Here is a 57,671-nt window from a genome sequence, read left to right as displayed (position 1 = left end):
CGCCGACACCGCAATGACGTTATCCAAAGTCTACATTTTGCTGACGCTCTTACAGACCGCCGCGTTGTGGTTTTGTGGGATGACCGTCTTCGATGCGTTGTGTCATTCGTTCGGTACGGTCGCGACCGGAGGTTTTTCAACTCATGCGCAAAGCGTGAGCGGCTATCAAAGCCCGGCGATTAACTATGTGATTTCGTTTTTTATGGTTCTCGCCGGGGCCAACTTCGCGCTGCACTACCGGTTCCTCAAAGGGCAAACCAATATCTATTGGAAGAGCGCCGAGTTTCGCGCCTACTTCTCGATCATTCTCATCGCGACGCTTGGTTTGACGTTTCTCGTGTATCAGAACGGCGATCAACCGAGCGTGCTTTCTTCATTGGAACACGGGCTGTTTCAGGCGGCGTCGATTATGACGACCACCGGGTTCGCGACAGCGGATTTTGAGGTCTGGCACCCGCTCGCGCAGATGGGGCTATTTTTGCTGATGTTCGTCGGCGGCTGCGCAGGCTCCACCGGCGGCGGGATCAAGGTGGTGCGGATCGTGTTGTTAGCCAAGATCGCCTACCGGGAGATGTACCGCTTGCTCTACCCCGCCGCAGTGGTGATGATCAAAATGGATGAGAAGACCGTGCCGGACAAAGTGCTCAGCGGCATCAGCGGGTTTTTTATTTTGGCGACGGCGGTGTTTATTGTTTCGATTGGCATCTTATCCGCGCATGGAATCGACTTCGTCACGTCGATGACCGCTACCGCTGCGTGTTTATTTAACATCGGCCCCGGTTTGGGCGCGGTCGGCCCCTATGATAACTATGCGGGGCTGCCGATTCTGATAAAATGGTGGTTGACGTTTTGTATGGTCGTGGGCCGCTTGGAATTTTATTCGGTATTAATTCTGACGGCGCCTGATTTTTGGCGGCGATGATTTTTTAGGGGAAATGCTATGAAAACTCAAATGAATCTGTCACGTAGGCAATTTGTTGCTGCGGGCGTTTGCGCTGCAGGCGCATCCGCCTTTCCACAAGTTTCTTACACCGCGCCGGAAACGCGCTTCGAGGCGCATGTTCCATTTCGCGCGATAACCCGGGGGCCAAAGTCGCACTGGTTTGGCTATTACGACAAATTGCAGTTTGACGCGACCAACCGCTATGCCTTGGGGATGCAGGTTGAGTTTAACGACCGTACGCCGAAACCGGATGAAGCCATTCGCCTGGGGATGGTGGATGTCAAAAACAATGACGAATGGATTGAGTTCGGTTCATCAAGCGCGTGGTGTTGGCAGCAGGGCTGCATGTTGCAATGGCTGCCCGGCTCCACCGATACCGTAATTTATAACGCCCGCATCGACGGCGGCTATCAGGCTGTAATTCAGAATGTAAAGACAGGCGAACAGCGCGCGCTGCCCAAGCCCATCTACGCGGTCAGTCCAGATGGAAAGAACGCGGTCTGCCCCAACTTTGCGCGGCTGGGCGTGACCCGCCCGGGATATGGCTATAACGGCCCCGCCGACCCGTGGCAGGATGACTCGCAGCCCAAAGATGACGGCATCTATCAAATGGCGCTCGATACCGGCGCCTGGCGGCTGATTGTTTCACTCGACCAGATCGCGGGTTTTAAACCCAACGAGACCATGCGCGGCGCCAAACATTGGTTCAACCATTTGCTGTTTAGCCCCACCGGCGAGCGCTTTATCTTTTTGCATCGCTGGGAGCGCACCGTCAACGGGCGGCGCAGCTGGTATACCCGCATGTTTACGGCGGACGCGGACGGCGGCAATTTATATTGCATCGCCGACCATGATATGGTCTCGCATTTCATCTGGAAAAACGATGCGCAAATTTTGGCGTGGTCGCGAGAGCCTCAACCGGGCGACCGCTTCCATTTATACACAGACAAAACCGATGTCGTGTCCGTCATTGGCGACGGCGTGTTGATGCGCGACGGACATTGCACCTATTCGCCTGACCAGCAATGGGTCTTGGTCGATACCTACCCCGACAATGAGCGCATGCAAAACTTGATGCTCTATCGTCCTCAAGACAAGAAACTGATCAAACTGGGGCGTTTTTATCAGGCGCCCGAATCACGGGGCGAAACCCGTTGCGACTTGCACCCGGGTTGGAGCCGCGACGGACGGCTGGTTTGCATCGACTCGCGCCACAACGACGGACGGCAAATGTACTTATTAGATGTGAGTGAAATTACGCAGTCATAAAAAGGAAATATGATGGCTTTACACGGCGCACCGATTGTGATTTCCGGCCCTTCCGGCGTAGGCAAGGGGACGGTCATTAAAGAAGCCCTGAAGCACGACGAGAAATTGGTGATATCGGTTTCGATGACCACGCGCCCGCCGCGCCCCGGCGAACAAGACGGCAAACACTATTTCTTTGTTTCTCCTGAACGCTTTGATGAAGCCGCCAACAATTTTGAATTGGTGGAGTGGGCCGAGGTCTACAACAACCGCTATGGAACCCCCAAAGGCTATCTGGAAGGCCAGTTTGAGCAGGGCAACGATGTTGTGCTTGAACTCGACGTGCAGGGCGCGTCGTTGGTGCGGGCGCATTATATTAACGCAATATTAATTTATATCATGCCGCCTTCGTTTGCGGCGCTGAAACAACGGCTGGAAGACCGCCCGCGCGGCAAAGGCGACGACCTCGACCAACGCACCGCCGCCGCGCGCAATGAAATGAAATTGATCGGCCTGTTTAATTACGCCATCGTGAACGACAACGTCGAGCAGGCCGCCGAAGAAGTGATCCGAATTATCCATGCCGAACGGCACCGCGTACAGCGGGTGTATCATTCGTTGTATGAACGCTCGATTTTGGGGTAAAGCGATGGCGTTTCCCATCTATTTTTCTGAAGAGTGCTTGTTGCACAAAACCGGAGCGCATCCCGAAAAGCCGGAGCGTTTGCGGGCGGTCGAAAACCATTTGCGCGACGCTCTGGGCGAACGGCTCGAATGGCTCGAACCGCGCAATGCAACCGAGGATGAACTCGCGCTGATTCATACTCGCGACTACATCCAGTCGGTCCGCGACCTGGCCGCGCAGGGCGGTGGGATGGCTGACCCGGATACAGCGGTCAGCGAAGGCTCCTGGAACGCGGCGCTGCGATCCGCTGGTGCGTTGCTTGACGCGTTAGGCGCCGCCGCCGGACAAGACCAAACGCGCGCGTTCGTTGCGACGCGACCGCCGGGGCACCATGCCTTGCCGGACGCCGCGATGGGATTTTGTCTGTTCAATAACGTCGCCGTCGCGGCGCGCTATGCGCAGCAAACTCACGGATTGAAAAAAGTGTTCATCGTGGATTGGGACGTCCATCACGGCAACGGTACGCAAGACGCATTCTATCAAGACGACTCGGTCTTCTTTTGTTCGACCCATCAGTCCCCTCATTATCCAGGAACCGGCGCGTCAGAAGAAACCGGCGCTGGCGCGGGAGAGGGATTTAACAAGAATTTGCCGTTCCCGCCCGAGACGCCGCCGGGGGCGATTGTTGAAGCGCTGGGCATTTGCGTTGACGCGCACATCAAACAGTTTCAGCCGGATTTAGTTTTGATATCCGCCGGGTTTGATGGGCATAAGAACGATCCGCTGGGCGGTTGGCTGCTCGAAGAAAAACACTTCACCGCTATGACCCAAAACGTGTTGAGCGCCGCGCAGTCGGCGGGTTGTAAGCGGGTGTTGTCGTTTCTCGAAGGCGGCTACAACCTCAAGTCGCTGGCGTCGTCGTGCGTTGTTCATGTTGAAGCGCTTTGTGAAGGGTTTGATGGCTGAAGCCGAAGTCGAGCGTCAAAGCGAGGGAGCAACTTCAAACCCAATTACGCAAACGAGTAAAAGGCATCCCTGCGATAAAAAAAGAGTTGCTCAGTGACCATCAACTGGATGCGATCTTGGCGGCGTATAGCGTATTTCTGTTTCACGAAAAAAAACGCGGAGAACGATTGGGCGACCCGCGCGAAGGGCAAATTTTATTGCCTTGAATCATAGATGAACCGCTTTCGATAATCGCACTCGTGAATCCCCTCTCCCTCTGGGAGAGTAGGTAAATTGGAGATTAATATGAAACGTTTTCTCTTACTCGGTATTTCAGTGCTTTTACTTTCGCAGGCTGTACACGCTGCGGAAAACACCGCCAACGAAATTCGCTTGGGCATGATCGGGCTGGATACGTCGCACGTGATTGCGTTCACGAAGATGCTGAATGACCCGACTCATGCGGACCATGTTCCGGGTGCGCGGGTGATCGCCGCAGTGAAAGGCGGCAGCCCCGACGTGAAAGCCAGCGCCGAGCGGGTAGATGGATACACCCAGCAATTAAAAGACGATTGGGACATGAAAATTGTTGAGACGATTGCTGAATTGTGCGGAATGGTCGATGGAGTTCTCATCGAAAGCATCGACGGACGCCCGCACCTTCAGCAAGCCAAACAAGTGATTGACGCCGGCCTGCCGCTGTTTATTGATAAACCCGTCGCGGGGAGTTTCGCCGACGTAGTAGAAATCGCCCGATACGCCAAGGCGCATGGCGTACCGTGGTTTGGCGGCTCCAGCCTGCGGTGGTGGAAGGGGATGCGCGACGCAACCGACCCGGAAATCGTTGGAGAGGTTCTCGGCTGCGACGCCTATTCGCCGTGTAGTTTAGAAGAACATCACCCCGATTTGTTCTGGTACGGCGTGCATGGCGTTTCGATTCTATACGCCGCGATGGGGACGGGGTGCCAACAGGTCTCGCGCGCCTCGACGGAGGATACGGACGTGGTCGTCGGCGTTTGGCCGGACGGCCGCATCGGGACGTTTCGCGGCATCCGCAACGGCAAGAGCGGATACGGCGCGACGGTGTTTGGCTCCCAAAAAATCATTGCGTTTGAAGGCCATAGTTATAAAGGCCTCATTGAAGCCATCGTCGGGTTTTTCAAAAGTGGAAACCCGCCGCTAAGCGCGGACGAAATCGTCGAAATGTACGCCTTCATGGAAGCGGCGGACATAAGCAAAGCGCAGGGCGGCGCTCCAGTCGCGTTGCCGAAATATTCGCTGGAGTGAACCAGCGGCTTGCTTACATATAGAAGACGATTGTGAAGATCAAGTCTGTGATGATGATGAGCAGAATCGAATTGACGACGGAGCGCGTGGTGGCGACGCCCACGCCTTCCGCCCCGCCTTCTACCGCGAGACCTTCGTGGCATGAGACGATGGCGATGACGATGCCAAAGCCGAAACTCTTAATTAAACCGGTATGGAAATCGGTCAGAGTCAAAAGGTCTGACGTGCTTTTGATGTATTGAGAGAGCGACATCCCCAGGTCGGAGGCGCCGATGACGAAGCCGCCCGCCATACCGATGAAATTCGCCATGACGGTGACGCAAGGCAGCATCAACGCCAACGCGATTAAACGCGGCGCCACCAAGAATGGGATGGGGCGCAACGCCATGGTTTGCAGCGCCATGATTTCTTCGCCGACGACCATCGTCCCTAACTCGGCGGTGATGGCGGCGCCCACCCGCGCCGAAATAATGATGGCGGTGATTAACGGGCCGATCTCGCGGCAAATGGTGACGCCGATGATGCCGGGAACCAGTTCCGAGACGCCGAAGCGCTGCAACTGATAGGCGCTTTGCATGGCGAGGATCAGGCCGATGAGGAAACTGATCAACGCCAAGATCGGCAGTGAATGTACGCCGGTCTCGGCCATCATGCCGAAGGTGGCGTGGCGGCGGATAATTTTTGGATTGCGCCACGGCTCGACCACGATGTAAAACAAACACTCCATCAACAAGCGCCACAAGCGTCCGACATACGCGATGGCCGACAACGCTTTTGCGCTGATGGTTTTGTCGCCAAAGGTGATGTCCGGCATGTTGTTCTCCGTTTCAAATTCTAGAAGTCTGAATCGCGTTTGCCTGGATGAAACCGCTTATTGCGTGAGCCATTGGTCGTTGTTGTATTGTTGCGCATGGATAGAAATGGTCCCTTGCGCCTGCAAGAGTTGAATGTAATACGACAGGTAATTGTAGCGCGTTGTGACCACGTTGGTTTGCGATTCGACGAGTTCGGTCAGCGCTTGGGTCACATCAAGGCTGTCGGCCAATCCTTCGGCATACAAATTTTGAAAGCGGTCGTAATTTTCTTTACCGACTTCGACCGCTTCGAGCGCGATGTCGAGGTTGCGGCGTTCTTCGCGCAGCGACAAGGCGGTTTGTTCGATGATGTTGTGAATCGAACGCACGGTGTTCTCGTAGCGCTTTTCATTCGCGGACGCGATTTCTTTGGCGCCGCGCAGTTTGGCGGTGCGGCGGCCTCCTTCAAAAATGGGGATGGTAATCGCGCCCGCCAGCGTCCATTCTTCCTCTTTGAAACGGGGATCGCCCTGTTCGTTGAAGCCCCATGACGCCTGGCCTGATAGCCGGGGCAAAAATTCTCCCCGCGCCATATTGATGGATTCTTCGCTTTGTTTGACCAACAAGCGGGCGATGTGGACGGCGGGGTGGTTTTCTTCCGCTGCAGAAAACAACTCCGTATACGCTTGGAACCTGGCGTCGTATTCTTGCGGCGGGTTGTACGCTCCCAAGGCGCCCGCCGCGAAGGCGTGACGCGACTGCATGGGCGCGCCCATGATTTCGTTCAAGGTCGATTGTGCGCGTTCGACGGAGATTTCCGCCGACACCACGTCGCGCATGGCGGACGACCGGGTCAACTCGGCGCGCAACACGTCGGTGCGGATGCGCAGGCCGTTGTCGAAGCCGACCTGGGCGGTGTCGAGTTGCTCTTCAGCCAATTGCAGGCGTTGTTTTTGCACCTGCAATAATTCTTGTGCGCGTAAGATGTCGAGATAGGCGGCGACGGTGTTGTAGACAACGGTTTGCTCTTGCCCCTTGGTTTGCCATTGCGCCGCTTCTTCTTGCAGGTCAGATAATTTCATTTGTCCAATGACGGAATAATCGAAAAGCAGCTGTTGCCATTGAAAGCGGTTGATGTAATTGGCGCCGGTGAAGCCGAAGTCGTCGGCGCTAAACAGCCCGCTGAATTCATCGGGCAGGCTCGACGTATCAATTTGCATTTTGTAGCGGTCGGATTCACTTTTTGAGGCGGACGTTTCCCACGAGAGTTGAGGAAACAACGCGCTGCGGGCTTCGCTGCGCGCATTGGCGGAGGCGCGTTCTTCAAACTGCAACGCTTGTAATTCACGGTTGAGTTCGAGCGCCTGTGAAATGGCGTCCGACAGGGTGAGCGTCTTCAGGTCTTGGGCGTGAACCGGACAGAGAGCGGAAATCCATAGCGCCGCAACAAGCGCGGTTGATAGAAATCGAGTTGAAATTGAAATACGCAGATTCATAAATGGGCCTTCTTATTTACGCGGTTGAGTGAGTTAGGGATAGCATAAGTGCGCAAGGGCGAATGGGGAAGATCAAATCGCAAGGCGGCGCACCGCTTGACATTGGGGCCGTTGTTCCCAAAAATCAAGGCTCTGTTTCGTTAATTATCAATCGGGAGGATTGCTTGTGAATGTGAATACTAAAAGTAAAAGCCCGCTAGCCGGAGTGAATTGGTATCACTGGCTGGTGGTTATTATCGCGTCAGGCGGCTGGTTGTTTGACTGTATGGACCAGCGGTTGTTTATTCTCGCCCGCTCCTGGGCGCTTGAATCGGTCATGCACGAACAATTGGTCGACAACTTTCAATCGCAAGACTCGATCCTGGAACCGCTGGCGATTGCTCACCTGCGTCAGATGGGTGACAGCGGCGATTTGGTGTTAACCAATGAATTGCAAAACGAATTGGTCGGACAGGTGCAGGCGCAATACGGTTCAGCGCCCGGCGCCGATGAAACCGTCAATCGCGTTGTGGGTTTAATAGAAACCGATCTGGTCGAGATCCAAAAAGTCCAAAGTCTCGCTGATGTACCAACTTTGCCTGAGCTGCCGCAAAGCGTGGTGCGGACTCTCATCAATAACATGGTCGATAAATTTGGCGGCTACGCTACCACTTCAATGATTGTGGGGTGGGCGACTGGCGGCATCATCTTTGGCATGATGAGCGACAAATACGGACGAGTGAAGACGATGGTGGTGACGTTACTAACGTATTCTCTCTTTACCGGCCTTTCGGGTACGTCGCAAACCTGGGTGCAATTTGTCGTCTATCGTTTTCTGGTGGGGCTGGGCGTTGGCGGAATGTTTGGCGCCGCAACCACGCTGGTCGCTGAAAGCGTTCCCGCCGGATTCCGCGCGTTGGCGCTGGGTTCGTTGCAAGCGCTGTCAGCAACGGGAAACATCATGGGTTCGATGATTAGTTTGGGTATCCCTCCCGGTCAGGCGGATTTCTTTATGGGAATGGAAGGCTGGCGGGTATTGTTCTTCGTCGGCATTCTGCCGTCGGTCCTGGTTGTTCCGATTATCTTTTTGTTGAGAGAACCGGAGCCTTGGAAAGAAGCGGTCAAACGCGCCCAGTCGGGCGAAGCGGCCCATCAGATGGGGACCATCGCCGATTTGTTTAAGCATCCGCGTTGGCGCCACCACGCCATTATCGGCTTATTGTTCGGCGTCTCGGGCATGGTCGGCTTGTGGGGCATCGGTTTCTTCTCGCCTGAATTGATCCGTAACGCGTTAGCGGGACAGCCGCAAGAAGTGGTTGATTCGGTGCGCGCCTGGGGCACCGCGTTGCAAGACGTGGGGGCTTTCTGCGGCATGATGGCGGTCACGTTTATCGCGACCTATCTAAGCCGCCGCTTGGCGTTCTTGTTTGCATTTAGCCTTTCGTTGGTGATTACCATCTTCGTGTTCTATTCGCTGAATGATCCGTCGGACGCTTATTGGATGCTGCCGATGATGGGCTTTGCCCAACTCGCGGTATTTGGCTGCTATTCGATTTATTTCCCTGAGTTGTTCCCGACGCGTTTGCGCGGCACCGGGGTCGGCTTCTGTTATAACACGGTGCGCTATCTGGCGGCTCCCGCTCCGATTGTGTTGACGCAATTGGCGGCGTTATTGCAGAGCAATAATGTTGAAGAGTCGTTCCGGGTGGCGGCGGTGATGATGTCGTTTATTTATGTGATTGGCATTATCGCGATCATCTGGGCGCCGGAAACCAAAGACCGCCCATTGCCGGAAGATTAATCGGTAGAGTCTCATCTCTCTCGAGAACAAAGAGGGCGTTGCGAAAGCGGCGCCCTCTTTTGTTGTGTTAAGTCCTCGCATTTTATGAATTTATAAACATATCCGTTTAAATCAACTTTGATTTAAAACCCACCCTAACCCAACATAGAACAACAATCAAAACAGCGTGATTTTTAAAATTTTGATAATAGTAATCTTTTTATTTACTAATGATATTTTAATCAAATTTTGTTAAATTTAACTTGACGTTTGATTTTTTTTTTTCTAGTGTAGAGAAATAAATCTTTCTTCTTTGGAGAAGCATTATGAAAAGTTCATACTTGAAACTGTTTGTGAATGCTCTATTTTTTTGTCTATCCTTCTTATTCATTCAAACAACTTTCGCCCAAACTCAAAGAGGGCCTGAAACTTACTGGGCGCCTTTAACCAAGCGAGTTGGGCAAGATAAAACAGTTAGTTCAAATCGGTGGTTCCCAATTGGCTGGGCGGCGGAAGTTTATTGGGTAAGAGGCCTGAATAATCCCTATGGCGATAATGATAGGCCTGCTCGGTCAAATACTTGGGCGGATGGCTCTGTTTGGGGACTAAAAGATTTAACTTACTCTAATCATGTCGATACAATTTTCTTGCGACCGCATCCAAATTACAAATTGAGAGGATTTCCGAACTATAGAGAACAGGAGTATGCTTCAACTATTGATCCTGTCTTTAATTCGACGGATTCAGATACTAACACTTGGAAGCGTTCTTATGTTCGTTTTCTGGATACGCTTGACGATATTCACAGCATTTCACCAACGCACGATTTTTATGGCGTAGCGCATATTGCAGCAAAAATACCTTATAAAATCGATTCTGTTGAATTCCCAAATAACACGCCCTATTGGCCTCAATGGCCTTGGGATATTTTCTCTTCAGTCCAATACCCCGGGTGGTTTCAAGATGGATATATTAAAAATCAACCTCCAGTTCCGAATGTTCCTGCTCCCAATCCTGTTGATTGGGTAAATAATGAATACCCTACGATGGTTGATACTGTCAACACGGTTGAAAATCATTCCCGTTTAGCAGCTTGGTCGCTAACGGATGAACCGTATGGCGGCGGTGCTGCTCAATCTTTAGAACAAGGTAATTATGTTGAAAGAGATGCGCAGGGGAATGTGATAAAATATTGGCCTGCTTATCCAGGGTTTAAATCTCACATTCATAATCGGCTTGTAGATATAAAAAACATTATTGTTAACAATGATTCTAATACACCACGCTTGCCGATTTTTAATGATATCCGCAGCTGGAGGAATTATTTCAACTCGATAGATACCAAAAATTTATATTTGTATGCCCCAGCGCAGGCATGGTTAAATATGCTTGATGTTACTGATTATTTGATGGATAACAAATACCCGGATGGTTATAGACCGAATGGAAGTTGGCTAGAAGCAGTTTATAAAACTCAATCTGCTATGGATTATGTTGTCCAACCATCATTGCATGGAATCAATGGTTATGTTATGTGGGCGCAAGGAGGCTCGCTTGCCGGAAGTTTACCAACGATCGAAGAGCTTCGTTATACATGTTACGCTCCATGGATAATGGGAGCACAAGGCGCTATGTTTTATGATTTAACGATTAGTGATGCAAATTACTATGCGCAAGCCAGCGCCATACAACATGAAGCTTGGTTAATGAGGGATGCTTTATTGGAACCTGATCCAAATATATCGGTGCATATGACGGCGTCAAAAGACGTAAATAAAGCTCGGTTTATTCTTCGCCCTGATCCAGATTTTAGCAGACGATACTTGTTAATGATATGTAATTATTATTTTCCAGAGCCAACTAATTCAGGGGATCCACTTGTACCAGAGGAGCAGGATATAACAATTACATTTGATAATCACAATATTGAAACTGTGTATCAGATTAATTTGTCATATAACTGGTCTTATGTTTTAAATGGAACTGACTCTATATCTGTTGGAATGGGTAGCCCTTGGGCTCGCGCATTTTGGGTGAGATTGGAAGAAAAATAAATATAAGGAACCATAAAGGAGATTTCAAATGTCTTTATCATATAAAATCATCATAGTGTTTTTTGCATTTTCACTTGTAGGACATTCTCAAACGATAGAATTACAAACAAACCTACCGACTCAGCTGGTGAAAAAAGTTGATTTTCTAAGTGATACAAAGGCTGATTCTGCTTCAAGCGATTTGGATATTAAAACTTATTTTGACGTGAAACGTGGTAGTTCTTGTATCAATCGCGATGGAAGCATATTTGTTAATAATGGTCGAATTGTTGAATTGAAGTCGAAGGGGAACGAAGTTACCAAAATCAGTGATGGGAAATTTTATGATTTTGGTTCGCCTGCGTTAGATAGTGATGGAAAACTGTTGGCATACATAAGGCAAGAGGGCAATTATGGGTTGATTGAATTTTATGATGTTGAAAATAAAAAGAATGTCGCTACTTATACGCATTATCGCGTGGATGAAGCTCGCCTTTTAAATCATCTCGTAATGTCAGGAGATGGAAGCGTTTTTGCTTACAGTTTGTTCGAACCTGGAATCGACCCTACAGGACACCATATTTATGTGGTTGAAAAGAACAGTAATTCTTTTTCTCCAACTCTTATCGGTCAGGTAGAAGGTTTGAAATCGAAAATGTGGATCAATCAGCAAGGCAACCGGATATTCTATAAGGCGGCGACTCGAGTGAATAGAGCACTTCGCACAGACGTCTTCATGGTTGAAAAAAAAGAGGATCAATGGTTGCCTCCTGCACGGCTCTCATTGCCTGCTAAATCTGGTTCTGCTTTGGAACCAGATATATATGATATTAACTTGCAAGGAGATCAAATATTAGTGTGGACGGATTCTTATGGCTTGGCTATTGTAAATGAATTGAAAGGCAAATGGAGTGAGATTGACTATATTGGATATACGCCAAAACTTCGTGATCGGGCACGGATGACGCCGGACGGAATGATGGTGATTGTCCAATCTGACCATACGAAAGACGTACGTGACTATGAAGAATGTGACCTTTTGAAATTTGTGAAAAATGGTGAGAAATGGAATAATGAAAAACTAAATCCAGATGGTCTTAAAATGTTTGGAGATTTTTTATTAAGTAAGGATGGCAACCATTTACTTTGGACTCCTCAAAGTGAATAACATGAAAAAGTTCTTATTTACTATTATTGTATTATTCCTTACTTTCTCAGCGGCGGCGGAAGAACCGTCGCCGCTAAAGGTATTTCATTATGAGACAAACCCTGTTGATCTATGTGTGACAAATGACGGAAAATCTCTCTTTTATGCTTCGTATGCAAATGGAATTGTAGAATTTGATGTTGAGAGTGGAGATATGGTTAGAGTGTTAAAAGATGGCGATGATATATATGGCTACAGGCCTTTTAATCTTCGTATATCGAATGACAATTCTCTATTACTAACGGGGGATCGTTATACTGACGATGCTGAATTGTGGAATTTGACTTCTAATGAAGTTCTGCAACACTTAGGTCCACATTATATGCTATCAACTGGGCCAGGTTCTTCCGTTTCTACAATTTATGCAGTTGGTATCTCTTCAACCCATTCTTATTGTGTAACATGGGGTACGAACTCTGAAACGCCATTTCCAACTGCCGCCCACTTTTGGGATACTGAAACAGGCGAAAAATGTTTTTTTATAAATCCAGGAATAGAACTATATTTTAACTATCCAGACATGTGGCATATTTCATCGGATGACCGCTATCTGTTTTTAGGGCGTGAAGTGTGGGATATTGAAACAAGAAAGAAAGTCCAAGTCCTTGATCCAAGCGTATATGGTATAGGTGAGCCGATTGAAGACAGAGATGTTTTAACGGATGTATATGTGGTTGAAGAAAAGGAGGAAGTTGTAATTGCTGATTTATATAGCGTGACTTTATGGAATTTTGAAACAGGTGAATTTATTCAGTCTTTTGGAAATGAAGAACATCCTCTTTTTATCGAAGTATCTCCAGACCGTCGTTGGCTGATGGGTTTAACATATTCAACAAATGGATATATTTATGTTTTATATGATTTTCAGACGGGGAATAAAATTGCAGAAATTAAATACCCACATCTAGATTCGTATAGTTTTTTCAAGTTCCACCCTAATTCACATCAAGTATTTTCGATTGTTCTCGACGAAATCCATTTGTGGGATATCAATGATTATCTGCACCAATCCTCAAATTTATGCGCTGAAAATTATCGCTAGCCACGGCGTTGCGAAAGCGGCGCCCTCTTTTTCGTTTGCGGTTATGAGTCTTGGGAGCGTTTCTCCTCGCTTTGGCGTGATGTTTTTTGGGGAGGGCGAGGCTCCTGCCGAGCAAATTAAACTCCGGCATTTCACAAATTGGCAAACCAATCAGGCATGGGTGCAACTCTGGGAGCGCCTGTGCAAAAGGGCCTGAAAGCCCGCACTGAAGCGAGCAGAGTTGTACACATGCCAAACGCAGCGGAGTTCAAGTATTTTTGAGATGCTTCTAAATACTCGATTTGATACCCCGCTGCTTGCGGCGGGGTTATTCATTCATGTGGGAAAATAGGAGCATCCACTTACGCCGCGACGCGTTCAAGAGCGCGTCTGGCTTGTAGAATATGACGGTTTTGATGAACCAGCAATAAGACAATCCACTGGCCGACGCTCAGTTTGAGCCAGTCTATGGCGGGAGATGCGACTTTGGTCTTTGTCGGGTCTTTGCCTTGAACCGCCTGCATGATGACGATCAATTCACTTTGCCAATGTTGATATTGTGTGATGGTCTCTTGAATCGACGGCGATTGAACCGGCGCATAGTCGGTATGCGACTTTAGGCGGATCAACGGGCGCCTGTCGCTGCCGCTGGCGAAATAAACAAATAAGCGTTCGAACATGGAATAATGATAGGCCTTGGGGCGCTCGGATTGCTCGCTCTTCATCATCTGCAGGGCTTCTTGTAGTTTCGGAATCACCTTCGAGGAGATTTGAACCAAGTGGTCGCAACATTCAGACGCTGACCATTCGTCCTCACTTGGGCGTCGTCTCCAGAGGTCGTCGTCGCAATCTTTGGTTATCGCACAGACTTCGTCTAATAGGCGGTTTGCTTCTTGCACCAGCGCTGGAATATCTTTATCGGAATTAAATTGGACCATGTTGACAGTATACCTGCCCTGTCCCTGAAAAAGAAACAAAGTCTTCTTTTCTTATTTGTTCATCCACTCGTTACGAAAGGCTTCGAAGGTTCCCTCTTGGATGGTTTCGCGGCACTTGGCCATGAACTGTTGAAAGAAGGTGATGTTGTGCAGCGAGGCCAGGCGTGATGCGAGAATTTCACCCGCCTGGAAAAGATGGCGCAAGTAGGCGCGGCTATAGTTTCGGCAGCAATAGCAACCGCAGTTTTCGTCGATCGGGTTTTCGTCTTCACGGAAGCGGGCTTGCTTGAGCGTGAGCTTTCCGTTCCAGGTGAGCAGGTGGCTGGTGCGCGCCAGCCGGGTGGGGACCACGCAGTCAAACATATCCACCCCGCGATAAATCGCTTCGAGAAAATCTTCGGGGGTGCCCACCCCCATCAAATAGCGCGGCTTGTCTTTAGGCAGAATTTCATTCATCGCGTCGCATACCGCCCAGGTGTTTTCTTTGTCTTCACCGAGCATCAACCCGCCGATGGCGTACCCGGGAAAATCCAATTGCAGCAGGTCATTCGCGCTGCGCTCGCGCAGGTCCTGATAGACGCCGCCCTGCACGATGCCGAACAGCGCCTGGTCGTCACGCTGATGAGACTGGACGCAACGCCGCGCCCAGTTAGACGTAATCTCAATGGAATGTTCGGCATACTCGCGGGTCGCGGGGTAGGGCGTACATTCATCGAAACACATGATGATGTCGGCGCCCAGGTCGTTCTCGAGTTTCATCACGCTCTCTGGCGTGAAGCGGTGCTCGGAGCCGTCGATGTGCGAGCGAAATGAAACCCCTTCGTCGTCGATCTTGCGCAGCGACGCCAGGCTGTAGACCTGAAACCCGCCGCTGTCAGTGAGGATGGGGCCGTCCCAGTTCATGAACGAGTGCAGCCCGCCCAGTTTGGCGACGATGTTCTGCCCGGGGCGCATATACAAATGATAGGCGTTGCAGAGCAGAATCTGCGACCCCGTCTCGGCGACCTCTTCGGGCGTGAGCGATTTGACGGTGGCGTTGGTGCCGACCGGCATAAACGCGGGCGTGTCGAACGAACCGTGCGGCGTCGTCACCGACGCAACCCGCGCTTGTTTGTTTGTATGGTGAATTTCAAATGAAAGTGACATAGCCCCGTATTGTAGGGCGGGATGAGATTTTCAGAATATGCGTGAAGCAAGTATATCTGTAGGCTCTGCGTCTTGGGTACGTCTCTTCTCGCTTTAGTGCGGGCTTTCTGCTGGATAGAAATAATGGGAGGGCGAACCCTGCCTGCGGCAGGCAGGCTCCTGGTGAGCCGGATAATACCGAAAGCCTGCTCCCTCTCCCACTGGGAGAGGGCTGGGGTGAGGGAGGTTTTTATTTATGAATCGCTGGTGAATGTACAGACGGTCAGATGGTTTATACCGTGAAGTCCCCTAAGGGTAGTGGCGTCGAAGACGCCGGGGGGATTTCAGGTAACGCCTCAAGTGTTCTCGTTGCCACCCCTCTCCAATTTAATAAAAAAATGGTTCCTCTGGTAATTGAGTACCTAGTATTGATGGATAGCCATAATTTTGTTTACGAAAACGTATTCCGGCCTGTCCAAAATTGACAAACCAATTCAGGCATGGGTGCAACTCTGGAAGCGCCTGTGCAAAAGGGCCTGAAAGCCCGCACTGAAGCGAGCAGAGTTGCACCCATACCGCATGCAGCGAAATCTCAATTCAATTTATAAAAAAGCACCCAGTTTTCGGAAGAACCAAAAAAATTCACTTTATCCTCAATAAGTCCCCCAATCCTTTCGTTATAGATCAAGTAAGTAAAGTTTATTTGGCCAATAGACTATCGCTAATGAATCATTCGCCGTTTTCTGAACGCGTTGTGGGATGCGTTCAAGTTGGAGGGAGAATATCCAATGACTAACTACCTGAAATATATGAGTTTCACTTTCTTTGTCTTCACTTTCGCCGCTGGGATGACAATTATCGCCCAGCCGTCATTTTCGTTTGGAGACGGGGTGCTTGATTTAAGCAATCCACATGAATACGCCAACCAGGCGGTTCCAAATTACATCCGGCGGGACAACACGCCCGCCAGCAACCCCATCACCAATGAGGGCGCCACGCTGGGGCGGGTGTTGTTTTATGATACGCAACTGTCCATCGACGATAGTGTTTCGTGTTCGACTTGCCACCAGCAGGAATTCGCGTTCAGCGACCCCGATACGGTCAGTATGGGCGTGAATGGTTTCACCGGGCGGCATTCGATGCGGTTGATCAATGCGCGCTTCGCCGAAGAAGACAGCGCCTTTTGGGATGAACGCGCCGCGACCATCGAAGACCAGGTCACCCGGCCCATTCAAGACCATGTCGAGATGGGCTTCAGCGGGCAGGACGGTAACCCTGACTTTGATGATCTGATCGAAAAATTAGAAGCGCTCGATTATTATCCGCCGCTGTTTACCAACACATTCGGCGACGGCGCCATTACCGAAGAGCGCATGAAGCGGGCGTTAGCGCAATTTGTTCGCAGCATCCAATCGTTTGACTCGAAGTACGACGCCGGGCGTGTGTTGGCGAGAAACGACAACCAGTTGTTTGCGAATTTCACCCAAGATGAAAACAGGGGCAAAGAGCTATTTCTTCAGCGCCCGATTCTTGGCCCGAACGGCGTTCGTACGGGCGGCGGCGCGGGGTGCGCTGCGTGTCATCGCCCGCCGGAATTCGACATCGACCCCAACTCGCGCAACAACGGCGTGATTCGCGCCATCGACGGCAGCATTGATTTGACCAACACCAAGTCGCCGTCCCTGCGCGATATGGTTGACCAGAACGGCGCGCCGCACACCGGCTTCATGCACGACGGCGGACAGACGGCGGCTAATTTGAATGCGGTCTTGGGGCATTACAACGCGATTCCGCAGATCAATGACAATCGCCAAAACCGCAACGCGCTCGACCCCAGGTTACGCCCCGGCGGTAACTTGCAACGCTTGAATCTGACTCAGCAAGAACGCAACCAGATGGTTCAATTCATGCGCACGCTGACGGGATCGAATGTGTACGTCGGTGAAAAATGGTCCGACCCGTTCGACGTCAATGGAGAGTTGGAAGTGCTTCCGCAAGAGAACAGCGTCTCCGGTTGGTCGCTGCATTAAAATGAAATTCGATGTGTTACACTAAGGGGCGCTTTGACGAGCGCCTCTTTCTTTACTCAAAGTTTAGTGGGTGTACACAATGAAGATTCTCATCATTACGCTTGGAACGCGCGGCGACGTTCAGCCCTACGTCGCATTGGGCAAGGGTCTCAAATCGGCGGGGCATGAAGTCACCCTTTGTACATGCGCCGCCTTTGAACCGTTCATCACCGAACACGGTTTGAGTTACGCCTACATGAACGACGAGATCATTCAGATGATCCAGTCGAGCACCGGCAGCGAAATCATGGAGGACGCCGATAATTTCTGGGGGATGTTCAAGGTCTACTTGCGTCTGATAAAACAGGTCGCGCCCATGCAGCGCAAAATCATGGCGGAGAGTTGGCGGGCGGCGCAGGAAAGCAACCCCGACCTGATCCTTTTTCACGTCAAAGGGCTGGGGGCGCCGCACTTCGCCGAGAAACTGGGCGTCCCGTCGATGATGGCGTTTTATCTGCCGATCTATACGCCCACTGGGGCGTTCCCGGCAGCGGGGTTTCCCAATTGGAACCTGGGCGCGTGGTATAACCGCCTGACCTATTGGCTCATTTTGAAAGTGACCGCGCTGGCGTGTAACAAATACATCAAGCCCTGGCGCAAAGAAAACGGCCTGCCGCCGCTTTCGCGCAAAGTCGATACCGTCCATACCAACGCGGGCGAGCGAATTCCGATTGCCTATGGCTACAGCGAGCATGTCACGCCGCGTCCAGCGGATTTGCCCGACGACGTGAAAGTGACCGGTTTCTGGTTTCTGGACCGCCTCGACGACTGGCAGCCGCCCGACGAATTAGTACGCTTTCTCGATACGGGCGAACCTCCAGTTTACGTCGGCTTTGGCAGCATCTCCGGGCGCAAGCCGCAACGCACGGCGGAGATTGTAATTGAGGCGTTGCAACGGGCGAACGTGCGGGGAATCATCGCGACCGGATGGGGCGGACTCGACGCCAGCCAATTGCCGGAGACGATTTTCAAGATCGAGCAGGCGCCGCATGACTGGTTGTTTCCACGCATGGCGGCGGTGGTGCATCACGGCGGTGTGGGTACGACCTCGGCGGGGCTGCGGGCGGGGCGCCCGACGGTGGTGTGTCCGTTCTTTGGCGACCAGCCTTATTGGGGAAGCCGCGTTCATGCGCTGGGGGTGGGATGCAAGCCGATCCCGCAAAAGAAACTCACGCCGGAAAATCTCGCCGCCGCTATCCGCGAAGTGACGACCAACTCGGATATCCGCAAAAACGCCGCCGCGCTGGGCGAAAAAATCCGCGCCGAAAACGGCGTCAAATCCGCGGTCAAGTTTATTGAGGGGCGGATGAGAGAAGGGCAAAAAATGTAGGGTGGGTTCTTAACCCACCATTGAGTTTTTTTATAGATAGAACGAAGGCATTTATTTGTCAGTCAATGTATCTCGGCATTCTCGTTTTATATCTTCGAATGTTTTGTCAGATAAATCGCCGCGTCCGGCTTGTTCAATTCGCGGTTGTAACAATGATTTAATCTGATGAAGCGCAGCGTCGTCTGAATCAGGAGTCATTGAACAATCTAAAACATATTCACTCACACTTTTGCCTTCTAAATCAGCTAAGGCTTTGATTCGTTCATGTTGGTCATTGGTCAAATCAATTAATAATTGCGGCATGAATAAATATCTCCTTTCATTCAGATGATTATACAAGAAATCCTCATAATCGACAATTATGTATTCCCTACTCCATTTCTCTCACCACTCGCAGGCCGAGCAGTTCTAATTGGGTCGGGTTGGTTTCGGGGTTGCGGGCGGCGGAGCGGGCGTTCCAGGAGAAGTCATAAAAACCGCCGCCGCGTTTGATGCGGGTGCTTCCTTCTTGTATGAGCGGATCGGTTTGCGGCGCTGACGGATAGGGCGCGTAGAAATCCTGACACCACTCGTTGACGTTGCCGCTCATGTCATACAGTCCCCACGGGTTGGGCTGTTTCGAGCCGACGGGATGCGTGGAACGGCTGGAGTTGTAATCAAACCACGCGTAGTCAGGCATATCAACAAAATGGAGGTCGTCGCCCCAGGGGTAGCGGGTGGTGGTTCCCGCCCGGCAGGCGTATTCCCACTCGGCTTCGGTGGGCAGGCGAAAGACGCCTGCTTGGAGTGAATTCAATCGGTCGATGAAATGTTGGCATTGGTCCCACAATACGCTGTCAACAGGGTGGTCGGGATTTTTAAACTTTGAGGGATTGGCGCTCATCAGCGCCGTCCATTGTTTCTGCGTTACTTCAAACTGTCCCAGATAAAACGGCTTTGAGATGGTGACTTCATGTTGCGGGCTTTCGTCGTCGTCGCGGTCTTTTTCCGCATCGGGGCTGCCCATTACGAAGGCCCCGGCGGGGATTTTCACAAACTCTATCTTAACGCCGTCTGAAAACACGACTTCGATTCCGGCGTCGGTGGTTTCAACCTTTGCGGCGTTATTTGGGCCGCATCCCCATGAAAAAACCAATAGCAAAATGAATAGCGATGTATTAAAATAGGTTGGCCTCAATTTGAATGCGTCCTTACTCATAAAATGAAATAATTATCATGCTCTGGAATTGTTGAGTGGCAAAGGTGAAACCTAGTGGAGCGAAGGCACCCTTTTATTTGTTCATAGTTAAGTGATATCAAACTAAGCGTCATCCCAAGCATCTTTAATATCTTCATCTATAGTGACAGTTTCATCTTCAAGCATCTTCTCATACTTCATTGCATACTTAAGTATTGCAATAAGATCATCGCCATCTCCTCTCATACTAGTATGCTCATAACCTGTTTCATAATTGTTGTAGTTGGTTTCAATTAAGTTCATTAATTCTCTAATTTGTTTTAGAACATCTTCGAGTTCATTGATGTGAAGAGGAGATAATGAATTAATCTTTGATTCAACTTTAAGATCAGAATGAGATAATTGCTTATTCCTCCGCTCTCTAATGGACTCGCTATCTCTTTTTATTTTATTAAGTAATCTTTTGTATTCTCTCGCATTTATGTCTTCATTGTCTTGTAAAAGTTTTAAGAGATAACTTAGTGAAAGGTTTATGTCCTTACCATTTGATGTAGGATCAGTTAATTTGCATATCGTAAGTAAGACTTTATCCAGGATGGAATTCTCTACTAAATAAAAAAAAGAACCTGCGCAGTCTTCAAGAATATCAATACGTTCCTGATCACTAGAATCAAATAACTGTTTATATATTCTCCAGGATGCATGAAGCCATGTAATTTTTTCTTGTAGAAGCCTAAATGTATTTTCAGTATTTGTAGGGAGTGGACTCATATATCTAATCTCTGCATTCTCGATAGTTATAATTCTCTAAATAACCCGCCGCAACTTCCCAAAAAAAAACGATAGAAAAATGATAATGGATATGTTAAAACAAGTCGGCGTCAATTTGAGTGCGTCCTTACTCATAAGATGAAATAATTATCGTGCCCTGGAACGATGACGTCTGCTACCTTGGCGATCTGGTCGATGGAGTTGCGCGCCTCGGGGCGGCCTTCGCAGCCGTCGCCCGGGTCGCGGTTTTCGAAGTGGTCGAAGGTGAGGATGGCGTCGCCCGCTACCGCAACAGCGCCGTCGCGGGTTTCAAACAAATAGGCGCTCGAACCGTGGGTATGCCCCGGCGCAGGCAACAACTCGACGCCTGGCAGCGAATGGTCTTCAAAGGGTTCAATTTGCTCTACAAACGGCGCCGGATGGGGCGCGTTGAGCGCGGCGCGGATTTCGAGTCGCGGCATCAGCCAGGTCGCGTTGGGGAACGCCCGTAACTCTTGATAATGGGTCGGGTGAAAGTGCGTCAGCAAGACGGCGTCGATTTGCTCCGGCAGCAATCCGCTGCGGCGGTTCAATAGAGTGCGCGTACATTCTGGCGACTCGAACCCCGGGTCAATCAAGATGATATTGTCAGCGGTTTCGAGCAGGGTAATTGTGCATAGCGGCTTTCGCTTGGCCGAATCTTCGCCCCAGTATGGGTTGCGGCTGAGTGAGCCGATTTGTATAATTCTCCAGTGTGGATAGACCATGTTTTTATAGTTTACCCGCTTTTTTAAGCAGGAATATTGGCGTAGAGACATGGAAGCGATTTATAAACGCCAAATGTTGTTCTAGTTTACTATGTGCTTGCGATACAAAGAGTTATATTAACAAGAATATTGATAATCTTTATTGACATATTCTATAAATCTTATTAAATATTGCAGGTTACACAAAACCCAGGAGGGACAAAGTATGTTGAGGGTCTGTTTTCATGCCGTTTTAGCAATTGCACTCGTATTCTCCGTTATCGGAGCGACTGCGCAAGATATTCAAATTTTGCTCAGTGATGGAACCGTGTATTCGCCAGGAGACGAAGTTGTTGTGGGCGACCCCATCAAGGGCGCTTTAGCCACCGTCTCGTATGGCGGCGGCCGTTTGGTGGTGACTGCCTATGGTGAAGTCATCGGAATCGGCGTTGATGCGCCGTTTGAAGGCATGGATTTTTCGATGCCGATCATGAAAGATTTTGTTTTGAACCCGGACGGGATGGGCGGCTATCTTCTCGACCAATACGGCGGCGTTCACCCGTTGGGCGATGCGGAATTTTTAGGCGCTCAGTTTTACGGGACGCCGTTTAATCCGCTGACCATTGCGCGTTCGCTTGAATTAGCGTTAGACGCAGCTGGCGACGTGTTGGGGTATTATTCGCTCAACCGCTATGGTCAAATTTCGTCGAACGGGTCTGTTCCCGTATTACCGGACGTTAAAACCAAGAATGCGGTTTCATTGAAAATTTCCCCGGATGGGACGGGATACGCTGTGTTGACTTCCGGCGGTTCCATCTTCACATTCGGCGATGTTCCCGCGACGGAACTCGCTCTTGAAGACGGCGTGAAAATTGTTGATTTCTCATTCACGCCAACCGGGCTCGGTTTATATCTGATTGATTCAACTGGAATGATTTATTCAACCGGCGACGCCGAAGTGTTTGAAACGCAGACGCCATTGCCAAAAGGCGTGACCGTTGCGGGAATCATCTCCGATGTTCAGCCGGGTACAGTCGAAAACCTGCCGGATGACGTTGCTCCAGTGCCGACCAATACGCCGACGGCGACCGCGACCCAAGCGCCGGTTGCAACTTCGACGCCGCTTCCGCCTACGGCTACGCCGGGCGCGCCGACCGCGACGCCAATTGCGCCGACTTCAACGCCGCTGGCTCCAACCGCAACGCCTGTGGCGCCAACCGCGACGCCTGAATCGCCAATCAATACGCCGGTTCCAGGGGCGCCGACTGCAACGCCGGTTCCACCGACATCGACTCCGGTTCCACCCACGCCCGTTCCGGCTACACCAACCGTCGTACCGGAATCGCCGACCGCAACGCCCGAATCACCCGTCGCAACGCCAACGCCGAGCGGGCCTTCGATTGTTGCGCCTGGCATCTATGACGTGTTTTTGGGGACATGGAACGCGCAATTCATTAACAATATGACCGGTCAGGTTGCCATGAGACAACTTCGTATTGCGATCGAAGGCGGCAAGGTGGTCGCTGAAGACTTAAGCAGCCCACAGTTGTTTAATACCAAGAAAATCACATTGAATGTGATGGCTCCCGACGCCATCGCGTACACCAAAACCGGGACAACAATCGAGTCGCTTAATTTTGGATTGCTTGGCGGCAACACGGGAATTGTCGGCGGCTACACCTTCGCCAGCGGGTTCCCACCGATTCCGCAAGTACATGCGATCACCATTGATTTCAGCAATCAGTAACAGTTGCGTCTAATTGATAAGGAGACACAAAGAGATGAAATATGCAGGTCGTGTAGTTCTTAGTTTGGCTCTCGTCGCAGCAGCGGCGTTTCAGCAGCCAACCGCTTTCGCTGATGACGCAGAAAGTTATTTCATTCGTCATACGGTGAACCGTTATTTCCCCATTCACATGACTGCCCGTACGATGGGCATGGGCGGCGCGTTTGTCGCCATTAAAGGCGATTCGGCTTCCATCCTCGGCAACCCCGCCGGGCTTGGGCCGCTGACGGACAGTTTTATGACCGGCGGTTTGCAGTTTGGTCAAATTTCCGGCGACGATCTATCAACATTAGACGGCGTGGATGAAGACAACTACGGCGGATTGTTGATGGGCGCGTATCCGATCACCGATGCGTTCAGCATGGGTTGGGGTTTTGTGCCGACCTTTGGCGACGCCGATGACGCCTCCAATCGCGAAACAGAAAACTTCTATGTTCCAATCAGTTTGGCGTATGACGTTACAGACGCCTTCTCCATCGGCTATGGCATTGGCTACATCAACGATAGCGTTGAAGCCAGCGGCTATGATGGCGATATGGACGTTGCGTTTTTGCACCGCTTCGGCGTGTTGTTCGCCGCCTCGGATGTGCTTGACCTTGGCCTGATGGGAACCTATGGCCACGGCGACGCAGAATCGAGCGCGGTCAGCGGCGCGAACTTCGACGGCGACCGCGAATCGTGGGGCGTTCAGGGCGGTTTGGCCTGGATGGCGACCAGCGACTTGCTGTTGGCCCTCGACCTCGCCTATGAAGACATGGACACCGAAGGCGACATCAGCAATAGCCTGATTCCCGCGTTTCCTTCGATTGGGTTTGAAGAATCCATCGAAGCGTTGTCCGTCCGCGCAGGCGCGGAATACGCCTGGAACGAATGCTTGAAACTTCGCGGCGGCGCTGGCTATACCGACTATGATTACGAAACCAACGATGCCGCCACGGCGGCCTTGGTTGATGGAATCGACGGCGCCCATGTCTCTAGCGGTTTTGGTTATGAATGGAACGAAAATTTCGTGACCGACGTCGCGGGCATGATTCGCTTCTTTGACGAAGTCGACTTCACCGTCGGCGCACAACTGACATACAAGTTTTAATGTGACATGAAAGTTCGTTTGCCGAATTATTATGTGATCTGAATCTATCGCTGGGCCCTTCGGGCGCACTGATACTCAGTGATTTCTGCTGGAACTTTTTATGTAAGAAATACGAAATACGCAACGGGCGGTCTTATGACCGCCCGTTTCTGTTTTTAAACCACGCGCTTTTTTGATACAAAAACATCGTCGGCGTCATTGCTAGGCAGGCTACGGGCGCGCTTAACGCACAGTATTTTGTCTGACGCTCTTAGGATAATTTGCTGTTTGCGAGTACGCGTTCCATTAAGATGGTGTGAGTGCAGAGTTCTTTCTCGTTGCCGGGAGTGCGCTGGGTGTAGGTCCCGTCGGGATGCAGGTCCCAGCATTTGCGGTTGTCTTTCCAAAACAGCTCGAGAGTGTCCAGCAATTCCTTTTTGAGTTCGGCGTCTTCGATCGGCGCAATCGCTTCATAGCGGAAGTCGAGGTTGCGGCGCATCCAGTCTGCTGAGCCAATGTAGACTTCTTCTTTACCGCCGTTTTGGAAATAGAAAACCCGCGAATGCTCAAGAAAACGCCCGATAACGCTGATGACGCGAATGTTTTCGCTGAGGCCTTCGACGCCGGGCTTGAGACAGCAGATGCCGCGCACCAGCAGGTCGATTTTAACGCCTGCTTTGGAGGCTTTGTACATCCACTCGATCATTTGGATGTCTTCGAGTGAATTCATCTTGGCGATGATGCGGGCGGGTTTGCCTTTTTTTGCGTGGTTCATTTCACGCTGGATCATGCGCTCGAATTTTTTGCGCATGTTGGCCGGCGCGATCAATAATTTGCGGTATTCGGTTTGCCTTGAATATCCGGTGAGAGTGTTGAACAGGTCGGAAATATCTTCGCCGAGTTCATCGCGGCAGCTGAGCAGGCTGTAGTCGGTGTAGAGGTTGGCGGTGCCGGGGTGGTAGTTTCCGGTGCCGATGTGGACGTAGCGCCTCATGCAATCGGCTTCTTCGCGCACGACCAATAGCGTCTTGGTGTGCGTTTTCAGCCCGACGAAGCCATAGGTGACGTGTACGCCGGCGTCTTCGAGGGTGCGCACCCACTGGATGTTGGCCGCTTCATCAAAACGCGCCTTGATTTCGATTAACACCGCTACCTGTTTTCCATTGGCGGCGGCGCGTTTGAGCGCCTTGATGATGGGCGAGTCGTCAGCGGTGCGGTAGAGGGTCTGCTTAATGGCCAACACGCGCTTATCGTTGCTGGCTTCTTCTAAAAAGCGCAATACGCTGGTGTTGAACGACTCATAGGGGTGATGGACCATGATGTCGCGTTCACGAATCAGCGAGAAAAAAGAACGCGGTTCGTCGCTGAGGTCATTGCGTAAAATCGCGGGGTGGGTCGGCCCTTTCCACGCGGGGTCTTTCAGTTCCGGGTAATCGAGTTTTCCCAACGCCATCAGGTCGCGCAGGCTGAGCGGCCCGTCAACGACGTAGACGTCGTCGGGTTGTAATTTCATGTGCTCCGTGAGAATGCGCTGCATCGCGGGCGAGCAGGAGCGGTCGAGCTCAAGCCGCACCGCCTGGGCGAACTCCCGGTGCATCAATTCTTCTTCGATCAACTCAAGAAGGTCATCGGCCTCGTCTTCTTTGCGGTCGATGTCGACGCTGCGGGTGACGCGAAACGAGCACTGCTCAATGATTTTGACGCCGGGGAACAGGCCCGCCAAATTGGCCGCGATCACTTCTTCAATCGGCACGAACACATTGGGGACGCCTGTCGGCAGCCAACGCGGACGGTTGGTGGGGATTTTTACGCGGGCGAAACCGACTTCCTGGCTTCCTGGAGGCCGCAGCCGCACCGCGATGGATAAGCTCATGTTGCTGATGAATGGAAACGGCTGCCCCGGCCCGACGCCCAATGGAATCAGGATGGGGAAGATGGATTTTTTATATTCGTGATTGACTTTGCGCTTTTGTTGGCTTGTGAGCTGGTCAAAACGCAGAATCTTGACGCCATGTTTTTCAAGCGACGGCAAAATATCATTCAAAAGGCATTCACGTTGACGGCAGACCTGGTCGATGGTGCGTTCGCGTAAAATGTCGAGTTGGTCATGGGGCGTGAGGCCGTCAGGCGAGCGCTTGGTGATGCCGGCGGAGAGCTGACGTTTTAATCCACCGATGCGCTTCATGAAGAATTCATCGAGGTTGGAAGAAAAAATTGCGATAAATTTCAAGCGTTCCAGCGTGGGGGTTCGGCTGTCGAGCGCTTCGTGCAGAACGCGTTCGTTGAAATCGACCCAACTGATCTCGCGGTTGAAAAATTTTGACGGTTTACGACTGGTTTTCATAAGAGTATCGCCTCAAGTATCCATACAAATTAGCATTGCCTGCATAAACCGACAAGAATGCCCCGGCGTTATTTCAAAAATGCGCTTAAAAAGAAGAACGCGCCGCAAGTAAAAAACCTTACGGCGCGTATGTGTTTTCATTGCGAATATTCAAGCGGCGGCGCCTTGCTCTGGCTATGGGACGCCGATGGAATCCACTTAATATCTTTTTGGTATCCACCCTGTCCGTCGGAGCGGACGTCCCCCCTTAAAAAAGGGGGCTAGGATATTCGCCTTGCTTGTGAAATGAGGCGCAGATGAGGCCTCTCGTATGCCGCGTCCGGCCAGGGGGCGTCTCTGTGAGCGCCTGTGCATAGGGCCTGATAGCCCGCACTGAAGCGAAGAGAGGCGTACCCTGGCCGGGCATGAGCGTACTGATCATTCCTTCTATTTTTTGAAGCCTTTGACTTGAATCGGCTTTTGACCGTCGGGTTTCGGTTCAAACATATCTTCTGCAACCAGTTTGCATTCGTTAACTATTTTCAAGCAATATTCCATGCGGCCTAATTCCGCGTCGCCGTTGTTGGTTCCAAACGAAAATGTACAGCCCGATTGTTTGGCTTGTTTGATAAAGGCCGCGCTGGGGATTTTGAAACGGGCGTTGATTTCGATGGCGACGCCGTGTTTCACCGCTGCGTCAATCACGCGTTGCATACGCGCGGGCGTCCAGAGCGCGTCGTACTTGGCGGCGATTACTTCGGGCAGGAAGGTGGGGTTAACGAAGATGTCAATCGGTTCCGATGAGATGATCTCGACGATGCGGTCGACGTACATGTCCATGAATTGCTGTTCGTCATCGACGAAGACTTCGTCGGGCATCCATAGGCGCATGCGGCGGCCTTTGTGGTCGGTCCAGGTGAGTGCGTCTGAAAACACGTAGTCAAATTGCGCGACGGTTTCGGGCGAGACCAGCGTCGTCCATTCGCGGCCTTCGGCTTGGATGGCGGTGAAAGCGGGCTGGTGTTTGAACTGGGATAAAAACGCCAACGCGCCTGCGTCATCCTGCACGGGGAAGCCAAGCCCGCAATTGACCGCGATGCCGTAATTGATCCCAACCCGGAACGAATTTTCGAGCGCTTCCTGCAAGGTCAAACCGCCTTTGAGGTGGACGTGATAGTCAACCACAGGGAAGTTCGCGTTATGCAACTGGACGATTTGCATGTCGATTTCGTCTAACGGGGCGGTTGGCGAGCCGCCGATGGGTTTCGCCAACGGCTTGACGACGATACGGCGGAAGTAGGCTTTGCTTTCGGGATCGTGACATTGCAGCGCGAAGGTCCCGTGGCTGAGTAGGCGGGCTTCACGATTTTCGCTGCGCCCGGGTTGGGCGGGTTCGGTGTAATCGACGGTTTTTTCATCATTAACAAACATCTGGATGCGCTTGCCTCTCACCACAATGCGCATGGTGTTCCACTCATAGTCGTTGGCGATTTGCAGGTATTGGTTGCGCACCGAATAGAGACTGCCGGTTTTTTTTCGCTCAATATATTCGCCTGAGCCGCGATGAGTGTTGTTGACCTGCGCCTCGTAGCCTTGTGCGGGCCAGCCTTTGTCTTGAAACGCGGTGTGAAAAAATACGCCGGAATTCGCGCCGGTTTCGGTTTTCCATTCGAGGCGCAGTTCAAAATTGGTAAAGTCGGCGTTTTCGACGTCGCCGGTATAGAACAAGTGGGCGCGGGGGCCGTTGCAGACGATGGCGCCGTCTTCTACCCGAAATGACGCCGGGTTCTCGGCGGCGGTCCAACCGTTGAGGGTTGCGCCGTCAAACAGCGGTTGCCAGGTTTGCGACTGGCTGGAGACAGCGAAGGCGCAGATAAAAGCGATAAGGCTGAGAGTGACGTTGAATCGGGCGTACATGGTGTTTCCTTTCAGTGGTGAATATGGCTCTCTGATATTTCTGGTGTAGACCTATTTTCTCTTGATTTCTTCTTTCAACACGGCGAAGGGATCGTATTCTTCGTCGGGCGGAATGAAGATGTTGGACATGTAGCGGTCAAACAACATTTGATGGAACCCTTCGTCAGGCTCGTTGAGCGGGACCGCCCAACGCATCGCGGTGTGGATGGTCTTTCCGTTGGGGTCGCGCACGGTGTAGCCCCGATGGTCGACTTTGAGTTTGAGGTCTTCGATCTCGCATTTTGACTGGTCAAAGGCGAGGTAGACCGCCACGGTATCATACAAAACGCTCGAGGCGACCTGTGTATCGAGCCGGGCGTTGCCCGCTTTGGCCCAGGCTTGATAGGCCTCTTGGATGGTATTGACCAATTGGTTTCTCGGCGTCGAATTGGCCATGCGCAGCATGTCTTGATAGCCGATCCCGCGCAGCCGCACGGCGCCGCAGGTATCGAGCGGTGTGATGGTGAGGTCCCACCCGGCGCGGTAAAGCGCCTGGGCGGCGGCGATGTCGGCGCGTACGTTATATTCCGCGTCGGGGGCGTAAGAGCCTTCGTAGCCCCGGTCGATGCTGCCGCTCATGGCGACCACCCGTACATGATTGACGATGGCGGGGGCGCGTTGCAGCAACTTTGGAATGTTTGGACAGGGGCCGATGACGATCATCGTGACCGTGTCTGTTGTTGAAGCCACTGTGTCAATGATGGCGCCGATTCCATCTTGAATGACGCCGCCGGGGTAGGCCGCGAGGTCATAGTCTTCTGCCCAGGCGATTTGGCGGCCTGCCTTGTCGCTGGTTTTGACGCCGACGCCGATGGGGATGTCGCCGCGACCGACGGATTCTAAAAACTTCGCGGCGATCTTGGCTTTTCCGGTGGTATCGCCGAAATCGGTGACCACCAGTTTGAGGTCGAGTTCAGGGCTGGCGAGAATCATCCCCAGCGCCCAGGTGTCGTCAATATCGTCGCCGATGTCAGTGTCTAAAATGACGGGGATGCGCTGCGCCTGGGCGGGCAGCAGCAAGGCGAAACATGAAATCAGAAGCAAGATCGAGATTTTATTGAACATGGCGCGGCTCCAGTGAAACGTGAACGTAGTCTCCCTCTCCCTCTGGGAGAGGGCTGGGGTGAGGGTTTTTATTCATTGAGGTTTTCAATAGGCGGCGAGGCCGCCCCCTCATCCTAACCTTCTCCCAGAGGGAGAAGGGACTCGACTGTCGATTTACTCTTCCGTAAAATAATCCGTATCGACTTTTTTGATTTCGAATGTCGATTCTACCGAAACGCCTAAGTTAAAGTCAATCATGTATTCAGCCAATTCTTCGCCGTCAATTAATACGATCTTGCTTTTGAACTTCTCCACGCAAGCGGAAGCGCCCGATGAAAAGGAGGATGTCGTAATGAAAATGCCTTTGCTTGCGTGTTTCATATCTAATGCGCCCGCAAATTTTTGGATCTCTGGTTGAGTGACGACATTGGTATGTCCCCAGCGTTTGGCTTGAACATAAATCGCGTCTAAACCAAGCCGGTCTTCTTTTATGATCCCGTCAATGCCATCGTCGCCTGATTTTTTTAATACTTTCCCCGCATCTTTAATCGTCCCGCCGTATCCCATTTTAACCAGTAATTCAACGACGATTTTCTCAAAGCGATATGGATCAATCTCTTTTAGTTTTTCTAGAACTTCGCTTGCGAGTTCTTTTTTTAAATTTTGATATTCATTTTCAATAATTTCTTGAGGAGTTTGATCAATAGGCGGTGGGGGCGGTGTTCCATTATCGGGCTTTGGCTTTTGGAATTTAGCGAATTCAGGGAATTGCATTAAGAATTTCGCGTCAATTTTGGTCGGCTTTTCATTTAAAACTTTGATGCCTCTGTCTGTGATTTTGAAAATTCCACGAGAGGGTGAAATAAGTAAGCCAGCTTTTTTCAGATATGTCCTAGCCCATCCAATGCGATTGTTGAATACAGATTGGTTTCCGCTAGGCAACATTTCACTTAATTCTTCATTAGAGAGGTTGAAGTGACTTGCAACTTGATCGTGGATTTCTTTGATAGAGTGTTCTTGCTGCTCTGAACATGCTTGCAATACTGGTAATAAACAAGTCTGATAATCAGGAATGTTCATGTATAAACCCATTTCAATCGGAATATAAAATCAAAAATAACTTTCGCCACTGTATCATACTAAAAAGTAGAATTCAAAAGTTGAAGATAGGCGTCTGTCCCTTCCTATCTGGGGATGGTTCGGTAAGATACTTTTTTATCGCATCTTTGCTTTTTCATTGACGGGCGTATGCCCAATTTTGTTGAACCTGGATAGTCGGGCGGATCAGGACGCGTGAGTTCTTCTCGCAGCCTGGAAACCCCCTTTTCGTCTGCTTAACTCTTGGCAGACGAATATTATAGCTATGAGGCGATAGCGCGATGACGAGCATGCGCGAGCAATGCCCCGAAAAAGTTGACGACATTCTCAGGCGGTTTCCCCAACGGAAAACCGCTTCGATTCCGCTGCTCTATCTGGCGTGGGACGTATATGGATACGTTTCAGAAGACGCCATGGTCGAGATATCGGAAATATTGAACACCTCGCCCGCATGGGTGGAGGGCGTCGCCAGTTTCTACACCATGTTTCCGCTCAAGCCGCAAGGGAAGTACCACATCGAAGTCTGCACGAACATCTCCTGTCATCTGGTCGGCGCTCAAAACGTCCTCAAGCAATGTGAAAGCCAGTTGGGCATTCACAGCGGCGAACTCACCGAAGACGGTAAGTTTTCGCTGCAAACCGTTGAATGCCTGGCGTCCTGTTCGTGGGCGCCGTGCCTGCATGTCAACGGCAAGGAATACCAGAGCGTTTCACCCGAGCGAGTGACTGAGATCATTAATTCGCTTGAATAGAGAATAAGGCTGGCGGGCAAGCAGGCAATCATCGCAACTCTTATTGCTTGTTTGTTTCGATTGAAAAGTTACAATCACCGGACGGCTTGGCAGAAAAAATAACTATATTGAGTGATTTGGTAAACTATGGCTCAAGAAACCCGTGTCCTTCTCGAACATTTAGGAACGCCCGATCTGCTGACGGTCAACGGCTATCGCGGTACGGGTGGGTATAAATCGCTCGAAAAAGCGCTGAAAGAGCTGTCCCCCGAGCAAGTGACCGAAGAAGTCAAAACCTCCGGCCTGCAAGGGCGGGGCGGGGCGGCGTTCCCCACGGGCATGAAATGGTCGTTTATCCCTAAAAATTCCAACAAGCCCGTTTATCTCGCTTGCAACGCGGACGAGAGCGAACCGGGCACCTGCAAAGACCGCGTTATTATTGACGAAAATCCGCATGTTCTGCTTGAGGGCATCCTGATCGCCTGTTACGCGATTGGTTCCCACAAAGCCTATATTTATATACGCGGCGAGTTTCATCGCGGCGCACAGATTCTCTCGATGGCGATTGAAGACGCCCGCCGCGAGGGGCTGATCGGCGAGAACATCTTCGGAAGCGGCTTTGATTGCGATATCGAAGTCTATCGCGGCGCCGGGGCTTATATTTGCGGTGAAGAAACCGGGCTTTTGACCTCGCTCGAAGGCCAAAAGGGTTACCCGCGCAACAAGCCGCCGTTCCCGGCCATCTCAGGGCTTTATGATTCCCCAACCATTATTAATAACGTCGAAACCCTCGCAGCGGTCCCCGTCATCGTGGAAAAAGGCGGCGAGTGGTTTAAGTCGATGGGTACCGCGAAAAGCACAGGCACCAAATTGCTGTGCATCAGCGGTCACGTCAACAAACCCGGCGTCTATGAAGTGGTGTTGGGCGAGATGACGCTGCGTGAGTTTATTATGGACTTTGGCGGCGGCATCCCCGGCGGTAAGAAGATCAAAGGCGTGATTCCCGGCGGGTCGTCGATGCCGGTGATGCGCGATGAAGAACTCGACGTCAAACTCACGTTTGAAGATATTCACCAAGCGGGTTCGTCGCTGGGTTCCGGCGCCATTATCGTCATGGACGAGACCGTCGATATGGTTGAGATGGCGCTGTTGTTAGCGAAATTTTATGAGCACGAGTCGTGCGGGCAATGTACGCCCTGCCGCGAAGGCACCCGCTGGTTTGTGCAGATTTTAGACGCGATGATGAAGGGCGAAGGCCATCCTGACGATCTCGACCTGTTGCATGATATTTTCCGGTCGGAATTCACTTCGATCTGCCCGTTATGGGTGGCGGCGGTGTGGCCGGTACGCGCGTTTATTAAGCAGTTCCGTGAAGAATTTGAAGAGAAAATCCGCAAGGGCAAGTTTGGCGAAAAGCCCGACGCTTCCGTCGCATTGGCGGGCTAAGCGGCGGATGACGCTGAGGAAATTGTATGTCGGATATTAACGGACAAACGGTTACGTTGACCATAGACGGACGCGAGATCACCGTCCCCAAAGGGACGAGCCTGATCGAGGCGGCCCGTCAGGCGGACATTTTTATTCCGCATTACTGTTACGACCCCGATTTATCGGTGGTCGCCAGTTGCCGTTTGTGTTTGGTTGAAATCGAAAAAGTACCCAAGTTGCAGCCCTCTTGCAACGCGCCCGCTCAAGACGGGCAGGTGGTGTTTACCCAAAGCGAAAAAGTTCTCGACGCCCGCAAGATGCAGATGGAATTTCTGCTGGTGCAGCATCCGCTCGATTGTCCGGTGTGCGACCAGGGCGGCGAGTGTAAATTGCAGGAATACAGCCGCAACCACGGCTTTCATGAAACCCGCTTCCGTTTTCAGCGGCGCACGTTCCCCAAGCCTGACATTGGCCCTTTCATTGATCTCGAGCGCAACCGTTGCGTCTTGTGCAGCCGCTGCGTACGCTTTTTGGATGAAAAGGGCGGCAACGCCGAACTGGCTGTGGTTCAGCGCGGCAACAAGTCGTATATCTCAACCTTCAAAGAAAAGCCGCTGCAAGGCGATTTTACCGGAAACATTACCGATTTATGCCCCGTCGGCGCATTGACCAGCAAGGTCACCCGCTTTCGCGTTCGCGTGTGGGAACTCAAAGACGCGCCTTCGGTGTGCTCCATGTGTTCGGTGGGTTGCAACATTAACATGCAGCACCGCAACCGCACCCGCGAAGTGCTACGCATCACCCCGCGCCCCAATGAAGACGTGAACCATCGCTGGTTATGCGATATGGGGCGCTTTGGCTTCGACCAGTTCAATAGCGGCGAGCGCCGCCGTAATCCTGAAATCAAAAACGAATCCGGCGTGTTGGAAACAACCAACTGGGGCTTGGCGATCAATGAGGCCGTCAAACGCCTCAAGGCGACCGTTGAGTCAAAGGGCGCCGCGTCGGTCGCGGGGCTGATCGGCCCCCGCCAGAGCAACGAAGCGCTGTTTCTCTTTCAGCAATTTATGCGCGAGGCGGTCGGGACGCAAAACATCGACCACCGCACCGAGTATTCCATCACGGATAACGACGACGGCTATCTCACCTCGCTCGCATTGGGCGCGGTCAATCAGCCGCTTGAAGAAGCCCGCCGCGCTTCGGATATTATCATCGTCGGTTCCGACCTGCCCAACGAAGCGCCGATTTTGCGCTTGCAGGTGCGCGAACACAAACTGCGGGGCAAGCAAGTGTTGTTTGCGTATTCGCGCAACACCCGCATGGACGACGATTGCAGCGACCTGTGGTTGTATCACCCCGGCGGCGACGCGGCGTTTCTCGCGGGCGCGTTACACGCAGTGTTCCAGGAAACCAATCAAACGCCAGATGCTGAGACTCAGAAATTACTTGACTCGACCTCGTTTGAAGATGCGCAGGATATAACCCAACTCAGCCCCGAACGCTTTGCCGCGTTTGCGAAACAACTGATTGGGTCTGAAGCGCCGACGCTGTTGTTAGGCGAGTCGGCCTATAACGGCGGCAAAGGCGTTGCGGCGGTGAAACTGGCGGCGGCGTTGTTGAAAGCCGCTGGAAAAACCAGCCATGCGATGCCGTTGAGTTTGGTTTTGCCCTATGTGAACTCACGCGGCGCAGCGGATATGGGGTGTTATCCCCATCGCGGCCCGGGCTATGGGCCGATCAGTGCGCCGGGCAAAAATACCACGGAAATATTAAACGGCTGCATCGACGGTTCGATCCAAGCGTTGGTGTTATGCAACGTGAATCTAATAGAAGAATATCCCGACCGCGCATTGGCGCAAAAAGCCTTGCAGGCGGTCCCGTTATTGATTGTCGCTGGCCCGTTCAAATATGAAACCGGCGAACTTGCGACGGTGTTCTTACCGCTTTCGACCTACTCAGAAGAAGACGGTACATACACAAACTTTGGCGGTCGCGTTCAACGCGCCGAAAAAGCCTTGCCGCAACTGGACGGAACGCTATCCGGCTACCAGGTGTTTCTCGCCTTGGGCGAGCGTTGGGGCTTGGGCTGGCGCCAGGTACGCCCGCCGCAAATCTTCGAGCATATTTCGCAAGCCGCGTCGCATTACAACGGCTTGTCTTGGAGCAAATTAGGCACAGCCGGACAGCAGTCGCTTCCAGTGGATTCATCGCAATTTTCGATTGCGGATGCGTCGCTTCCGTCCCTTAACGGATCGCCGTCCGGCGAGTATTCTTACCGCCTGGTTGGGGGGCGTTCGTTGTTTGACCGCGCTGGCGAGAAGCGGTTCGCCGCGCCAATGGTTGATCGCAGCGCTCCCTGCGCTGCAGAATTGCACCCGGACGACGCCGAAGCGCTTGGCGTATCCGAAGGCGAATCTATCACGGTGGCGGGCGAACGCGGTTCGGTCCAATTGCCCGCCCGCATCAGTTGTTCGACGCAGTCGGGGTGCGTCACCGTCCTTGGGCGGTATGACGGCGTCCCGCTCAATCATATAACCGAAGAGTCTACTCCCTGGGTGAAGATCCAAAAATGACGGAAAGCGCACTGCTCAACGCCCTCATACCCGCCGTTGTCAAAATTGCGCTGATATTTCCAGTGCTGTTGGGCTTCGTCGCCTATTCGGTGTTGCTCGAACGAAAACTGCTGGGGCGTTTTCAACAGCGTTTGGGCCCAACGCGCGTCGGCCCCTGGGGCTTGTTGCAGCCCATCGCCGATGGACTGAAGTTGTTTCTCAAAGAAGATATTATTCCAACCAACGCCGACCGCGTTTTATTTATCGCCGCGCCCGCAATCTCGATGATTACCGCTCTGATGGCGGTGGCGGTGATTCCCTTCGGGCCTGAATTTTCGATCCTGGGCTACGACATGGGGCCGCTGCAAATTGCGGACGTGAACGTCGGCCTGTTGTTCTTGTTCGGCGTGACCTCGCTGGGCGTCTACGGCATTTTTCTCGCAGGGTGGAGTTCCGGTAATAAATACTCACTGCTGGGCGGCATGCGCTCCTCCGCGCAGATGATCAGTTACGAGCTGACGCTGGGGCTATCCGTCGTGGTGATTTTGATGGCGGTCGGCAGCCTGCGAATCAGCGATATCGTCGCCTCTCAAGGCGCGGGCTTTTGGAACTGGTGGATATTCTCGCCGCAGTGGTTTGTGGTTCCTGGCGTGATTGGTTTCTTTTTGTATATCACCTCAGCGTTCGCCGAAACCAACCGCCTGCCGTTTGATTTGCCCGAAGCCGAGACCGAATTGGTTTCCGGTTACAATACCGAATACAGCAGCATGAAATTCGCCATGTTCTTCATGGCGGAATATGTGAACATTCTCGGCGTCTGTTCGGTCGCGACCACGTTGTTTCTGGGCGCGTGGCATTCGCCGCTGCCGTTTGCGCCGTTCACGTTGGTGCCCGGCGTGATCTGGTTTATCTTAAAAGTGTATTTTCTGGTCTTCATTTTTATCTGGATTCGGGCGACCTTGCCCCGTTTCCGTTACGACCAATTGATGTATTTTGGATGGAAGATTCTTCTTCCGCTGGCATTGGTGAATATCATACTTGCGGCGATTGGACTGATCGCCTCCGGGAATATGTAAGACATGGCTGGAACTCTCTTTTTCTGGGTCTGCGCATTGACGGCGGTCTTCGCTGGACTGGGCGTTATTGTTGCGCGCAGCCCCATGCACAGCGCCGTGAGCCTGATCGCGACCCTGGTCTCGATCGCCGGGCTATTCTTGACGCTGCACGCCGAGTTTCTCGCCTGGATTCTGGTGATTGTTTACACGGGCGCGGTTATGGTCCTTATCATCTTCGTGATTTCACTATTGAACCTGGACCGCGAAGAACCGATTGATTACACCACGCAACGAAAATGGGGGCTTGCGGTTCTCGTTTTGTTTTTCCTGTTTTTCCTGGCCTATCTTTTCAGCGACCCGATGGTGACGCTGACTACGCCGGAGAAACCCATGTTGCCGGATGACTGGGGTTCTGCGAAATCGCTGGCGATTGATCTGTTCACGCGCTACATGGTGGTTGTTCAACTGGCGGGCGTGTTGCTGACCGCAGCCGTTATCGGCGCCGTCGTGGTGGCGCGTAAACCCGAAGACGAAGAAGGGGGCGATTCAGCGGTATGATCGGTCTCTATCATTATCTCATACTTAGCGGCGTGTTGTTCAGCCTGGGCGTAATGGGCGTGTTGCTGCGCCGTAATGCGCTCATCATTCTGATGTCGGTTGAACTGATGTTGAACGCCGCCAACCTCGCCATCGTGGCGTTTGTCCGTTACCCGCTGTTTTCAGAGAGCGGAACCATTGTGAGCCAAGACTACTTCGCCGCCGGAAACGGCATGGCGATGGTTTTTTTCATCATGACCGTGGCTGCGGCGGAAGTCGGCGTCGGCCTCGCGATTGTCATTAACTTATATAGACAAAAACACACTGTGAACATCGAAGCGGCGCACTTGTTGAAAGGCTGACGCGGTCGGAAACGAATGACTGAGATTCAATACCCCGATATTTCCCTGTGGGCGGTGCTGCCCCAACTCATTGTGCTGGCCACTGCGGTCGGCGCGTTGTTGGGCGATTTGGCCGTCAAGCGGGTGCAGCGCATTAACATCACCTTGACCTCCATCTTGGGATTGTTGATCGCCCTGTTTGCGACCCGCAGCCTCGAAGCCTCCAGCGACCCGATTTTCGCGGGGATGCTGGTGCGCGACGGGCTGAGTCTGCTGCTCGATCAAATCTTTATCATCGGCGCCATTCTGGTGACGCTCATCAGCCATGACTATGCGCGCCGCGCGCCCAAACAATATGCGGAATTTATGGCGCTGATATTGTTCTCGACGCTGGGCATGATGGTCATCGCCTCCAGCGCAGACCTGATCGCGATGTTCGTCGGCATCGAACTGCTTTCGCTTTCGCTGTTTGTTTTGGCCGGAACCGACAAACACCGCCTCGCCTCCGGCGAAGCCTCCTTAAAATATTTCTTGCTGGGCGCCTTCTCAACGGGCTTTCTGGTGTACGGTATGGCCTTCATTTTTGGCATCACCCGCACCACCAACCTGATCGTGATCGGCCATTCGCTGGTCGAAACCGGCGGAGAAGCCACCCCGCTGTTGGTATTAGGGTTTGCGCTATTGCTTGTCGGGCTTGGTTTTAAGATTTCGCTGGCGCCGTTTCACATGTGGGCGCCGGACGTTTACCAGGGCGCACCCACGCCCGTCAGCGCCTGGATCGCGACCGGTTCAAAAATCGCGGGTTTTGTCGCCCTGTTACGAATCTTCATCTGGCCCGGCATGTCGTTCGCTCCACTGGCGGAGTACTGGGTGGACGGTATTTATTGGCTGGCGCTGATTACCATGATTATCGGCAACGCCGGGGCGTTGGTTCAAACCGATATCAAACGCATGTTGGCCTATTCGTCTATCGCGCACGGCGGCTACCTCAGCATGGCCTTTACTTCACACAACCAGATCGGCGCGGAAGCGCTGTTGTTCTACCTCGCGGCTTACCTCTTTATGACCGTTGGCGCGTTCGGCGTGGTGATTATCGCCAGCCGTTGCGGCAAAGATTGCGAAACGATTTCCGACTTGTCAGGGCTGTCAAAACAGCGGCCTTACCTGGCGGGATTGATGGTGGTCTTCATGCTGTCGCTGGCGGGTATGCCGGGCACGGCGGGCTTCGTCGGTAAGTTATGGTTGTTCGGCGCCGCCATTCAAGCCCAGTATTACACCTTGGCGATGGTCGGCGTGTTGACCACGCTGCTATCGTTCTACTACTACCTTCGCGTCATCATCACCATGTATGTGCATGAAGCGAACGACGAAGATTACTTTAACCGCTATTCGATCTCAAACGGCTTGGCGCTGACGTTATGCGCCGCTGGATTATTGATTCTGGGCGTGTTCCCCAACTTGTTGTGGGGGGCGATTCGCCTTTGCACGGGGGCTGCATGAGCGGCTATCTTTGGTTGATCCCCATACTGCCCGGCCTGGCTGCGGCATTGAACGGCCTCGCGCCGCGCGTCACCGGTAAATGGGCCGGACACGTCGCCGCTGCGTCGATGATCGGTTCGCTTGTCCTTTCAGCGATCACGCTGATGATTGTTCTCGCGCAGGGGCATGATTTTCATGCGCTCGACATCGACTATTTCACTTGGATCAGCGTCGGCGCTCTGGATATCCCCTTCGGCGTTTATATTGACCCGCTGACCACCGTGATGATGATGGTGGTGTCGTTCGTCGGCGCGGTGATCTTTATTTACGCCATCGGCTATATGCACGACGACCCCGGCTACGTTCGTTTCTTTACGTACATGCCGCTGTTTACTTTCTTCATGTTCCTGTTGGTGATGGGCAACTCGTTGCCGTTGCTGTTCGTTGGTTGGGAAGGCGTGGGGCTGTGTTCGTATCTGTTGATCGGCTACTACTACGACCGCAACTACGCCGCCGACGCAGGCATGAAAGCCTTTATCGTCAACCGCATCGGCGATTTCGCCTTTATCATTGGCATGTTGCTGATTTTCTATTATTGCGGGACCCTGAAATTCACCGGAATCTTTGATACCTATTCATCCGTATTCATTGCGGCGGGCGTTCCCATCACGGTGATTACGCTGCTGCTGTTTATCGGCGCCACTGGCAAGTCGGCCCAGCTGCCGTTATACGTCTGGCTGCCGGACGCGATGGCGGGCCCGACCCCGGTCAGTGCGTTGATTCACGCCGCGACCATGGTGACGGCGGGCGTCTACATGATCGTGCGCTTGAACCCGTTGTTCAGCCTCGCGCCCGCGACGTTGTTGGTTGTTGGGACCATCGGCGGAATGACGGCGCTGTTCGCTGCGAGCATTGCCCTGGTGCAGCGCGACTCGAAAAAAATTCTTGCCTACTCAACCGTCAGCCAGTTGGGCTATATGTTCCTCGCCTGCGGCAGCGGCGCGTATGTGGCGGCGATTTTTCACTTGATGACACACGCCTTCTTCAAGGCTTGCTTGTTCCTCGGCGCCGGTTCGGTGTTACACGCTTTTCATCGCGATACCGACGTTGACGTCTTTGAAGCGGGCGGCTTACGTAAAGAAATGCCGTTTACGCGAATTACCTTCCTGGTTGCGACCATCGCCATCGCGGGCATTCCACCGCTGGCGGGTTTCTGGTCAAAAGACGAAATTCTCTGGGAAGCCTTCTACGCAGGCCGCATCTTCTTATGGGTGTTGGGCTTGCTAGCGGCGTTCTGTACCGCGTTCTATATGTTCCGGTTATATAACTTGTTGTTCTCCGGCGAATTTCGCGGGACGGACGAACAGAAATCTCACTTGCATGAATCGCCATTTTTGATGTGGGGGCCGCTGATGGTTCTCGCGGCGTTCTCCATTTTTATCGGCTGGCTGAACATGCCGCTGTTGGGCTTCCACGGCTTCCATGATTTTCTGCATCCCGTGCTTGCGCATGGCGGCGGCCACGAAGAGAAAACCAGTTTCATTGCGGGTTCGGTCTTCTCGAAAGTGACGCTCGAATGGATGCTGGCTGGTGTGTCCGTGATGGTTGCGCTGGCGGGGATTATTCTGGCGCGCATCATTTACGTTTGGTTCCCGGCGTTAGCGGAACGGATGCGAGAGGCGTTTTCGTCAATTCATAAAATGTTATTTGAAAAATACAACGTCGATGAGATGTATGACGCGGCGTTGATTCAGCCCTATTACAAAAGTTGTCACGCAGCCAACTGGTTTGACAACGCCGCGATTATCGGCGGTCTCAACGCGCTCGCCCGATGGGTGGGCGGCCTTGCGGAGCGCTTACGCGTCATTCAGACCGGGCTTGTTCCTCATTACGCAATCGCGACATTGGCGGGTATGGTATTTCTCGTGGTGGTGTTCTTATTATGCTATTGACGTTAATCGTCTTCACGCCGTTGATCGGCGCCTTTGCGCTGTTGCTTATCCCCCGCATGTTCGAGGGGATGCACAAACAGTTTGCGTTGATTGTTTCGCTGGCGCCGTTGGCGCTGTGCGGCGGATTGTGTCTGGCGTTTCCGTACGGCGAACCGGGATTTCACCTGCAAGTTTTAGAGCCGTGGATTCCCGCGCTGGGCGTTGATTTTCGCCTGGGCGTTGACGGCATGAGCCTGGTGTTGGTGGTGATGACCGCATTGCTGACAACGCTGTCGATTGCGGCTTCGTTTGAAGCGATTAAAGATCGCGAAAAAGAATATTACTTCTTCATGCTGGTGCTTGAGACCGGCATGTTCGGTTCATTCGTTGCGCTCGACCTCTTCTTGTTCTATTTGTTCTTCGAGTTGCTGCTGGTGCCGATGTATTTTCTCATCGGCGTGTGGGGCGGCAAACAACGAATTTACGCCAGCATCAAGTTTTTCTTATACACCGCATTTGGTTCGGTGTTGTTGCTGTTTGTAATGTTCTATTTGTACTTCCTCGCTTGGGAGCAATTCGGCGGCAGCCCGTCGTTTAATTATCAGAATTTTGTCGCGCTTACGATTGACCCGACCTTGCAGCGCTGGTTGTTCGTCGGGTTTATTCTGGCGTTTTTGATTAAGATGCCCATCTTCCCGTTTCATACCTGGCTGCCTTACGCGCACACCGAGGCGCCAACGGCAGGCTCCGTCATTCTGGCGGGCGTCTTGTTGAAGACGGGCGTTTATGGCTTTTTGCGCTTCGCTGTGCCGATTTTCCCCGAAGCGGCGGTGGCGTTTACGCCGTGGCTGTTGCTCTTGGCGCTGATCGGCGTGATCTACGGCGCGATGGTGGCGATGGTACAGCAGGACGTGAAGAAGTTGGTCGCCTATTCGTCCGTCAGCCACATGGGCATGTTGTTTGCGGGCATTCTCGCCTGGAACGTCCAGGGCTTGCAGGGCGGCATCGTACAAATGATCAACCACGGTCTTTCCACGGGCGCGTTGTTCCTGGTGGTTGGTATGATTTATGACCGCCGCCATACCCGCGATGTGGCGCAGTTTGGTGGACTGGCGAAAGTGATGCCGGTCTTCGCAACGTTTTTTCTGATCTTCTCTTTGTCTTCGATTGGCTTGCCCGGCCTGAACGGCTTCGTCGGCGAATTTTTAATTCTGGTCGGGCTGATGGGCGCGTCGATCCCGGCGGCGGTGATTGCAGGCTTGGGCGTGATTCTGGGCGCGGCGTATTTATTGCGTCTCTACAAGCGCATGATGTTCGGGCCGATTACGATTGAAGAAAACAAAGACCTCAAAGATTTAAATTCCCGCGAGTTCTTTATTCTGCTTCCGCTTGCGATTCTTTGCTTTATTATCGGCCTCTACCCGCAGCCATTGTTGAAGACCATTGAGCCGACCACCAACCAGATTATCGAATACGTCAAACCGCATTTAGATGAGACTTGGCATGAATCACTCGAAAAAGTCGAAACCGAGCATCACGCCGATACCGACCACTAAGTGGTTTCTATCGAAATCTCTACGATCAAACAGCCGCCTGGGAGACCGGGCGGCTGTTTTTTTGCGAATATGTTAAAGTTAAAAAAAAGTGAAACGATCTCAACTCCCTGGGCGAACTTAGTAGTGATGATGCAGACAACAATGGTTTGAAGACTATGACGGCGGCCCCGGTTCAAAATCACATTGAAAGCGATTGCCTCGAACGATTGGCGCAGGGCGACGACCATGCCTTTGCGGAATTGGTGAAGCTGTATTCGACGCCAGTGTATCGCTTTCTGTTTCGCATGTTGGGGTCGCAGCAAGACGCGGAAGACTTAACGCAGGACGTGTTTTATGAAATCCATCGCAACCGCGCCAAGATACGCCGCGACGTGGGCCCGCTACCTTACTTGTTCACCATTGCGCGGCGCAAGGCGATCAGTAAATTTCGTTGGCGTACAGTGCGCAAAGTTCTGAATCCGCTGTCGCCGCAAGGCGAACAAATGATTGCTGGGACCGAAGCGACGCCGCGCGACAATGCCTGCGCCAAGGGCATCGACCAGGCGGTGCAGCGCGCATTGGGCGGGCTGAAACCTGACAAACGCGCCGTCATCATCTTGCGCTACTTTGAAGAGCGGACGTACAAGGACATTGCAGACATTATGAATAAACCTGAAGGCACCGTCAAAACGCTGGCGTTTCGCGCCGAACGTGAATTACGCGACCGGCTCAACGCGCATGATATTCAAGACTGGTTGGGAGGCGCTGTATGAACGATGAACTCCGCCAAAATCTCTATCTCTACGTCGAGGCCAAACACGGCAAGACCGACGCCATGCCGCAAACCGAACGCGAAGCCTTCGAAGCGCAACTCGCCGCGAGTGATGAACTACGCGACGAGATGCAACAAATCGAAGCGAACTATCAAGCGCTGGCTCACGTTCCTGCGCCGCAGCCGCCTGACGATTTAGCCGCCAGATGCCTGAACGCGCCGCGTCGAACGCCCTCGCGCTGGGTTTATCACGCTGCCCGGGCTGGCGTGTTGGCGGTGGTCGCCTTGGTCGCTTTCGGATTGGGCGTTTGGTTTCAGCCGAATGCGCAACTCAAGCAGCCGTTCCCGCTGCTTTTGGAGAAACAGGTGCAACTCATCGCGGAACTCGAAGCCAGTATTGACCGCAATTACCAACTGGCCGCTGGCGAGTTGACGCCGTGGAGCGCGCCCATCGCCAAACTCAAAGGCGCCACGCTGCAGATGGCGGCGCTCTACGACAAACGCCCCAACGACCCGGTCATCGAGCGCGGACTTGCGCTGGCGGTCGCCAACAACATCACCGTATTGCAATCGTTGAACGAATATATCAAAACCTCTGAGGGCATACCCGATTTTGATTTTACCGCCATACAAACCGCGCCGCAGGGCGCCATCTAATCAGGCTTATTTAGGAGAAACCAAGATGAAACGCTTTTGGAACCTACTCTCAATTCTTGCTCTGTTTGCTTGCTTGTCATTTTACGCAACCCCAGTCGGCTTCGCTTTGGATGAAGACGAAGAGGCCGTCATTGAATCAACAAACGACGAAATAGAAATTGAATTGCAAGAAGCGAAAGACGAAGCCGTTGTTGTTCAGAAAGAAATGAAAGAAGTGCAAAAAGAGATGAAGCGCGTCCACAAAGAGATGGACAAGGTACGCGTTGAACTCAAAAAAGAACTTCCGCATATCAAACACAAACTCCGTGAAGCCATCGTGCAATTGGAAGATTTTGATCTCGACCTGGACCTCGATTTTGATTTAGATGAAATTGATTTTGAATACAACACCGAAAGCAAGTTTGGAATACAAAAAGATTTCAAAGGCAAAGTCGAATCGGTTACGATTGATAAACGCTTTCAAGTAAAACCTGAAACGCCCTTGATTATCAAATCGCAATTTGGATCGTTTCAAATTGAACCGGGCGATGCGGGCGAAATCTCCATGCAACTTGAATGTTCTGCCGGAGGCGAAACCAAAGCCCTTGCGAAAGAACTGCTGGGGAAAATCAAACTGACCGCAGAGCAGACTTCAAAAGGAGTAGAAGTAACGGTCGAATTAGATAAGAAGGACGAGAAAGAATATAAGAATTCCTTCTTTCATACGAGCGGAAAAATTACTGTCCCGGTGAACACACCGCTTTCGATTGACAATCAGTTTGGAGACCTGGCGATCAAAGAGATCAAAGCGAAAATTGAATGCCGCAATCAGTTTGGCGCGACCAGAATCGTAGACACAGCGAATGACCTTGGCGTCTTCGCGCAGTTTGGGCCATTGAATGTCAGCGGACATGACGGCCCTGCGAAAATCCATTGCAGTTTTGGTGAATTGAAAGTGCGCAGCGCATTCGGTTACCCGTTAAGCGTCAAGGCCAGTTATGGAAAGTCCAAAGTGTATTTGAATAATTCCACCCCGAATTTTGAAGGTTCATTTTCGTTTGGCGAAGGCAAAATCTATATTCAAAAAGACTTCGCGGGACGCATCGAAGCGGCGGCCTCATTCGGCGACGTAAAAGTGCCTGATTCGCTAAAGAAGAAGAAAGAAATGTTTAGCGAAAAAGCCGAAGGCGAACTCGGCGACGGAAAAGGGAAAATCACAGCCAGCAGCAGCTACGCGCCGTTGCACATTTTATTTAATGAGGAACGGCGATAAGCAGCGAATCTCTTGATGCTTTTTGTTGGAGTGGCAAGAAATATAATAGGCGTGGGTGCGTCTCTGTGATCTCCTGTGTATAGGGCCTGATAGCCCGCACGGAAGCGAAGAGAGATGCGCCCACGCCTATTAAGTAATCATTAATGCAACTGTTTCACTTTATTCTGTATGTTTTCAAATCCGCCGACCAGTTGCTCGCTGTCGCTGCGCACCGCGCCAAAGGATGCAATGAGATTTTTGGCGGCGTTGATGCGCTCTTGCGTTGGCGGGTGCGACGCGAACAACGTCATGCCGCCGCTTGCGCCTGCTTGTTGTTCGAGCGCAACCAGTTTCTCGAAGAAACTCACCATTGCATTGGGGTCGTAGCCCGCGCGGTTTAATACATAGACCGCAATTTCATCGGCTTGCAGCTCGGCGCTGCGGCTGTAGGCGCTGATGCCGCCCGCCATCAGCAGGTTCGCGGCCTGCTGTTTATATTGGCCAGCGTCTTTGCCCAACACGATGTCCATGACCATTTTCGCGCCCATTTGCCGCGACAGGCTTTCGGTGGGGTGGCGTTGCTCGGCGTGCCCTAATTCATGCGCCATGACGGCGGCGATTTCGGCTTCGCTCTCCGCTGCAGAAATCAAGCCGGTCTGCACATACAAATAGCCGCCGGGAATCGCAAACGCATTTACGGTCTCGTCTTTCACGACAAGAAAAGTGTAGGGGCCGTTGGGGTTGGTCGAAGCCTCGACCAGTTTCGTCCCGATATTGTTGATGTATCCCCGCACGTCAGGGTCTTCGACGATCTCTTTCTCCGTCGCGATCTGCCCGGCGAGGTCGCGCCCCAGTTTGGTTTCTTCATTGGGCGAAATCAGATTAAAATTGCCCAACAGATCGGTCGTCGCGCAACTGCACACGAGCGCGACCGCGACGCAGGCGGCGAATGGTTGCGTGGTTTTAAACTTCATCAATACGTTTGGTTTCAATTTATGAACCGCTTTCTTCTTTTTTGGGGTCTTCTTTTTTCTGCACCCAGGTGTCTTTATCTTTTTGGAACCAACGGCCTTTTTTCAATTTCTTTTGAATGGCTTCGGCAAAGATTTTTCCAACACGCTCTACGCTTTCTTCGTCGCGGCTTAAACCATTGGCGCGCAAGATTTCCAGGTAGAGTTTTTCGCGGTCGGCGTTTTCTTCGTTGATGAGTTTTTTGTACTCCGTCATTTGCTTGAGGTCGAGATCGGTTTTGTCGCGCAAAACCAGATAGCCGTCAAATCCCTCGCCGAATACGCCAGTGTCGAGATGGGGAACCAGCGTCTTAAAGCGTTTGGTCCGCGATTGAATCACGGACTTGACGGCAGGCGTATTGATATTGATGTCGATTTCATCGGCAGCATACGCTTGGGCGGTTTCAAATGTGAATGCCAGATAGCGGCGCGTATGGGTTGGGATGGGGGCTTGGGTTTCTTCCAGCCCTTCGATGCCCTGACCGGAACGGATGCGGCCTTCGATTTCTTCCGCTGCTTTTTCAACTTCAGACGTAGGGAAATAGACATTGACTGTCAGGCTGACGCAACTCACGCACACCCAGCAGGCCATTAGCGCTAACAATTTAGGACTACGCATTGGTATGATCCTCCTCAATCAGTGGAAAGGTCCACATTTCGTTTATAAGTTAACAATCGTTGCTAACTGGCGAGCAACTAAACAAGTATAGCATTTTCTATAGATTGGTTAGAGCGGTAATGGTGAGCATTCGGTGATTGTGGAAAAAAACGGCTTTGAACAAAAAAAGGGGCCGTGAGGCCCCTTTTCGTGATCGCGATTGGATTGATGCTTAGAGTGCGCCGCAGTTTTCGATAATGGCGATGAATGCGTCGGCTTTCAGCGCTGCGCCGCCCACCAGGGCGCCGTCGATGTCTTGTTGGGTGAGCAGGTCGCCCGCGTTGTCGCCTTTGACGCTGCCGCCGTATTGAATGCGTACGGTTTGCGCAACGGCGTCGTCATACAGCCCGGCGACTACGCTACGGCAGAAGGCGTGAGTGTTTTGCGCGTCTTGCGGCGTGGCGGTTTTTCCGGTGCCGATAGCCCACACGGGTTCGTAGGCGATGACCATGCTTTTGACTTGGTCGGCGGAAAGCCCCGCCAGGCCGCCTTTGAGGTGGTCTTCGCAGACGGCTTCGGTCTTGCCGGCTTCGCGTTCCTGCTCGGTTTCGCCGATGCAGAGGATCGGAACCAGGCCGTTTTCAAAGGCGAATTTCACCTTTTCATTAATGAATTCGTTTGATTCTTTAAAGATGGTGCGGCGTTCGGAGTGACCAATAATCACATACTGGCAGCCGCAGTCTTTGAGAAAATCGGGCGAAATTTCACCAGTGAAGGCGCCGCCGGATTTCGGGTAGAGGTTCTGGCCTCCGAGGCCGATTTTTGTGCCTTGGATGGCGGCGCTGACTTCGCGCAATGAGGTGTACGGCGGGCAGAAGACGATATCGAGGGCGTCGGTCTGGCCGTGTTTGTCGGCGATGCCTTTGGCGAGGGCGCTCGCGTCGCTGGCGCTGCCAGCGTTCATTTTCCAGTTTCCAGCAATGATCAACTTACGCATGAAGATTCTCCTATAGGATGGGTTCACGCCGCGCCGCAAGTGGTCTTGCAGAAACCCGGCGAAATAGACGAAACATATCCGTTCATTTTATCACCGTCAGTCTATTCACCCCAGAGCAGCAGATGTAGTTCGAGAAAACTAACGGGAACGAAAGATAAATAGAAACAGAAGAAGTTATGTTATGACAAACGTAATTTGAGTTGCCAAAAAAAAGAGGATGAGTCGAGAAGAAGGGGGACGTCCTCTAAGACTCATCCTGAGAAAAGAGATAAGGAGAACGAAATGCCGTTGAAATGATTGTCGGTTCGTTTTGCCTGATCTTGAATGCGAACCAGAACCACTCAACGATTCGTTTCTTACCAATAGTTTATCTTATGACTCGGATAACATCAAAACTATTTTCAGGGCAATGGGCTTAGTCGCTGAATTTATAGGTTTTTGAAACGGAGATTGTTTTTTGTTATTATGCTAACGGGAAAAGTGTGTAATAAAATGTTAATCGGCGCAATCGCCATTTTCTCAAATTGATGGAGATTGAGCGGTTGAAAAACCTGTGGCATTGTCTTTGTTTTTGAATGTTTCGTTGGCTTCATTCATCTGCTATCTTATCTTTCACTGTTATATACTCTCTTAAATTGCTATTTCCTATAAATAGTGAGAAATTGTATTTAAAACAGGATAGTGTGATGAGAAGACTCACAGACGATGAACTTATAGCATTGCTTGACGACATTGAATCTGATCGAAGCGAGAGAAAAGAAACCTTTAGAGGTGATAATTCCGATAGGGCGAGACAAACGGTTTGTGCTTTTTCCAATGACTTCCCGAACCATAATGACGTGAGTGTATTATTTATTGGTGCAAAAGATAATGGAGAACCTTCTGAAATACAGGTTACAGATCAATTATTACAAATATTATCTGATATGAAATCTGATGGCAAGATTTTGCCTCTTCCTGTTTTAACAGTGGAAAAAAGAAGTTTAAAAGGGGCTGAAATGGCAGTGGTAACTGTCATGCCCTCGGATATGCCGCCTGTAAAATATGATGGAAGAATCTGGATCCGTACGGGGCCTAGACGCTCAATTGCTAACGAACAAGAAGAGCGAATTTTGAATGAAAAAAGAAGGTACAAAAACATTCCTTTTGATATTCATCCTATCCCCTCAGCCAAGATCACAGACCTTTCCAAGACGATTTTTGAAAATGAATATCTCCCGTCAGCATTTGCGGCGGATGTACTTGAACAAAATAACCGATCCTATGAGGAGCGTTTGGCATCATGCAAAATGATTGTTTCGCCTGATGAAGCAATTCCTACAGTTCTTGGACTTTTGGCAATTGGCAAGACTCCTCAAGATTTTTTGCCAGGTGCGCATATTCAATTTTTACGAATAGATGGAACCGAACTAGCCGATTCGGTGATAGATGAAGAAAATATTAGAGGTACTTTAGTTGATATGCTTCGCCGTACAGAGGAAAAATTGAAGGCGCATAACCGAACTGCGATTGACATAGTGTCAAACTCAGTGCATCAGATAAAAAGTCCATATCCTCCAGCAGCATTCCAGCAAATTGTGTATAATTCTGTATTGCACCGAACTTACGAAAGTACAAATGCGCCTGTACGAATATACTGGTTTAATGACCGAATCGAAATCAACAGCCCTGGTGGTCCGTTTGGGAATGTTACAAATGAAAACTTTGGCAGCCCAGGAATAACAGACTATCGTAATCCTAATATTGGAGATGTGTTAAAGACTTTTGGATTTATCCAAGCGTTTGGGCGGGGAATTGCAACTGCCAGAGCGGAAATGGACAAAAATGGCAACCCTGAACTGGAGTTTGTGACGAATCAGAGTGCTGTTGTATGCACATTAAAGAGGGAAATATGACTTCGCCTGTTTTGACATTTTTTAATAATAAAGGTGGTGTAGGAAAAACCTCCCTAATCTACCATCTAGGTTGGATGTTTGCGAGTTTACGCAAGCGAGTCGTTATTGTTGATCTTGACCCTCAGGCTAATTTAACCGCCGCCTTTTTGGATGAAGATAAGATTGAAGAAATATGGAACAGCCAAGAGGTTGGCTCAACGATTTATCAATGCGTAAAGCCTCTCACTGGTGTTGGAGATATCGCCGAACCAAGATTGAAAAATATCACAACTGATCTTTATCTGATACCTGGAGATGTTAGTTTGTCAGGCTATGAAGATGCATTATCTAATCAATGGCCAGATAGTATGGGAGACAATAACCTTTACCGTCCCATGCGGATTTTGAGTTCCTTTTGGCAAGTCATGCAACAAGCCTCTGAAAAAGTCCAAGCAGACATCATATTGGTTGATATTGGTCCAAATCTTGGGGCGATCAACCGATCCGTATTAATAGCAACCGATTATGTCGTAATCCCCTTAGGCGCCGACTTATTCTCCCTACAAGGGTTGAAAAACCTGGGTCCTACGTTGACGAGTTGGAAGAGCCTATGGAATAAAAGATTGGATAACTGGAGGGGGAATTCAGAGGTGGATGAACATCTAGATTTTCTACTACCTCAGGGGAAAATGAAAGCAATCGGTTATCTATGTCAGCAACATAGTGTGAGGCTTGATCGACCTGTTAAGGCATACGACAAATGGGTAAACCGTATTCCAAATGTTTATCGTGAAGCGGTGTTAAAAACGAAAGCCGATTCAAACATTAAACTAGAAGATGATCCATATTGTTTAGCTACGATCAAACATTATCGAAGCCTGATTCCAATGGCTCAGGAACGTAGGAAACCCATATTCAATTTGACATCGGCTGAAGGAGCCATTGGTAGCCATGCGAATGCTGTTCAAGATGCGAGAAAAGATTTTAAACAACTTGCAGAAAAAATAGCCATGCAAATAGGTATGGCGCTATGAAAAATAGCATGCTCAATATCTTTTGTTCTAAATTGCGCCTACGGTAGTCGCTACTCCCTCAACAACAGCGCGGTGGCGGTGGCGAGTAGGCCTTTCTCGGGCGGGAACAACACCTCTTCGGTGCGGGTCGCTTTGATGCTGACGCAATCGGCTTCGACGCCCAGATACGGCGCTAGCGTGTTGCGCATGGCGGGGATGTGCGGCGCCATCTTGGGCGAATCAGTCACCACCGTGCAGTCGATATTGCCGACCTTGTAGCCTTCGCCCGCGACGATCTTCATGGTCTCGCGCAACAGGTCGAGGCTATTGCAATCCTTATACGCAGGGTCAGTATCGGGGAAATGCTGACCGATGTCGCCTTTGGCAAGCGCTCCCAACAGAGCGTCGATGATGGCGTGCGTGAGCGCGTCGGCGTCAGAGTGGCCCAACAGGCCCTTCATAAAGGGAATCTCGACCCCGCCTAACACCAGACGGCGGCCTTCCGCCCATTGATGTAAGTCCAGCCCAAACCCGATACGAAACGGAACGCTCATTTCAGTAGCCTCAATGCCCAGTTGGCGTCATCATAATATCGTGAAACAAAACTTCGGGGAACATGCTGCGCCCGATTCTGAGAGTGAAATATGAACCGAACCCTATTCGCATTACTTTTGAGTTTTCTTTTTGTCAGCACGATCTACAGCGGCGAGCCGGATGCGCCGTTCAAACAAGAGATGGTTGAAAAACTTCCCTACGAAACGCTGAACATCACACCGCCAATTCAAGATGTCGCTTACGGCCCCACGGGCGGGGTGTGGATATTGGGCGACGATGCGCTGTCTGTTTATAAAGACGGCGCTGTTCGCCGGATAGACCAACCACTCGGCGTCGAAATCACACCGGGGATGAAGCTGGCGTCGCATTCCATCGCTGGCGGTGGTTTGGTCTTGGCAGGGCCGAAAGGCGTAATGTTGATTACCCCTGGTTTGAAGCCAAAACTGAACGCTGCGGCGTTTGGACAGGTGAATGGCCTTTGCGTCTCGCCGACGGGCGATATCTGGATTGCCGCGCAAAACGGGTTGCATGTCTTGCGGCGCACGAAAGAGACCGTCGAGAAGATTGAAGAAGTCCCCTCGCCCGTGGAACGGATCGCTGTGCATACAAGAAACGCGGCGGCGCTGGCGGGCGATAAACTGTGGCTGTTCGATGGGCGCAAGTGGCGCTGGGAATGGACGCAGTTTCTGCTCGGCCCGAATCCGTCTTCGCTCGCGTATGGCGACGATGGTTCGCTCGTCATCGGCGGCGAGGAGTGCGTTCATCTAATGGGCGCGAACGGGTTGCAGCGCATCGACGGTGAGGATGGGTTGCCATACAACCATATTAACCAAATCTTTTTTGAACCTGATGGTATCGCTGTTTGGTATGCGACCGACAAGGGAGTAATTCGCAACAAAAGTTATTATGTTGGGCCGCGTTGGCAAACCGGCGAACGCGTCTCACACATCGACGCGTTCGAAGGCGGCGCCGTGTTCGCTGATGAAAAAGGCGTAACGATAATTCGCCTAAACGACTGGACGCTATCTCAAAAAGCCGAGCATTTTCAAGCGCAGGTTTACCCGCGCCATGACCGCTATGGCCTGGTGGCGGGTGTCTCACTGAAAGAGCCTGGCAACCTGGATTCGTACATCCAGCGCTCGGACGATAACGACGGATTATGGACGGCGATGTATCTGGCGTCGCAGTGTTTTCGATACGCAGTGACCAATGATCCACAAGTGAAAGAACGCGCCTGGAAACATTTTGAGGCGATGGAACGCCTTGAAACGATTACCGGCGTTCCGGGGTTTCCTGCGCGGTCGTTTATGAAAAAAGAAGACTACGACGATTCGATTGGCGGCGAGTGGCATCCCAGCGCCGATGGTGAATGGATGTGGAAGGGCGATACCTCTTCGGATGAAATTGTCGGACACATGTTTGTGTATCCGCTCGTTTATGACTTGCTGGCTGAGACCGAGGCGGAAAAGGCGCAAGTGCGCGGCCTGGTTTCGCGCATCATGTCGCACATTGTTGACAACGGATATTCTCTCATCGACGTGGACGGCAAGCCCACCCGCTGGGGCGTATGGGCGCCGGAGAAACTCAACGACGACCCCGCCTGGGCGTTTGAACGCGGCCTCAATTCGTTGCAGATGGTTTCGTTTCTGTCGGCGGCCTATCATGTAACCGAAGACGCGAAATTTCGCGATGCGCTTCAGCAATTGTTATCAACACACGGCTATGCGAACAACACCATCAATCAAAAAATCACTCTGCCGTATGAAGACAATCATTCTGACGATGAACTGGCCTATCTGCCTTATTACACGCTCTTTCAGACGAACCCGGCTGAACGCTATCAGCCGATTTTTGATGCGAGTTTAGAACGCGCCTGGCAGCATGTTCAGCAACACAAAAGCAGCCTGTGGGCGATTATCACTTCGGTTTGTTTCGAACCTAGACGTATGGATGACGCGCTGTGGTCGCTGCGTGAATGGCCGCTCGGTTCCATCGACTGGCCCGTGCCAGCGGCGCACCGTTTGGACGTGACTCTTGATCGTTATCCCGACCGCTTCGGCAAGCCGCAAATCGCGCAACTCTTGCCGCCGGATGAACGGATTTTGCAGCGCTGGAACGGAAATCCCTATCGCGTCGAGGGTGGGGCGGGGACGTATGCGCTTGATCCCGGCGCGTGGCTTTTGCCCTATTGGATGGCCCGGTATCATGGATTGATTGACTGATTTTTTGGGGAGCAAAACCAATGAAAACACAACGATTGATATTCTTCTTAGGAGCGCTGTTGATTATGCACGTCATTAACTTACTCGAACTCGAATTCACCTACGCGCAGATTGCCAAAATTCATCGCAAGGTTGCGCAAGTGAGCGTGTCTCCCGCGATGTTGGTGAATGAAACGCAATCGGCGGTTTCGGTGCGGCGCTTTGATCCCGATTGTGAATTGCGCGTGCGGTTTTGCGGGCCAGACGGCGCTGAACTTTTGTCAGAAACCGTTCCCAAAAACGCTTCGGTCTTTCAAACGATGGTTGAAGTTCCCGATGGAATTGATGATGAATGCAAAGTGCAAGTTGAAATGATTGACGGCGACTCAGCCGTGGTGGTTGCCGAAGCGTCGGTGCGGCGAATAGACAGCTGGTTTGACGAATTGCGCGAGCAGATGAAACGCATCGAAGCGGTTGAGGCGTCTTCGCAGAATGATGCCGTCATGTTGCGCGCGGCGTGGGCGGCGTTGGCCTATGGCGAAGACTTGATGGAACGCGCCAAAAAAGCCACCGCAGGCGAAGTGTGGGACCTGCGCCGTCGGCTTAATGCGATCACCGCTAAGGCGGATTCGTTAGAAAAAGGCCGCGATCCACTCGGCGAAAAATCCGGCTATCAATTGCGCGGCTATCGTTCTGAGATCAACGGCGAGATGCAACTCTATTCGCTGTATATCCCAAAAGAGTATGACGGCAATCAAGAGTGGCCGTTTGTGGTGATGCTGCACGGCGCCTGGTCAAACCATCACCTCGCTTTGCGGCGCGTGTTTGGATTGACCAACAAGCGCGGAGAAGATGACGACGCCGCCAAGCGCCGTATGCCGCAGCTGCCGGACGTTCCTTATATTGTGGTTTCGGTCAATGGTTTTGAAACGCAATCGTATGAAGGCTACGCAGAGGAAGACGTGTGGCGCGTAATGGACGAAGTGAAGGCGTTGTTCAATGTGGATGAAGACCGCACTTATATCACCGGGCTTTCGATGGGCGGCGGCGGGACGCTGAAACTTGCGTTTCGTAATCCGGGCGTGTTTGCCGCTGCGGCGCCGGTGTGTGGATCGGTGTATCTGCATTCGGATATTCCCGATGCGGATGCGCCGGAGTTTCAACACAAATTACAACAATCGGCGACGGTCGAGCAGATCGCGGTCAATATGAAATATACGCCCGTGTTTTTTATGCACGGCGACAAAGACCCGGTGGTGCCGGTCAGCAACTCACTCACGCTTGATAAGCGCCTGCGTGAATTAGGCTATCAATCGAAACTCGAAATCTACCCCGGCGTCGATCACGCCGCCTGGGAGCCTGCATATCAAAACGCGCGGGTGTTTGATTGGTTTAAGCAATTCAAGCGCGATCCGTATCCCCGCGAAGTGATCTTTAAAACCGGAGAGCCGTATGGCGGCAGCGCCTATTGGACGGCGATTGATGAACTGAAAACCATCCGCCAACATGCGCAAATCGAAGCCAGGGCGGAAGGCAATACCATCACCGTGAAGACGGACAACGTGGAACGCTTGCGGCTATCGCCTCCAACGTCGTTGTTCCCTGAGGGAGAAAAGATCAAAGTCGTCATTGATGGACAAGAGGTTGCGCCGATTGCCTATGGTTCGTCGCAGCATTTTGAATTTAAAAATGAAACATGGTCACTCAGCCAGCCGATGCAGCGCGCTCATATCTATCCCGCGCGCCAGGGGCTTCATGCGCCGTTTTGGGGCAAGCATGTTTACGCGTTTGGTTCTGATGGCTCCAGTGATGAGACGACAGTCGCCAAGGGACTGGCGTTCAAACGGTCGATGCGCGGCGGCAACGCGGATGTGCAATGGAAGGTGCTTGCTGGTTCGGATTTAAGCGAAGATATTTTGCAAGATAATCACGTCGTCTTGTATTCGACGACGGGCGCATCGTCGTTTTTACAGAAGCATAAAGACAAACTTCCCATGAGTTGGGATGATAAGGGCATCCATTTTGCCGAGCGGTTGGTCACGCCCGATCAAGCGTTGGTTGCGGTGGTTGCGAACCCGGCGAATCCGCAAAAATATTTGCTGTTGCTGATTTCAACGACGGTGCAGGGATTGCACGCGCTGCAAGATTTCGAATCGGGGCGGTCGTCATTGCGCACGTTATCCGAAGGCGACTTTGTTGTCATCGGCCCGCATGGACATTACATCTGGGGCGGCCTGTTCGACAAACATTGGAGCGTCGCCGAGACGGATGATTTTCCATTGAAAAATTGATTTGATTCGATTAGATTGAATGATAAACTTTATTTAAAGTTCTTCATTAATTGGAGAAATTGAAAGATGACAATGACAAATAAAACGATTTCTTTAACAGACCAGCAATCAAGTTGGATGGAATCGCTGATCACTCAAGGCAATTATGAGAATGAGAGTGAAATTGTGCGCGATTTGATTCGTAAAGAACAAATGAGAGTCAGTGAAATTGAAATGATACGGGCTGCTCTCATCGAAGGTGAAAATAGTGGTATCAGTTCAAAGACGCCTGAAGAAATCTTTGCATCTGCAAAAGCACGATTGACAAAAGATGGCAAGATATAAACTTTCTGAATTAGCCGAATCTGATTTAGATCAACTGTTCACTTACGGCATCTTACATTTTGGAATCAATCAGGCGGAAAGGTATTCCGCTGAGATAATTCAACACTTAAAACGAATTGCTACTAATCCTGAAGCATATCCTTCAGTTAATGATCTGTGTGAAGGGTATAGACGTAGCGTCTTTCAGTCGCACTCGATCTATTATCAGATCGTCAACAATGAGGTCTTAATTGTTAGAGTGCTAGGAAGACAAAATCCTCAAGCCAATTTATAAGTTTCTATTGTCACACCAGCGGCAACACGATGCTGAGCACCCACACCCACGCGGCGCCGAGTACGCCCATCAGGCTCAATGTGGCCGTCCAGGTTTGCAGGGTCTGGCGTTCGGTGAGCCCCGTCATTTGTCCAAAGATCCAGAAGCCGCTGTCGTTCATCCATGAAAACGCCGTCGCCGCGAAACCAATGACCGCGACCAGATACGCCGGGTGATAACTCAGCGTGGTGGTTTGCAACACAGGGGCGATGATTCCCGCTGTGGTCACCATCGCGACCGTCGCCGAGCCTTGCGCGACGCGCATCAAGGCTGCGCAGAAAAACGCCAGCGCCATCAGTGAGATGCCCCAGGTTTCGGCGCCGCTGGCGATGTAAGCGCCAACGCCCGCCGCCGCCAACGATTTGCCAAACGCCCCGCCCGCGCAGGTGATGAACGCGATCACCGCGCCGCTGGCGATGGCGGATTCCAACGATTTAAACGTATCGTTAAGCGACTGCTTTTTCGATGAAACTAGCAGCCAGATTCCAAACGCGGCGCCGATAAAGAACACCAGGTTCTTGTCGCCCATGAGTGATATCCATGCAGCGTCCTTATGTAGTACCGTTTCAATTTGTGGTATCAGTTCAATTAACCGTTGGTATAAACCTGACTTCAAAAATTCACCGATAAACGTTGATCCTGCGAGAAGAAAAACCGGTAGTAAAAACGGCACGCAGGAAAAAAATAATGAGGGCAATTCGCTGTCAGGTTTGGCGGCGGTGCGTTCGAGTTCGGTTTGCGACATGCCGAGCATGTCTTTTGGTTCGGCTTGAATGCGCTTGTTGATCCAGGAGGCGTAAAACCACGCGCCGAAGAAGGTCGGAACAATCGACGCCATAAAGCCGACGCCCATCGCGGTCAGGATCGAAACGCCCAGCGCTTCCGCCACCAGAATCGGCCCTGGCGTTGGTGGAATCAATGCATGCGTGACCGCGCCGCCTGCCGCTGTCATCGTAACGAGTAAGATATAGTCGCGTTTACGCCGCGCATAGGCCGCCCGCGCAAGCGGCGCCAGCAAATAAAACACTGTGTCAAAAAACACCGGGATCGACAAGGCAAAACCGCTGGCGAACAGCGAGAACTCCTCGCGTCCTGCACCAAAGAGGCGATTGAATGCGCGTACGATGCGGTCGGCGGCGCCGCTGTCCATCATGCACTTACCGATGATCGCCGCCAGCACGAGAAGGATGCCGAGTCCGCCCATCGCGGCGCCGAATTGCCCGGTCACTAACGAAACCGCCCCGTTGAGTGGAACTTGGTCTGATAAAATTGCGACCGATAAGGCTGCCAGCGTCAGCGCCAAAAAGGCGTGAAACCGCAACACCAAAATCAAAAATAAAATGAGACTGACGCCTACGATTAAACACACTAACGGACCAAACATAACATCTCCCCGGATATCAATTCATACATTGCTTGTTTTCGCATGGTTGTTGAGAATTGTTATACCTTATCCGCTTGTGGATTGACAACCGTT

Annotated in this window: 47 protein-coding genes (1 of these 47 running past the window's edge); 30 read left to right on the top strand and 17 right to left on the bottom strand. The window is 51.7% G+C overall.

The genetic code is table 11. The features are described 5' to 3' along the window. From P9L94_01130 to P9L94_01110, 5 genes are all read left to right on the top strand, one after another. Positions 1-922: the 3' portion of a potassium transporter TrkG gene (locus P9L94_01130; protein MDP8242655.1), read on the top strand. The gene continues 617 nt to the left of window position 1, outside the view; only the last 922 of its 1,539 coding nucleotides appear in the window; its start codon lies off the left edge, out of view; its stop codon occupies positions 920-922. Positions 923-940: 18 nt separating this feature from the next. Further along, positions 941-2,212: a hypothetical protein gene (locus P9L94_01125; protein MDP8242654.1), complete on the top strand. Its 1,272-nt coding sequence runs from the start codon at positions 941-943 to the stop codon at positions 2,210-2,212. A 9-nt stretch (positions 2,213-2,221) separates the two neighbouring features. Beyond that, positions 2,222-2,836 (top strand): guanylate kinase, encoded by a 615-nt coding sequence (gmk, locus tag P9L94_01120; GenBank protein MDP8242653.1) that lies wholly within the window; start codon positions 2,222-2,224, stop codon positions 2,834-2,836. Beyond that, positions 2,814-3,782 carry a histone deacetylase gene (locus P9L94_01115; GenBank protein ID MDP8242652.1) on the top strand — a complete coding sequence of 323 codons (969 nt, stop codon included), beginning with the start codon at positions 2,814-2,816 and terminating at the stop codon, positions 3,780-3,782. The genes gmk and P9L94_01115 overlap by 23 nt, the downstream gene beginning before the upstream one ends. Before the next feature lie 285 nt (positions 3,783-4,067). Further along, positions 4,068-5,048 carry a Gfo/Idh/MocA family oxidoreductase gene (locus tag P9L94_01110; GenBank protein ID MDP8242651.1) on the top strand — a complete coding sequence of 327 codons (981 nt, stop codon included), beginning with the start codon at positions 4,068-4,070 and terminating at the stop codon, positions 5,046-5,048. 13 nt (positions 5,049-5,061) lie between these two features. Here P9L94_01110 and P9L94_01105 read toward each other — a convergent pair whose 3' ends face one another. Together P9L94_01105 and P9L94_01100 are read right to left on the bottom strand one after the other, a co-directional pair. Next, positions 5,062-5,862 carry an ABC transporter permease gene (locus P9L94_01105; protein MDP8242650.1) on the bottom strand — a complete coding sequence of 267 codons (801 nt, stop codon included), beginning with the start codon at positions 5,860-5,862 and terminating at the stop codon, positions 5,062-5,064. A 57-nt stretch (positions 5,863-5,919) separates the two neighbouring features. Then, positions 5,920-7,338 carry a TolC family protein gene (locus tag P9L94_01100; GenBank protein MDP8242649.1) on the bottom strand — a complete coding sequence of 473 codons (1,419 nt, stop codon included), beginning with the start codon at positions 7,336-7,338 and terminating at the stop codon, positions 5,920-5,922. A 166-nt stretch (positions 7,339-7,504) separates the two neighbouring features. Here P9L94_01100 and P9L94_01095 point away from each other — a divergent pair, with 166 nt between their 5' ends. The 4 genes from P9L94_01095 (at position 7,505) to P9L94_01080 (ending at position 13,379) form a co-directional block, all read left to right on the top strand. Next, positions 7,505-9,118, top strand: coding sequence for an MFS transporter (locus P9L94_01095; GenBank protein ID MDP8242648.1), 1,614 nt, complete (start codon positions 7,505-7,507; stop codon positions 9,116-9,118). Positions 9,119-9,423: 305 nt separating this feature from the next. Next, a complete protein-coding gene (locus P9L94_01090; protein MDP8242647.1) occupies positions 9,424-11,151 on the top strand; it encodes a hypothetical protein in 1,728 nt (575 codons plus the stop codon). A gap of 28 nt (positions 11,152-11,179) precedes the next feature. Then, positions 11,180-12,298 carry a hypothetical protein gene (locus P9L94_01085; protein MDP8242646.1) on the top strand — a complete coding sequence of 373 codons (1,119 nt, stop codon included), beginning with the start codon at positions 11,180-11,182 and terminating at the stop codon, positions 12,296-12,298. Position 12,299: 1 nt separating this feature from the next. Beyond that, positions 12,300-13,379: a hypothetical protein gene (locus P9L94_01080; protein ID MDP8242645.1), complete on the top strand. Its 1,080-nt coding sequence runs from the start codon at positions 12,300-12,302 to the stop codon at positions 13,377-13,379. A gap of 341 nt (positions 13,380-13,720) precedes the next feature. Here P9L94_01080 and P9L94_01075 read toward each other — a convergent pair whose 3' ends face one another. Together P9L94_01075 and tgt are read right to left on the bottom strand one after the other, a co-directional pair. Then, positions 13,721-14,296 carry a DinB family protein gene (locus P9L94_01075; protein MDP8242644.1) on the bottom strand — a complete coding sequence of 192 codons (576 nt, stop codon included), beginning with the start codon at positions 14,294-14,296 and terminating at the stop codon, positions 13,721-13,723. Between the two features lie 51 nt (positions 14,297-14,347). Continuing rightward, positions 14,348-15,442 carry a tRNA guanosine(34) transglycosylase Tgt gene (gene tgt / locus P9L94_01070; protein MDP8242643.1) on the bottom strand — a complete coding sequence of 365 codons (1,095 nt, stop codon included), beginning with the start codon at positions 15,440-15,442 and terminating at the stop codon, positions 14,348-14,350. Between the two features lie 767 nt (positions 15,443-16,209). Between tgt and P9L94_01065 the strand changes: the two genes are divergently transcribed. Continuing rightward, on the top strand, positions 16,210-17,451 hold the full coding sequence (locus P9L94_01065) for a cytochrome-c peroxidase (GenBank protein MDP8242642.1): 1,242 nt from the start codon (positions 16,210-16,212) through the stop codon (positions 17,449-17,451). 79 nt (positions 17,452-17,530) lie between these two features. Next, positions 17,531-18,820 carry a glycosyltransferase gene (locus P9L94_01060; GenBank protein MDP8242641.1) on the top strand — a complete coding sequence of 430 codons (1,290 nt, stop codon included), beginning with the start codon at positions 17,531-17,533 and terminating at the stop codon, positions 18,818-18,820. Between the two features lie 51 nt (positions 18,821-18,871). On the opposite strand, the gene P9L94_01055 is transcribed toward P9L94_01060, so the two are convergent. From P9L94_01055 to P9L94_01040, 4 genes are all read right to left on the bottom strand, one after another. Next, a complete protein-coding gene (locus P9L94_01055; GenBank protein ID MDP8242640.1) occupies positions 18,872-19,123 on the bottom strand; it encodes a hypothetical protein in 252 nt (83 codons plus the stop codon). A gap of 67 nt (positions 19,124-19,190) precedes the next feature. Beyond that, entirely contained in the window at positions 19,191-20,018 is an 828-nt protein-coding gene (locus tag P9L94_01050; protein MDP8242639.1) for a formylglycine-generating enzyme family protein, read from the bottom strand. A gap of 102 nt (positions 20,019-20,120) precedes the next feature. Continuing rightward, on the bottom strand, positions 20,121-20,768 hold the full coding sequence (locus tag P9L94_01045) for a hypothetical protein (protein ID MDP8242638.1): 648 nt from the start codon (positions 20,766-20,768) through the stop codon (positions 20,121-20,123). Positions 20,769-20,899: 131 nt separating this feature from the next. Then, on the bottom strand, positions 20,900-21,514 hold the full coding sequence (locus P9L94_01040; protein ID MDP8242637.1) for an MBL fold metallo-hydrolase: 615 nt from the start codon (positions 21,512-21,514) through the stop codon (positions 20,900-20,902). Positions 21,515-21,719: 205 nt separating this feature from the next. On the opposite strand from P9L94_01040, the gene P9L94_01035 reads away from it, so the two are divergent. Further along, a complete protein-coding gene (locus tag P9L94_01035; GenBank protein ID MDP8242636.1) occupies positions 21,720-23,240 on the top strand; it encodes a hypothetical protein in 1,521 nt (506 codons plus the stop codon). Positions 23,241-23,274: 34 nt separating this feature from the next. Then, the gene (locus P9L94_01030; protein MDP8242635.1) at positions 23,275-24,369 is read left to right on the top strand and encodes a hypothetical protein; all 1,095 of its coding nucleotides are present in this window, start codon (positions 23,275-23,277) and stop codon (positions 24,367-24,369) included. Between the two features lie 250 nt (positions 24,370-24,619). Here P9L94_01030 and ppk1 read toward each other — a convergent pair whose 3' ends face one another. From ppk1 to P9L94_01010, 4 genes are all read right to left on the bottom strand, one after another. Next, a complete protein-coding gene (gene ppk1 / locus P9L94_01025) occupies positions 24,620-26,692 on the bottom strand; it encodes a polyphosphate kinase 1 (protein MDP8242634.1) in 2,073 nt (690 codons plus the stop codon). 426 nt (positions 26,693-27,118) lie between these two features. After that, a complete protein-coding gene (locus P9L94_01020; protein ID MDP8242633.1) occupies positions 27,119-28,588 on the bottom strand; it encodes a DUF1080 domain-containing protein in 1,470 nt (489 codons plus the stop codon). 51 nt (positions 28,589-28,639) lie between these two features. Then, positions 28,640-29,692, bottom strand: coding sequence for a nucleoside hydrolase (locus P9L94_01015; GenBank protein ID MDP8242632.1), 1,053 nt, complete (start codon positions 29,690-29,692; stop codon positions 28,640-28,642). Between the two features lie 153 nt (positions 29,693-29,845). Then, a complete protein-coding gene (locus tag P9L94_01010) occupies positions 29,846-30,751 on the bottom strand; it encodes a restriction endonuclease (protein ID MDP8242631.1) in 906 nt (301 codons plus the stop codon). Between the two features lie 299 nt (positions 30,752-31,050). Between P9L94_01010 and P9L94_01005 the strand changes: the two genes are divergently transcribed. The 12 genes from P9L94_01005 (at position 31,051) to P9L94_00950 (ending at position 45,039) form a co-directional block, all read left to right on the top strand. Continuing rightward, positions 31,051-31,521 (top strand): NAD(P)H-dependent oxidoreductase subunit E, encoded by a 471-nt coding sequence (locus P9L94_01005; protein MDP8242630.1) that lies wholly within the window; start codon positions 31,051-31,053, stop codon positions 31,519-31,521. Between the two features lie 126 nt (positions 31,522-31,647). After that, complete coding sequence (gene nuoF / locus P9L94_01000) at positions 31,648-32,946, top strand: NADH-quinone oxidoreductase subunit NuoF (protein MDP8242629.1); 1,299 nt, start codon at positions 31,648-31,650, stop codon at positions 32,944-32,946. Positions 32,947-32,972: 26 nt separating this feature from the next. Beyond that, complete coding sequence (nuoG, locus tag P9L94_00995) at positions 32,973-35,501, top strand: NADH-quinone oxidoreductase subunit NuoG (GenBank protein MDP8242628.1); 2,529 nt, start codon at positions 32,973-32,975, stop codon at positions 35,499-35,501. Then, complete coding sequence (gene nuoH / locus P9L94_00990; GenBank protein ID MDP8242627.1) at positions 35,498-36,556, top strand: NADH-quinone oxidoreductase subunit NuoH; 1,059 nt, start codon at positions 35,498-35,500, stop codon at positions 36,554-36,556. The genes nuoG and nuoH overlap by 4 nt, the downstream gene beginning before the upstream one ends. A 3-nt stretch (positions 36,557-36,559) precedes the next feature. Continuing rightward, a complete protein-coding gene (locus P9L94_00985) occupies positions 36,560-37,093 on the top strand; it encodes an NADH-quinone oxidoreductase subunit J (protein ID MDP8242626.1) in 534 nt (177 codons plus the stop codon). After that, positions 37,090-37,434: an NADH-quinone oxidoreductase subunit NuoK gene (nuoK, locus tag P9L94_00980; GenBank protein MDP8242625.1), complete on the top strand. Its 345-nt coding sequence runs from the start codon at positions 37,090-37,092 to the stop codon at positions 37,432-37,434. The genes P9L94_00985 and nuoK overlap by 4 nt, the downstream gene beginning before the upstream one ends. Positions 37,435-37,449: 15 nt before the next feature. Further along, positions 37,450-38,913 carry an NADH-quinone oxidoreductase subunit N gene (locus P9L94_00975; GenBank protein ID MDP8242624.1) on the top strand — a complete coding sequence of 488 codons (1,464 nt, stop codon included), beginning with the start codon at positions 37,450-37,452 and terminating at the stop codon, positions 38,911-38,913. Beyond that, positions 38,910-40,844 carry an NADH-quinone oxidoreductase subunit L gene (nuoL, locus tag P9L94_00970; GenBank protein MDP8242623.1) on the top strand — a complete coding sequence of 645 codons (1,935 nt, stop codon included), beginning with the start codon at positions 38,910-38,912 and terminating at the stop codon, positions 40,842-40,844. The genes P9L94_00975 and nuoL overlap by 4 nt, the downstream gene beginning before the upstream one ends. Continuing rightward, the gene (locus P9L94_00965) at positions 40,835-42,379 is read left to right on the top strand and encodes an NADH-quinone oxidoreductase subunit M (GenBank protein MDP8242622.1); all 1,545 of its coding nucleotides are present in this window, start codon (positions 40,835-40,837) and stop codon (positions 42,377-42,379) included. The genes nuoL and P9L94_00965 overlap by 10 nt, the downstream gene beginning before the upstream one ends. Before the next feature lie 155 nt (positions 42,380-42,534). Continuing rightward, entirely contained in the window at positions 42,535-43,131 is a 597-nt protein-coding gene (locus tag P9L94_00960; GenBank protein MDP8242621.1) for an RNA polymerase sigma factor, read from the top strand. After that, positions 43,128-43,787, top strand: coding sequence for a hypothetical protein (locus P9L94_00955; GenBank protein MDP8242620.1), 660 nt, complete (start codon positions 43,128-43,130; stop codon positions 43,785-43,787). Before P9L94_00960 ends, P9L94_00955 begins: the two co-directional genes overlap by 4 nt. 25 nt (positions 43,788-43,812) lie before the next feature. Next, positions 43,813-45,039, top strand: a complete 1,227-nt coding sequence (locus P9L94_00950) for a hypothetical protein (protein MDP8242619.1) — start codon at positions 43,813-43,815, stop codon at positions 45,037-45,039. A gap of 140 nt (positions 45,040-45,179) precedes the next feature. Here P9L94_00950 and P9L94_00945 read toward each other — a convergent pair whose 3' ends face one another. The 3 genes from P9L94_00945 to tpiA all read right to left on the bottom strand — a co-directional run bounded on the left by P9L94_00945 (position 45,180) and on the right by tpiA (position 47,623). Beyond that, positions 45,180-45,992: a M48 family metalloprotease gene (locus P9L94_00945; GenBank protein ID MDP8242618.1), complete on the bottom strand. Its 813-nt coding sequence runs from the start codon at positions 45,990-45,992 to the stop codon at positions 45,180-45,182. Positions 45,993-46,011: 19 nt separating this feature from the next. After that, positions 46,012-46,647, bottom strand: coding sequence for a DUF1318 domain-containing protein (locus P9L94_00940; GenBank protein ID MDP8242617.1), 636 nt, complete (start codon positions 46,645-46,647; stop codon positions 46,012-46,014). A 211-nt stretch (positions 46,648-46,858) separates the two neighbouring features. Beyond that, positions 46,859-47,623 (bottom strand): triose-phosphate isomerase, encoded by a 765-nt coding sequence (tpiA, locus tag P9L94_00935; protein MDP8242616.1) that lies wholly within the window; start codon positions 47,621-47,623, stop codon positions 46,859-46,861. Between the two features lie 686 nt (positions 47,624-48,309). Here tpiA and P9L94_00930 point away from each other — a divergent pair. Together P9L94_00930 and P9L94_00925 are read left to right on the top strand one after the other, a co-directional pair. Beyond that, a complete protein-coding gene (locus P9L94_00930) occupies positions 48,310-49,518 on the top strand; it encodes an ATP-binding protein (GenBank protein ID MDP8242615.1) in 1,209 nt (402 codons plus the stop codon). Continuing rightward, positions 49,515-50,531, top strand: coding sequence for an AAA family ATPase (locus P9L94_00925; protein MDP8242614.1), 1,017 nt, complete (start codon positions 49,515-49,517; stop codon positions 50,529-50,531). The genes P9L94_00930 and P9L94_00925 overlap by 4 nt, the downstream gene beginning before the upstream one ends. Before the next feature lie 50 nt (positions 50,532-50,581). On the opposite strand, the gene ispF is transcribed toward P9L94_00925, so the two are convergent. Continuing rightward, positions 50,582-51,064, bottom strand: coding sequence for a 2-C-methyl-D-erythritol 2,4-cyclodiphosphate synthase (ispF, locus tag P9L94_00920; GenBank protein MDP8242613.1), 483 nt, complete (start codon positions 51,062-51,064; stop codon positions 50,582-50,584). 90 nt (positions 51,065-51,154) lie between these two features. On the opposite strand from ispF, the gene P9L94_00915 reads away from it, so the two are divergent. From P9L94_00915 to P9L94_00905, 3 genes are all read left to right on the top strand, one after another. Next, positions 51,155-53,287, top strand: coding sequence for a hypothetical protein (locus tag P9L94_00915; protein ID MDP8242612.1), 2,133 nt, complete (start codon positions 51,155-51,157; stop codon positions 53,285-53,287). Between the two features lie 20 nt (positions 53,288-53,307). After that, positions 53,308-55,557 carry a prolyl oligopeptidase family serine peptidase gene (locus P9L94_00910; protein MDP8242611.1) on the top strand — a complete coding sequence of 750 codons (2,250 nt, stop codon included), beginning with the start codon at positions 53,308-53,310 and terminating at the stop codon, positions 55,555-55,557. Between the two features lie 66 nt (positions 55,558-55,623). Further along, complete coding sequence (locus tag P9L94_00905) at positions 55,624-55,881, top strand: type II toxin-antitoxin system ParD family antitoxin (protein MDP8242610.1); 258 nt, start codon at positions 55,624-55,626, stop codon at positions 55,879-55,881. A 284-nt stretch (positions 55,882-56,165) separates the two neighbouring features. On the opposite strand, the gene P9L94_00900 is transcribed toward P9L94_00905, so the two are convergent. Continuing rightward, positions 56,166-57,578 carry an SLC13 family permease gene (locus P9L94_00900; GenBank protein ID MDP8242609.1) on the bottom strand — a complete coding sequence of 471 codons (1,413 nt, stop codon included), beginning with the start codon at positions 57,576-57,578 and terminating at the stop codon, positions 56,166-56,168. Positions 57,579-57,671 lie beyond the last annotated feature (93 nt).

This window comes from Candidatus Hinthialibacter antarcticus (assembly GCA_030765645.1).
Taxonomy (GTDB): domain Bacteria; phylum Hinthialibacterota; class Hinthialibacteria; order Hinthialibacterales; family Hinthialibacteraceae; genus Hinthialibacter; species Hinthialibacter antarcticus.
This window is presented reverse-complemented; position numbering and strand designations above follow the sequence as displayed.

Coding starts and splice junctions, on each gene's coding strand:
- P9L94_01125 (MDP8242654.1), top strand. CDS start 941: ATGAAAACTCAAATGAATCTGTCACGTAGGCAATTTGTTGCTGCGGGC.
- gmk (MDP8242653.1), top strand. CDS start 2,222: ATGATGGCTTTACACGGCGCACCGATTGTGATTTCCGGCCCTTCCGGC.
- P9L94_01115 (MDP8242652.1), top strand. CDS start 2,814: ATGAACGCTCGATTTTGGGGTAAAGCGATGGCGTTTCCCATCTATTTT.
- P9L94_01110 (MDP8242651.1), top strand. CDS start 4,068: ATGAAACGTTTTCTCTTACTCGGTATTTCAGTGCTTTTACTTTCGCAG.
- P9L94_01105 (MDP8242650.1), bottom strand. CDS start 5,862: ATGCCGGACATCACCTTTGGCGACAAAACCATCAGCGCAAAAGCGTTG.
- P9L94_01100 (MDP8242649.1), bottom strand. CDS start 7,338: ATGAATCTGCGTATTTCAATTTCAACTCGATTTCTATCAACCGCGCTT.
- P9L94_01090 (MDP8242647.1), top strand. CDS start 9,424: ATGAAAAGTTCATACTTGAAACTGTTTGTGAATGCTCTATTTTTTTGT.
- P9L94_01085 (MDP8242646.1), top strand. CDS start 11,180: ATGTCTTTATCATATAAAATCATCATAGTGTTTTTTGCATTTTCACTT.
- P9L94_01080 (MDP8242645.1), top strand. CDS start 12,300: ATGAAAAAGTTCTTATTTACTATTATTGTATTATTCCTTACTTTCTCA.
- P9L94_01075 (MDP8242644.1), bottom strand. CDS start 14,296: ATGGTCCAATTTAATTCCGATAAAGATATTCCAGCGCTGGTGCAAGAA.
- tgt (MDP8242643.1), bottom strand. CDS start 15,442: ATGTCACTTTCATTTGAAATTCACCATACAAACAAACAAGCGCGGGTT.
- P9L94_01065 (MDP8242642.1), top strand. CDS start 16,210: ATGACTAACTACCTGAAATATATGAGTTTCACTTTCTTTGTCTTCACT.
- P9L94_01060 (MDP8242641.1), top strand. CDS start 17,531: ATGAAGATTCTCATCATTACGCTTGGAACGCGCGGCGACGTTCAGCCC.
- P9L94_01055 (MDP8242640.1), bottom strand. CDS start 19,123: ATGCCGCAATTATTAATTGATTTGACCAATGACCAACATGAACGAATC.
- P9L94_01050 (MDP8242639.1), bottom strand. CDS start 20,018: ATGAGTAAGGACGCATTCAAATTGAGGCCAACCTATTTTAATACATCG.
- P9L94_01045 (MDP8242638.1), bottom strand. CDS start 20,768: ATGAGTCCACTCCCTACAAATACTGAAAATACATTTAGGCTTCTACAA.
- P9L94_01040 (MDP8242637.1), bottom strand. CDS start 21,514: ATGGTCTATCCACACTGGAGAATTATACAAATCGGCTCACTCAGCCGC.
- P9L94_01035 (MDP8242636.1), top strand. CDS start 21,720: ATGTTGAGGGTCTGTTTTCATGCCGTTTTAGCAATTGCACTCGTATTC.
- P9L94_01030 (MDP8242635.1), top strand. CDS start 23,275: ATGAAATATGCAGGTCGTGTAGTTCTTAGTTTGGCTCTCGTCGCAGCA.
- ppk1 (MDP8242634.1), bottom strand. CDS start 26,692: ATGAAAACCAGTCGTAAACCGTCAAAATTTTTCAACCGCGAGATCAGT.
- P9L94_01020 (MDP8242633.1), bottom strand. CDS start 28,588: ATGTACGCCCGATTCAACGTCACTCTCAGCCTTATCGCTTTTATCTGC.
- P9L94_01015 (MDP8242632.1), bottom strand. CDS start 29,692: ATGTTCAATAAAATCTCGATCTTGCTTCTGATTTCATGTTTCGCCTTG.
- P9L94_01010 (MDP8242631.1), bottom strand. CDS start 30,751: ATGAACATTCCTGATTATCAGACTTGTTTATTACCAGTATTGCAAGCA.
- P9L94_01005 (MDP8242630.1), top strand. CDS start 31,051: ATGACGAGCATGCGCGAGCAATGCCCCGAAAAAGTTGACGACATTCTC.
- nuoF (MDP8242629.1), top strand. CDS start 31,648: ATGGCTCAAGAAACCCGTGTCCTTCTCGAACATTTAGGAACGCCCGAT.
- nuoG (MDP8242628.1), top strand. CDS start 32,973: ATGTCGGATATTAACGGACAAACGGTTACGTTGACCATAGACGGACGC.
- nuoH (MDP8242627.1), top strand. CDS start 35,498: ATGACGGAAAGCGCACTGCTCAACGCCCTCATACCCGCCGTTGTCAAA.
- P9L94_00985 (MDP8242626.1), top strand. CDS start 36,560: ATGGCTGGAACTCTCTTTTTCTGGGTCTGCGCATTGACGGCGGTCTTC.
- nuoK (MDP8242625.1), top strand. CDS start 37,090: ATGATCGGTCTCTATCATTATCTCATACTTAGCGGCGTGTTGTTCAGC.
- P9L94_00975 (MDP8242624.1), top strand. CDS start 37,450: ATGACTGAGATTCAATACCCCGATATTTCCCTGTGGGCGGTGCTGCCC.
- nuoL (MDP8242623.1), top strand. CDS start 38,910: ATGAGCGGCTATCTTTGGTTGATCCCCATACTGCCCGGCCTGGCTGCG.
- P9L94_00965 (MDP8242622.1), top strand. CDS start 40,835: ATGCTATTGACGTTAATCGTCTTCACGCCGTTGATCGGCGCCTTTGCG.
- P9L94_00960 (MDP8242621.1), top strand. CDS start 42,535: ATGACGGCGGCCCCGGTTCAAAATCACATTGAAAGCGATTGCCTCGAA.
- P9L94_00955 (MDP8242620.1), top strand. CDS start 43,128: ATGAACGATGAACTCCGCCAAAATCTCTATCTCTACGTCGAGGCCAAA.
- P9L94_00950 (MDP8242619.1), top strand. CDS start 43,813: ATGAAACGCTTTTGGAACCTACTCTCAATTCTTGCTCTGTTTGCTTGC.
- P9L94_00945 (MDP8242618.1), bottom strand. CDS start 45,992: ATGAAGTTTAAAACCACGCAACCATTCGCCGCCTGCGTCGCGGTCGCG.
- P9L94_00940 (MDP8242617.1), bottom strand. CDS start 46,647: ATGCGTAGTCCTAAATTGTTAGCGCTAATGGCCTGCTGGGTGTGCGTG.
- tpiA (MDP8242616.1), bottom strand. CDS start 47,623: ATGCGTAAGTTGATCATTGCTGGAAACTGGAAAATGAACGCTGGCAGC.
- P9L94_00930 (MDP8242615.1), top strand. CDS start 48,310: ATGAGAAGACTCACAGACGATGAACTTATAGCATTGCTTGACGACATT.
- P9L94_00925 (MDP8242614.1), top strand. CDS start 49,515: ATGACTTCGCCTGTTTTGACATTTTTTAATAATAAAGGTGGTGTAGGA.
- ispF (MDP8242613.1), bottom strand. CDS start 51,064: ATGAGCGTTCCGTTTCGTATCGGGTTTGGGCTGGACTTACATCAATGG.
- P9L94_00915 (MDP8242612.1), top strand. CDS start 51,155: ATGAACCGAACCCTATTCGCATTACTTTTGAGTTTTCTTTTTGTCAGC.
- P9L94_00910 (MDP8242611.1), top strand. CDS start 53,308: ATGAAAACACAACGATTGATATTCTTCTTAGGAGCGCTGTTGATTATG.
- P9L94_00905 (MDP8242610.1), top strand. CDS start 55,624: ATGACAATGACAAATAAAACGATTTCTTTAACAGACCAGCAATCAAGT.
- P9L94_00900 (MDP8242609.1), bottom strand. CDS start 57,578: ATGTTTGGTCCGTTAGTGTGTTTAATCGTAGGCGTCAGTCTCATTTTA.